General features: G+C 26.6%; 36 protein-coding genes (1 of these 36 running past the window's edge). 23 read left to right on the forward strand and 13 right to left on the reverse strand.

Going from position 1 to position 41578, the window contains the following annotated elements; genetic code table 11:
- The 3 genes from rho to CQA44_RS04935 form a co-directional block, all read right to left on the reverse strand.
- A protein-coding gene (rho, locus tag CQA44_RS04925; protein ID WP_115546178.1) for a transcription termination factor Rho crosses the window boundary here: on the reverse strand, positions 1-732 show its 5' portion. 576 nt of this gene lie to the left of the window's left edge; 732 of the gene's 1308 nt are visible here — the first part of the coding sequence; the start codon lies at positions 730-732; its stop codon lies beyond the left edge, outside the window.
- Between the two features lie 100 nt (positions 733-832).
- Positions 833-1921: a 1-deoxy-D-xylulose-5-phosphate reductoisomerase gene (dxr, locus tag CQA44_RS04930; protein WP_115546179.1), complete on the reverse strand. Its 1089-nt coding sequence runs from the start codon at positions 1919-1921 to the stop codon at positions 833-835.
- Positions 1918-2703 carry a phosphatidate cytidylyltransferase gene (locus CQA44_RS04935; protein WP_115546180.1) on the reverse strand — a complete coding sequence of 262 codons (786 nt, stop codon included), beginning with the start codon at positions 2701-2703 and terminating at the stop codon, positions 1918-1920. Before CQA44_RS04935 ends, dxr begins: the two co-directional genes overlap by 4 nt.
- A gap of 139 nt (positions 2704-2842) precedes the next feature.
- Between CQA44_RS04935 and mnmG the strand changes: the two genes are divergently transcribed.
- The 19 genes from mnmG to CQA44_RS05030 all read left to right on the forward strand — a co-directional run bounded on the left by mnmG (position 2843) and on the right by CQA44_RS05030 (position 25907).
- Positions 2843-4702, forward strand: coding sequence for a tRNA uridine-5-carboxymethylaminomethyl(34) synthesis enzyme MnmG (mnmG, locus tag CQA44_RS04940; protein WP_115546181.1), 1860 nt, complete (start codon positions 2843-2845; stop codon positions 4700-4702).
- Positions 4692-5342 carry an amino acid ABC transporter permease gene (locus tag CQA44_RS04945; RefSeq protein WP_115546182.1) on the forward strand — a complete coding sequence of 217 codons (651 nt, stop codon included), beginning with the start codon at positions 4692-4694 and terminating at the stop codon, positions 5340-5342. The genes mnmG and CQA44_RS04945 overlap by 11 nt, the downstream gene beginning before the upstream one ends.
- On the forward strand, positions 5335-6000 hold the full coding sequence (locus CQA44_RS04950) for an amino acid ABC transporter permease (RefSeq protein WP_115546183.1): 666 nt from the start codon (positions 5335-5337) through the stop codon (positions 5998-6000). The genes CQA44_RS04945 and CQA44_RS04950 overlap by 8 nt, the downstream gene beginning before the upstream one ends.
- Positions 6001-6011: 11 nt before the next feature.
- The gene (locus CQA44_RS04955; RefSeq protein WP_115546184.1) at positions 6012-6743 is read left to right on the forward strand and encodes an amino acid ABC transporter ATP-binding protein; all 732 of its coding nucleotides are present in this window, start codon (positions 6012-6014) and stop codon (positions 6741-6743) included.
- Between the two features lie 27 nt (positions 6744-6770).
- A complete protein-coding gene (locus CQA44_RS04960) occupies positions 6771-8972 on the forward strand; it encodes a GDP-mannose 4,6-dehydratase (protein WP_115546185.1) in 2202 nt (733 codons plus the stop codon).
- Positions 8969-10345: a glycosyltransferase family 4 protein gene (locus CQA44_RS04965; RefSeq protein ID WP_115546186.1), complete on the forward strand. Its 1377-nt coding sequence runs from the start codon at positions 8969-8971 to the stop codon at positions 10343-10345. The genes CQA44_RS04960 and CQA44_RS04965 overlap by 4 nt, the downstream gene beginning before the upstream one ends.
- A complete protein-coding gene (locus CQA44_RS04970; protein ID WP_181881787.1) occupies positions 10342-11523 on the forward strand; it encodes a glycosyltransferase family 9 protein in 1182 nt (393 codons plus the stop codon). Before CQA44_RS04965 ends, CQA44_RS04970 begins: the two co-directional genes overlap by 4 nt.
- A 315-nt stretch (positions 11524-11838) precedes the next feature.
- Positions 11839-12915: a DegT/DnrJ/EryC1/StrS aminotransferase family protein gene (locus CQA44_RS04975; RefSeq protein WP_220272142.1), complete on the forward strand. Its 1077-nt coding sequence runs from the start codon at positions 11839-11841 to the stop codon at positions 12913-12915.
- A 120-nt stretch (positions 12916-13035) separates the two neighbouring features.
- The gene (locus CQA44_RS04980; protein WP_115546189.1) at positions 13036-14001 is read left to right on the forward strand and encodes a glycosyltransferase; all 966 of its coding nucleotides are present in this window, start codon (positions 13036-13038) and stop codon (positions 13999-14001) included.
- A gap of 123 nt (positions 14002-14124) precedes the next feature.
- Positions 14125-15024, forward strand: coding sequence for a glycosyltransferase family 2 protein (locus tag CQA44_RS04985; protein ID WP_115546190.1), 900 nt, complete (start codon positions 14125-14127; stop codon positions 15022-15024).
- A gap of 20 nt (positions 15025-15044) precedes the next feature.
- Positions 15045-15485 carry a hypothetical protein gene (locus tag CQA44_RS04990; protein WP_115546191.1) on the forward strand — a complete coding sequence of 147 codons (441 nt, stop codon included), beginning with the start codon at positions 15045-15047 and terminating at the stop codon, positions 15483-15485.
- Positions 15469-15963, forward strand: coding sequence for a class I SAM-dependent methyltransferase (locus CQA44_RS04995; protein WP_258864905.1), 495 nt, complete (start codon positions 15469-15471; stop codon positions 15961-15963). Before CQA44_RS04990 ends, CQA44_RS04995 begins: the two co-directional genes overlap by 17 nt.
- A gap of 147 nt (positions 15964-16110) precedes the next feature.
- The gene (locus tag CQA44_RS05000; protein WP_115546192.1) at positions 16111-16599 is read left to right on the forward strand and encodes a hypothetical protein; all 489 of its coding nucleotides are present in this window, start codon (positions 16111-16113) and stop codon (positions 16597-16599) included.
- A gap of 2 nt (positions 16600-16601) precedes the next feature.
- Positions 16602-17681 carry a glycosyltransferase family 4 protein gene (locus CQA44_RS05005; protein ID WP_115546193.1) on the forward strand — a complete coding sequence of 360 codons (1080 nt, stop codon included), beginning with the start codon at positions 16602-16604 and terminating at the stop codon, positions 17679-17681.
- A 1-nt stretch (position 17682) separates the two neighbouring features.
- On the forward strand, positions 17683-18885 hold the full coding sequence (locus CQA44_RS05010; RefSeq protein ID WP_115546194.1) for a glycosyltransferase family 2 protein: 1203 nt from the start codon (positions 17683-17685) through the stop codon (positions 18883-18885).
- A complete protein-coding gene (locus CQA44_RS05015; RefSeq protein WP_181881788.1) occupies positions 18825-20105 on the forward strand; it encodes a glycosyltransferase family 4 protein in 1281 nt (426 codons plus the stop codon). Before CQA44_RS05010 ends, CQA44_RS05015 begins: the two co-directional genes overlap by 61 nt.
- A 109-nt stretch (positions 20106-20214) precedes the next feature.
- Positions 20215-21723 (forward strand): outer membrane family protein, encoded by a 1509-nt coding sequence (locus CQA44_RS05020; protein WP_115546196.1) that lies wholly within the window; start codon positions 20215-20217, stop codon positions 21721-21723.
- Between the two features lie 120 nt (positions 21724-21843).
- Positions 21844-23733 carry a transketolase gene (tkt, locus tag CQA44_RS05025; protein WP_115546197.1) on the forward strand — a complete coding sequence of 630 codons (1890 nt, stop codon included), beginning with the start codon at positions 21844-21846 and terminating at the stop codon, positions 23731-23733.
- Entirely contained in the window at positions 23730-25907 is a 2178-nt protein-coding gene (locus CQA44_RS05030; RefSeq protein ID WP_115546198.1) for a PD-(D/E)XK nuclease family protein, read from the forward strand. The genes tkt and CQA44_RS05030 overlap by 4 nt, the downstream gene beginning before the upstream one ends.
- A gap of 83 nt (positions 25908-25990) precedes the next feature.
- Here CQA44_RS05030 and CQA44_RS05035 read toward each other — a convergent pair whose 3' ends face one another.
- Together CQA44_RS05035 and CQA44_RS05040 are read right to left on the reverse strand one after the other, a co-directional pair.
- Positions 25991-26734: a carbonic anhydrase gene (locus CQA44_RS05035; protein WP_115546199.1), complete on the reverse strand. Its 744-nt coding sequence runs from the start codon at positions 26732-26734 to the stop codon at positions 25991-25993.
- A gap of 122 nt (positions 26735-26856) precedes the next feature.
- The gene (locus CQA44_RS05040) at positions 26857-28185 is read right to left on the reverse strand and encodes an aminotransferase class V-fold PLP-dependent enzyme (RefSeq protein WP_258864906.1); all 1329 of its coding nucleotides are present in this window, start codon (positions 28183-28185) and stop codon (positions 26857-26859) included.
- A 180-nt stretch (positions 28186-28365) separates the two neighbouring features.
- Between CQA44_RS05040 and CQA44_RS05045 the strand changes: the two genes are divergently transcribed.
- Positions 28366-29994, forward strand: coding sequence for an ATP-binding protein (locus tag CQA44_RS05045; protein ID WP_309544880.1), 1629 nt, complete (start codon positions 28366-28368; stop codon positions 29992-29994).
- Between the two features lie 7 nt (positions 29995-30001).
- Here the strand turns inward: CQA44_RS05045 and CQA44_RS05050 are convergent, their stop codons facing one another.
- From CQA44_RS05050 to hypF, 8 genes are read right to left on the reverse strand one after another with little or no spacing between them, the layout of a single operon-like run.
- Entirely contained in the window at positions 30002-31513 is a 1512-nt protein-coding gene (locus CQA44_RS05050; RefSeq protein ID WP_115546202.1) for a glucosyltransferase domain-containing protein, read from the reverse strand.
- Positions 31514-31516: 3 nt separating this feature from the next.
- Positions 31517-32785 (reverse strand): glucose-6-phosphate isomerase, encoded by a 1269-nt coding sequence (locus tag CQA44_RS05055; RefSeq protein ID WP_115546203.1) that lies wholly within the window; start codon positions 32783-32785, stop codon positions 31517-31519.
- On the reverse strand, positions 32778-33755 hold the full coding sequence (gene gap / locus CQA44_RS05060) for a type I glyceraldehyde-3-phosphate dehydrogenase (RefSeq protein WP_115546204.1): 978 nt from the start codon (positions 33753-33755) through the stop codon (positions 32778-32780). Before gap ends, CQA44_RS05055 begins: the two co-directional genes overlap by 8 nt.
- 59 nt (positions 33756-33814) lie before the next feature.
- On the reverse strand, positions 33815-34849 hold the full coding sequence (locus CQA44_RS05065) for an ATP-binding protein (RefSeq protein ID WP_115546205.1): 1035 nt from the start codon (positions 34847-34849) through the stop codon (positions 33815-33817).
- A 32-nt stretch (positions 34850-34881) separates the two neighbouring features.
- A complete protein-coding gene (locus tag CQA44_RS05070) occupies positions 34882-35700 on the reverse strand; it encodes a glycosyltransferase family 25 protein (RefSeq protein ID WP_115546206.1) in 819 nt (272 codons plus the stop codon).
- A gap of 16 nt (positions 35701-35716) precedes the next feature.
- Entirely contained in the window at positions 35717-35980 is a 264-nt protein-coding gene (locus CQA44_RS05075; protein WP_115546207.1) for a HypC/HybG/HupF family hydrogenase formation chaperone, read from the reverse strand.
- A 2-nt stretch (positions 35981-35982) separates the two neighbouring features.
- The gene (gene hypB / locus CQA44_RS05080; RefSeq protein ID WP_115546208.1) at positions 35983-36636 is read right to left on the reverse strand and encodes a hydrogenase nickel incorporation protein HypB; all 654 of its coding nucleotides are present in this window, start codon (positions 36634-36636) and stop codon (positions 35983-35985) included.
- Positions 36637-36655: 19 nt separating this feature from the next.
- On the reverse strand, positions 36656-38932 hold the full coding sequence (hypF, locus tag CQA44_RS05085) for a carbamoyltransferase HypF (RefSeq protein WP_115546209.1): 2277 nt from the start codon (positions 38930-38932) through the stop codon (positions 36656-36658).
- 138 nt (positions 38933-39070) lie between these two features.
- Between hypF and CQA44_RS05090 the strand changes: the two genes are divergently transcribed.
- From CQA44_RS05090 to CQA44_RS05100, 3 genes are all read left to right on the forward strand, one after another.
- Positions 39071-39316, forward strand: a complete 246-nt coding sequence (locus tag CQA44_RS05090) for an RNA-binding protein (protein WP_220272143.1) — start codon at positions 39071-39073, stop codon at positions 39314-39316.
- Positions 39317-39447: 131 nt separating this feature from the next.
- Positions 39448-39858 carry a PepSY-like domain-containing protein gene (locus CQA44_RS05095; RefSeq protein ID WP_181881789.1) on the forward strand — a complete coding sequence of 137 codons (411 nt, stop codon included), beginning with the start codon at positions 39448-39450 and terminating at the stop codon, positions 39856-39858.
- A 125-nt stretch (positions 39859-39983) separates the two neighbouring features.
- The gene (locus CQA44_RS05100; protein ID WP_115546211.1) at positions 39984-40544 is read left to right on the forward strand and encodes a class I SAM-dependent methyltransferase; all 561 of its coding nucleotides are present in this window, start codon (positions 39984-39986) and stop codon (positions 40542-40544) included.
- The last annotated feature ends 1034 nt before the right edge of the window (positions 40545-41578 follow it).

The raw sequence follows: 41578 nt of genomic DNA on the forward strand, positions 1-41578 counted from the left end.
GCTATAAACTTGACCTTTTACGCTTCTTTGCATATCTGTAACCTCTTCTGGACGCTCATCTACTAATAACACCATAAGCTCTACTTCTGGGTGGTTTGTTGATACACCGTGGGCTAACTCTTTCATTAATTCTGTCTTACCTGTTCTTGGAGGAGCTACTATTAATGCTCTTTGCCCTTTTCCAATTGGTGAGAATAAATCTAAAATTCTGCCTGTAACTTTTGATTTATCATATTCTAATTTTAATTGTTCTGTTGGAAAAAGTGGAGTTAAATTATCAAATAATGGGCGATTTTTAGCCTCATCAAGTGAGAGATGATTAATTGCTTCAATTTTAAGCAAAGCATAATATCTCTCTTGTTCTCTTGGAGGGCGGACTTGTCCTGTAACTAAGTCGCCATTTCTCAATGCAAACTTACGAATCTGTGTCAATGAAACATAAGCATCATTTTGTGAATCTGAAAAATTTTCATCAACACCCCTTAAAAAGCCATAATTTTCATTTGTTATATCTAAGATACCAGAAAAAAGAATATATCCTGCTTGATTGACTTGTGTTTTTAATATCTCAAACATTAAGTCTTGTCTTCTATATTCTTGTGGATTTTCAATTCCTAGTTTATTTGCTATCTCTATTAATTTAGATAATGTAAGTGTTTTTAACTCCTCAATTTTATAAACATCTGCTGGAATATGACTTTTTTTAGTGCTACTTTCTTTATCTTTAGCCATTGTTATCCTTAAAATTATAATTTGATTACTTCAGAAATATTAATGAAGCTTGTAAATGAAGAAATTTAGCAATTGTATTAACTAATTTGTTAAATGTCAATTAAGAGCTATAAAAATTCTTTATTTCTCTATCAAACTCTAATATATCATTAATATTTTTAATTTTTTCAATATCGCTACTAAACTTATCAAATGCCCTAAAAATACCTTTAGCAATTTCACCAAAATTAATATGATTATTCAAAAATCTTGAAACTAGAATCTCATTTGCAGAATTTAAAATTATTCCTAATTTTGGAGATTTTAGTAAATCATTTTTTAGATCCCAAAGTGGATATCTAATGGAGCAAATTCTTTCTAATTTAAAAATGTATTTAGTAATATCTAATCCTTCTATGCTTGGAGTTAATTGTGCCTTTTTACCAAGCATGGCATAAGAAATTGGCAGTTTCATATCAGAGTTAGAAAAATTAGCAAAAACATTATTATCTTTTGTTTGTATCAATGCATGGATTATTGAATTTCTTTCAATCATTGCATCAATATTATTTGTATTAAACAAATATTTAGCCTCTAAAACCTCAAAAAGCTTGTTTACCATAGTAGCACTATCAATAGTAATTTTTTTACCCATTGACCAATTTGGATGTTGAAGGGCTTCAAGCGGAGTTTTAGATTCTATTATTTCTAGAGGTGTATCTCTAAATGCTCCTCCGCTTGCAGTAATTATTAGTTCTTTAATATTTGTCCTATTTTTTAGCAACTCTTTTAATGCAAAATGCTCACTATCAACAGGAATAATATCTTTGCAATCCATTAAAAAACCCGCAACAACTAAACTTTCTTTATTGGCAAGAGCAAGAAGCTTGCCTAATTTTTTAGCCTCTAGGCTAGGTATAACTCCACTAAACCCAACTAGGGCATTTAAGACAAGTTTTGTATTTGCAATATTTAATGCTTCTATAATTCCACTTTCACCAAAAAATAATTTTTGATTTTGTAATTTTATGACTTTATTTTTATCATTTTCGTTTTTAATAACAATTATTTTTGGATTTACTAGGGCTATTTGTCTATTTAATAACTCTATATTCTCACCAGCACAAAGAAGCTCAATTTCAATATTATTTTTTAATGCTATATCAATTGCTTGTGTACCTATACTTCCTGTTGAGCCAAGTAATATCATTTAAACCATTCAAGTAAAAATATCATAATAACACTTCCAAATAATAAGCCATCTACTCTATCTAAAATGCCTCCGTGACCTGGCAAAATATTACCACTATCTTTAACATTTATAGTTCTTTTTAATAAACTCTCATATAAATCACCAAAAATAGATATTAAAGCTACAAAAAAAGTAATAAAAAATGCACTAATAAAATCTTTTTGTCCAATACCAATCATAGTTCCAATTAAAGTTGAAACTACAAGACCTATTAAAGCCCCCTCTAATGTCTTTTTAGGTGATACTGGAGATAGAGGTGATTTACCAAAGGCTCTACCCCCAAAATAAGCCCCAATATCTGCTAATGCAACACTTAAAATAAGCCATATTATTGCCATTACACCAAAATTTTTATAAATACTAAAAAAGCATAAAAATGGAATAGTAGGATATAAAATAACTAAATAATCTTTATTTTTTATATTTTGATGATATGCGTTATATGAGGCCATAACTACTAAAACTACTATTGAAATATAGATTGGATTTGTATGAAAATATGCAATAATCCAAATAATACAAGAGCTAATATATAAATAAGTTTTTTCTTCTATATTATATAACTTTAATGCCTCGTAAAATGCAATTATATAGAAGATTCCAACTACTAGCCATAATAAAAATTTGATGTTTAATGCAATAACTAATGCAATAATTGTTACTAGAATAACACCTGTATAATACCTAGATAAGCTATAATCACCAATTGATGTAAGTTTATTTTTAAAAAAGTTATACATTACAATATTCTCCAAAAACTTTAAGTTTTAATAAGCAAAAAGTTATAAAATTTCAATTTCGAAAATTTAGCAAAAATATCTTATAAAATAAATAGTATTTAATTTATCATTAATTTAGTATTTTTAAGAAAGGTTATATTTGAATTTTGATGTAATAGTAGTTGGCGGAGGACACGCAGGCATAGAAGCAAGTTTTGCCTGCGCTAAAATGGGCTTAAAAGTGCATCTTATAACCCTATTAATAGAAAATATTGGACTTGCTAGCTGCAATCCAGCAATAGGAGGACTTGCAAAAGGGCATTTAGTAAAAGAAATTGATGCACTTGGTGGGATAATGGGTATTATTGCTGATAATACTGGAATTCAATATAGAATTTTAAATGCTTCTAAAGGTCCTGCTGTGCAAGGAACAAGGGCTCAAATTGATATGGATGAATATAGAATTTATGCTAGAAATTTATTGCTAAATACACCAAATTTAACTATTTCCCAAGAAATGGCAAATGAACTTTTAATAGAAAAAAATTATGTAGTTGGAATAAAAACAAATATTAATAAAATTTATAAAGCAAAAAAAATTATCATTACAACAGGGACATTTTTAGATGGTATAGTGCATATTGGTGAGTTTATTTCTAGTAATGGAAGGGTTGGTGAAAGTAGCTCAATAAAATTAGCAAAAAATCTTCGTTCATTTAATTTTGAAGTAGGCAGATTAAAAACAGGAACTTGTCCTAGAATTGATGCAAAAAGCATAGATTTTAGAGAGCTTGAAAAGCATAATGGAGATAAGATTCCACCAAAATTTAGCTTTAGAACGCAAAACTTTAATCCTACACAATATCCTTGCTATATAACATATACAAATGAAAATACTCATAAAATTATTAGAGATAATTTCAATAGAGCTCCATTATTTAGCGGACAAATCAAAGGCGTAGGTCCAAGATACTGCCCAAGCATTGAAGATAAAATAAATCGCTTCTCTCAAAAAGAAAGGCATCAATTATTTTTAGAGCCGCAAACTAAATTTTGCAATGAATATTATGTAAATGGACTCTCAACCTCTCTTCCTTTTGATATACAAGAAAAAATGATACACACAATAGAAGGCTTAGAAAAAGCACATATTACTCGTTATGGCTATGCTATTGAATATGATTATATTATGCCAACAGAACTAAAACATACATTAGAAACTAAGAAAATTAAGAATTTATATTTTGCAGGACAAATAAATGGAACAACAGGCTATGAAGAAGCCGCTGCACAGGGTATTATTGCAGGTATAAATGCAGCACTTAGCATAAAAGGACAAGATGAATTTATATTAAAAAGAAATGAAGCTTATATTGGTGTAATGATTGATGACTTAGTTACTAAAGGCACAAATGAGCCATATCGTGTTTTTACTTCGAGGGCAGAATATAGATTGCTTTTAAGAGAAGATAACGCAATTTTTAGATTAAGCCATTATGGAAAAAAGTTTGGCTTATTAGATGATATTAGTGCAATTATACAAGATGAAAAAGATATCAAAGAAGGATTAAAATTTTTAGAAAACACCTCCTACACCCCTACAAAAGAGTTTTTAGAGTTTCTCTTAAGCATTGATGAAGAAAGAATTAATGATGTCTCAAAAGCAATACAAATAGTAGGCAGAAGAACTTTTAATAAAGATAAATTAAAAAAACTAGATTCTATGTTTGAGAGTTTTTCAGATATAGCCCTAGAGCAGATTCTAGTAGAATCTAAATATTATTTTTATATAAAAAAACAAAATGAAGAAATAAATAATTTAGATTCTACACTAAGCATTAAAATTCCAAAAGATTTTATCTTTGATAATATACCGGGGCTTAGTTTAGAAGTAATTGAAAAACTAAATAAATTCCAACCAAAAAATCTAAAAGATGCCCTAAGTATAAGCGGAATAACCCCTGCAAGCATTGATGTATTACATTTATATATACACTTAAGAAATAAAAATGGACTTTAAATTTATACTAAATAACATAAATGTATATGTTGATGCAGCATTTTTGACAATAAAAATTTCATTTTTTGGTATATTATTTTCTATAATCATTGGCTTGATATTATCATTAATTCTATACTATAAGATACCAATTTTAAAAAATATATCAAAAATTTATATAGAAATCTCAAGAAACACTCCTCTTTTAATTCAATTATATTTTTTATATTATGGTCTTCCATCAATGTTTAATTTTAAATTTAGTGCAGAAAATAGTGCAATTATCGCTCTTAGTTTTCTAGGAGCTAGCTATATGTGTGAAAGTTTTAGAGGAGCGATTAATCAAATAGATAAAATCCAAATAGAATCTGCTCTAAGTTTAGGCTTAAAACAATTTCAAATAATTAGATATATAATATTACCTCTTGGTTTTAGCTACTCTATACCATCACTTAGTGCAAATATTATCTTTTTAATCAAAGAAACTAGTGTAGTAACTGCCATTGCATTAGCTGATTTAATGTTTGCTACAAATAATATAATTGCAAATTATTACAAAACTAATGAAGCTTTATTTTTATTAGTAAGTGCATATCTAATCATTCTATTACCACTTTCACTAACATTTTCTTACTTAGAAAAAAGGTTTAGATATGTTTGAGTTATTAAATGAAGGAAATAATTTAGAGAGAATCTTATTTGGACTCCTTTTAACTACAAAAATTGCTTTTATATCAATTATTTTCTCATTTATATTTGGAATTATATTTGGAATTATAATGACTTCTAAGAATAAATTTATAAATTTATTTTTTAGATTCTACTTAGAATCTATTCGCATAGTGCCTATTTTAGTTTGGTTATTCTTAATTTTCTATGGGTTACCTAAAATAAGTCCTTTTCATTTTAGTTCTAGTGTGAGTGCTATTATTATTTTTGTGCTATGGGGAAGTATTGAAATGGGAGATTTAGTTAGAGGAAGCATAATATCACTTCCAAAACATCAAATAGAATCTGCTCTAAGTTTAGGAATGGAGCAAAAAACAATCAATCGCTACATAATAATGCCTCAAATTATAGCTAGAATTTTGCCCTCAAGCATTAATTTAGCAAGTAGGATTATAAAAACTACTTCGCTTTTACCATTAATTGGAGTGGTTGAAATGCTAAAGGTAGGACAGCAAATCATAGAAGCCTCTATTTTAAAAGTCCCTGATGCTTCATTTTACATTTATGGAACAATATTTATATTGTATTTTGCTATATGCTACCCTCTCTCAATCTTAAGCTCATATTTAGAAAATAAATTTAAATTTTAAGGGTATAGTTAATGAAGCTATTAGAAATAAAAAATCTTAAAAAAACTTTCAATAATCATATTGTGCTAAATGATATAAACTTTAGTGTTAATAAAGGCGAAGTAATAGTTATTTTAGGTGCTAGTGGTTGCGGTAAAAGCACACTTCTTAGATGTATAAATGGGTTAGAAAATACAAATGGTGGAGAAATAATCTTTAAGGATAAAATAATAAATACACCAAAAACTAATCTAGTAGAAATTCGCCAAAAAATAGGAATGGTATTTCAAAGCTATGAGCTTTTTCCACATATGAGTGTAATTGAAAATATTATTTTAGCACCAATGAAGGTTGAAAAAAGAGCTAAAGATGAAGTATTAGATGAAGCTTATAGGCTTTTAAAAAGATTTAATTTATTAAATAAAAAAGATTCTATGCCAAGAGAGCTTTCTGGGGGACAAAAGCAAAGAGTAGCAATTATTCGTGCATTATGCAATAATCCAGAGATTTTACTTTTTGATGAGGTTACAGCTTCACTTGACCCTGAAATGGCTTATGAGGTATCTAGTGTAATTTTAGAGCTTGCCAAAGATGGAATGACTATGATAATAGTAACACATGAAATGAAGTTTGCACAAAAAATTGCAAGCAAAATTATATTCCTAGATAATGGAAGTATAGTAGAAACTTCTACTCCAAGCGATTTTTTTAGTAACCCAAAAAATGATAGGGCAAAGAAATTTTTAAGTATATTTTCTATTTAGCTATAATAAAAATTTTGAGGTGAGTTTTTGGATAAAGATTACAAAATAGAGGTTTTATATTCTAATGATATATTTTCTACTCAATTTGTAGGTGGAATCTCAAGATATATATATGAGCTATACAAAAGAAATACTAATGCAAAAATTCCACTAATTTATTCAGAAAACCTTTATTTGAATAAATTTAAAAAGAAACTTTATTTTAAGGGAAAAACTAGACTAATCCTGCTATTAAATAATGCCTTAGAAAAGCTATATCTAAAAAAACCATTATTAATTTATCACCTAAGCTATTATAAAAATGTTTCCAAACCTAAGAATGCATCTATAATGGTAGTTACTGTTCATGATATGATACATGAAATTTATGCTGATAGCTATTTTAAAAATGACAAAATAACAACAAAATTAAAATTGTTAAATTGTAAAGAAGCTGATGGAATAATTACAGTATCAAATCAAACTAAAAAAGACTTAATAAAAATATTTAATATAAAAGAAAATAAAATAAAAGTAATATATCTAGGACATAGCTTACAAAAATATGAGGCAAAATTACCATTTGAAAAAGGCTATATATTATTTGTTGGCTCTCGTGGTGGGTATAAAAACTTTAGAAATTTTGTGAAAGCTATAAGTATTTTAAAAACAAGAATTAATGTAATTTGTGTTGGCAATGATTTTAATGATGATGAAATTTCATTACTAAATTCTCTTAAATTAAAAGATAGGTTTAAAACCTACTATGCAAAAGATAATGAATTATATAGTTTATATAATAATGCTAAATGTTTTGTATTTCCCTCATTTTATGAGGGATTTGGCATTCCAATATTAGAAGCATTTTTTTCATCTTGTGTATGTGTTTTAAGTAATATTGAGGTTTTTAGAGAAATCGCTAGTGATGCAGCACTTTATTTTGACCCAAACTTACCACAGGATATAGCTTATAGCATTAATAAGATTTTAAAAGAAGATACAATATCAAAAAATCTCATAAAAAAAGCAAACAAAAGGCTAGAATATTTTAGCTGGGAAAATACATATAAACAAACTATGGAGTTTTACAAATACTTACTAGATAAAAAGGAGAATATATTGAAAAAAGCCTTAATAATAGGAGCAAATGGACAATATGGCTATTTTTTAATGAAACTTTTAGCTTCAAAAGGTTACGAAGTTCATATTATGGTGCGACATCAGCCTATATACGAGGAATTTAACTTTATACATTATGATGATTTATACTTTAGTGACAAACAAAACAAAATCATTTATCATTATGGAGATATTACAGATAGTAGCTCTATTCTTGATGTTTTATCAAAAGCAAAACCATATGAAATATATAATCTCTTTGGAATATCTAATGTAAAAATATCTTTCTCTCTGCCACAAAATACTGCAGATTCTATTGCACTTGGGACTATTAGAATTTTAGAGTCAATAAAAAGTATGAATTTAAAATGTAAATTTTATAATGCTTGTAGCTCTGAAATATACGGAGACACCTCTGGTGTGCTTAATGAAGATAGTGCGTTTAATCCAAAATCACCTTATGCAATAGCAAAACTATATGCCTTTTATATGGTAAGACATTATAGAGAAGCCTATAATATCTTTGCAGTAAGTGGTATATTATTTAATCACGAATCACATCTTAGAAAAGAATCTTTTGTAAGTAAAAAGATAATCAAAGCAGCAGTGTTAATATCACATAACAAGCAAGATATATTATATCTTGGTAATTTAGATTCTACAAGAGATTTTGGATATGCAAAAGATTATGTAGAATGTATGTATTTAATGATGCAACACAACAGCCCAAAAGACTATTGCATTTCCACAGGAAAACAACATAGTATTAGAGAGTTTTGCGAGATAGCATTTAGCAAAGTTGGCATTAATCTTATTTGGCGTGGAAGTGGAATAAATGAAGTAGGAATAAATAAAAATACAAATAAAACTATAATAAAAATTAATCCAAATTATTTCTGTCCCTTAGACATATTAAACTCTAAAGGAGACTCCTCAAAAGCACAAAATGACTTAGGTTGGAATCCAAACAATACAGATTTTAATAAGCTAATAGAAATTATGCTTGAAAATGAATTAAAAACATACAATAAGCTTAATAATGCTTATAGGGGGGGGGTAGAAAGTAAAAAACTATCTAATTACAAACTATCTAATTACAATCCCACACTCTCACAAAGATTTGCTGCGTGAGGGTAGTTCATATAACTACCTCTGATAGTGGTGGGGCAGGAAGAGCTTGTGTAAGACTACATAAAGCATTATTGCAATTTGGCATAGATTCTATAATCTTAACTAATAATAAAACAATAGATATTCCAAGCATTATAAGAGTAGCTAAAACTAAACCTCAAAAATTACTAGAAAAGCTTCGCCCTGCTCTATCACAACTACCATTAATAATATATAAAAGAAAACATAAAGAAATCTTTTCTCCAAATATAGCAATATTTAACCCTAAAAATAAAGCATTACTTAAAATGCTAGATGAACTAAAGCCAGATATAATACATTTACATTGGATAGAAAGCGGATTTTTAAATATAAAAGATTTACTATATTTTAATGCTCCTATTATTTGGAGTATGCACGATTCTAATCCATATACAGGAGGTTGTCATTATGTAGCACCCTCTTGCACAAAAGCTAATATAGAATGTAAAAAATGCCCTTTATTAAACTCAAATTATAATTATGATTTAAGCTATTTGACTTTTAAAAGAAAGCAAAAAACTTACACTAAACTAAAAAATTTAACAATAATTGGGCTTTCTTCTTGGATTACAGATTGTGCAAAAAAATCAGCACTTCTAAAAGATAAACAAATAATAAACCTTCCAAACCCAATAGATACAGAGGTTTATAAGCCTATATCAAAGGAAACTGCAAAAGATTTACTAGGGATAAATAAAGATACAAAAATTATTGCATTTGGTGCAATATCTGCGACAAGCATAAAAAGAAAGGGATATAGAGAACTAAGAGAGGCTTTAAGCTTATTAAAAAATAAATCTAATATAAAGCTTGTAGTCTTTGGCTCAAGCAATAAAGAAGATATTGAAAGAATTAAGACAATTTATATGGGACATTTATATGATGATATATCACTTAGAATAATATATAGTCTATCTGATGTATTTGTAGCCCCAAGCCTAGCTGAAAACTTAAGCAATGCCATTATGGAATCTCTTGCTTGTGGAACACCCGTCATAGCATTTGATATAGGCGGAAATAAAGATATGATAAAACATCTCTATAATGGTTATCTTGCAAAGCCTTATGATATAAATGACTTAGCAAGAGGTATTGAATGGATACTAGAATCTAATAATTATAAAAATATATCAAATAATGCAATAAAAAGTGTAAAAGAAAAATTTGATTCTAAATTAATTACAAATAAATACATAGAAGTTTATAATACTCTGCTAAATAGGGGGGGGGTAGAAAGTAATTTAATAATTACTTTTTATTTCAACAAAAACTCCTTTACTCAAAACTCCTACTATAAAAACATTTTTAACAAAACATTAAATAAACCTAAATTTTTAAGGCAAGTAGCGTGAAAACATTTAAGATTGCCTTTAAAATCTACATTTATAAAATCCTAAACACTTTATCATATAAAAAGCCAAATATAAAACCAAAGTCAATAATCATATTACGCACTGATGCAATAGGAGATTATTTATTATTTTGTAATTTTCTGAAAGTTATAAGAGGGCATTTTAAAGACTATAATATAACTCTTGTAGGAAATAATGCTTATAAAGATTTATGCTTAAGTCTATCTTCTAAATGGGTAGATTCTATTATATGGATAAATCGCAATCATTTTTTAAAAAAGTCTTTATATACTATATCTTTATTGAGAAAACTAAAATTATATAAATATGATATTTTAATTAATCCTATCTATTCAAGGGATTTAATAAATATATTAATTGCAAAAAGCATTTATGCAAATGAAAAGTTTGCACCTAGTGGAGATTATATTAATATTGATAAAAACATAAAAATAAAAAGCGATAGAATTTATACAAAATTATTTCCTAGTAAAAATGAAGTGATATTTGAATTTTATAGAAATGCTGAATTTTTCTCAAAAATGCTAAATAAAAATATAAATATTAAAGCAAGGCTTGACACAGAGCCTTTTAAAACAAAACCATCTATTAAAAATTATTGTATTTTATTTATTGGAGCTAATGCTTTATATCGAAAATGGGGTATTAATAACTTTGCTAAAATTGGTATTTATCTAATACAAAAATATAATCAAAATATTTTAATTTGTGGAGGAATTGAGGATAAAGATAATGCAAAGATACTTCAAAATTTAATAACAAATAAAATTTTAGATTCTAAAAAAGTTTTAAATATGGTTGGCAAAACTACTCTAATAGAATTAGCAACACTAATATTACACACAAATCTTACTATATCAAATGAAACAAGTTGTGCTCATTTTAGTGCATTACTAGATACTAATGTTATTGTTATAAGCAATGGAAATCATCTAGGTAGATTTACACCATATCCCTACGAGTTAAGCAATAAATACAAAGTTATATTTCACCCATTTATAGAAGCAAATATAAAAAAATATAAAGAATTAAGCAATAAATTTAAATACAAAAGCAATCTAAATATTAATGAAATTACAACTTCAAAAGTAATAGAAAAGATAGATGAAATTTTTATACAAGATATAAACTTAAATAATAAATATCTAAAAAAATGAAAATATAATTAATATATACTCTTTAAAAAATATAGACTTGGAAAGTAAAGTAGCAAGAAATAAAGAGATAATATAATAAGGTATAGAGATAACAACAAATAATGCTTATAGAGGATTTAAATTAAAATTATTCCTAATGTTAAATAAAATTATTCTGCAACAGAAAAGCAATATAAAAATTATTCATAATAAAGCTTTACGAAAAATAATTGGCTTTAAAAATATACTTAGAATCTATTATTCAAAATTATATAAAAGAGATTTTAAGTAATTACTTGTGATAATATCAAGCTTAAATAAATTTTAAGGTGAATGATGCAAATAAATATTACTAAACCCTATTTACCAGATAAAAATAAATATTACAAATATATAGATAGAATATGGCAAAACAATCATTTAACCAACTTTGGTCCTATGAGTTTAGAGCTAGAAAATAGACTTTGCGAATATTTAGATGTGCCACATATACTATTAGTTAGCAATGGAACTCTAGCTTTACAAATAGCATACAAGATTCTTAGGCTAGATATAGGGGATACTATCATAAGCACACCATTTTCATTCGTGGCTACTAGCAATACAATTATTTGGGAGAATCTAAAAGTTAGATTTTGTGATATTTCTAAGGATAGCTTTTGTATTGATACAAATAAGCTAAAAAATTTACTAAACACTAAAGATAAAACAACTAAAGCCATTTTGCCTGTGCATGTATTTGGAAATGCCTGTGATGTAGAAGAGCTAGATAAAATAGCTAAAGAAAATAGCCTATATTTAATCTATGATGCAGCTCATGCTTTTGGTGTAAAATATAAAGATAAAAGTATTTTTAAGTATGGGGATATTGCCACAATAAGCTTTCATTCTACAAAGATTTTTCATACAATAGAAGGTGGAGCTATAATATTTAGAGATAAAAACCTTTTTGATGAAGCAAGGTCGATGATAAACTTTGGGCTTAAAAATAATATGCCAGAAATTTTAGGGATAAATACTAAAAATAGTGAGTTCCACGCAGCAATGGGACTATGTATCCTAGATGATATAAATTTAATACTAGAAGATAGAAATAGAATTTGGGAATACTATTATAAAAACTTAAAAGACTATTTTGAATTTCAAAAGTTAAATTCAAGCAACAATTATCATTATTTTCCAATTCTTTTTAAAAATGAGCAATTTCTAATTACAAAGTTAAGAATCCTAAATGAAAATAATATATTTCCAAGAAGGTATTTTTACCCTAGCCTAGATACATTAAGATATAATACAAGTGAAATTTGTCCTATTAGCAGAGATATTGCAAGTAGAGTTTTATGTTTGCCTTTATATGTGGGGCTTAGTCAAAAAGAGCAAGATAAAATTATAAAAATTTTAATTAAAGGATAATTTATGTTTTGTAAGACACAAAAAGAGATTATGCGAAAATGGGATAAAAATAAAAACCAATATGTAGTATTATTTTATATAATATACAATAGTTATAAATCAATTTTATAGAATCGCTTAATGCAGACTTTAGATATTAATAATTTAGCCCCTGTTTTGATAACAGTTTATGATAGATTAGACTGCTTACAAAATGCAATAAATTCACTAAAACAAAATGAATTAGCAAAATATACATATTTATATATAGTATCAGATTATGCTTATGATAGCTCTCATATAAAAACAATAGAAAGTATTAGAGAGTATATAAAATCAATATGTGGATTTAAAAAAATAGAAGGAATATTTTGGGATACAAATAAAGGTAGTTTTGATTCTATAAATGATGCAATACGATATGTGTTTAGCAAGTATGAAAAGATTATTGTATTTGAAGATGATATTTTAGTATCAAATCGTTTTTTAGAGTATATGAATAAAGCATTAGAGTTTTATAAACAAGACAAGAGGATATTTTCTATTGCTTCACATACACATTATAAAAATATTATATATAATGGTTATCCTTATGAAATGTACACTGCAAGGATGTATTCACCGTGGGGAACTGGAATGTGGAGAGATAGATTTTATAGTATTGATTTTAATCTACAAGGGGTTGATGAGTTTTTAAATAATAAAAAAGAAATTGCTAAATTTAATGCTATCTCAAATCATATGCTCCCAATACTAAGAGATATGCTTGATAAAGGAAAAAAATATGGAGATGTAATTATTTGTTATAACATGTTTAAGACAAATAGATTAACTCTCTATCCAATTAAGCCGCTTTCTGTTAATAGAGGGCATGATGGCAGAGGGGAGCATTGTGCAATGGATAATATATGGCAAAATCAAGCATTACAAAATGATTTTTGTCCAAAAATGGTAGAGAATATAGAATTAGATTCAAAAATTTCTAAAAATCTTTATAGAGCATTTTATTCCTATAAAAGGGATATAATAATTCCATTATTAAAAAAATTAGGAATTTATAAAATTACTAGATACTTATATAAAATAATTTTTAAGAATAAAAATTAACTTTTAGGTTTTTTAGAACGAAGTTTTCTATTACCACATATTTTAAAACCTCTATTTATATATTTAATAAAAATGATAAAGATTATAAGATAGAATCCAAAATTATTTTATTAAAGAGACATTATGCAAAGTAAAATATCAATAATAACTGTTGTTTATAATGACATTATTCACATTAAACAAACAATGGATTCTATTACTAAACAATCTTATCCTTATATCGAATATATACTTATTGATGGAGCAAGCAATGATGGCACAAAAGAGATAATAGAATCTTATATTAAAAATATATCAAATATATTAAAAGAAGAATGTATAGAGCAATCAAACGCCAAAGCTAAATTAGAATCTAGATTCTATCTTGAGGCTATAAAAAAAGATAATCAAAATTTTAGCTTTAAATTCTTAAGTCAAAAAGATAGCGGAATCTATGATGCAATGAATAAGGGAATAGACCTTGCCACAGGAGAATGGTGTAATTTTATGAATTGTGGAGATAACTTTTATAATGAATTTGTAATTGAAAATCTCTTTAGAGCATATAAAAATCTAAAAGAGGGGGGGGCAATTAGCATTATTTATGGTGATGCAAAAATATTTTTTGATGATGATAATTATAAAATTCTTCACTCAAAAACTACAAAACATAAATATCGCCACCACTTTATCCACCAAGCCGCATTTATTAAAACTAATTTAATGAAAAGTTATAAATATGATACAAGCTTTAAAATAGCAGGTGATACAGATTTTTTTACTAGAGCGTATAATAATGGAGTTATTTTTAAGCATTTTAAAGAAATTATTGTGAGCTTTAATGTAGAGGGAATCTCATCAAATCTATCTTTTAGAATGTTTAAAGAAGACTGCATAATTGGCTTTAAATATAATAGATTTTTTCCAATACTACATATTTCAAAGTATATTTTTTGGATAATTCCTAGAGTATGTATTAGAAATATTATTCCAAAAAAGTTTAGGAATAAAGCTAGAGTAGTTTTTGGCAAAAAGAATAATTAATATTATACTAAGGAGAGAAGATGAATATTACTATATTTAAAAAACAATTACGAAAAATTTATCGTAAAATTCAAGCTATTTTTGGGCAAGTAGATTTTGTTCCTAGTGGGCATTTTTACTCACCTATTGCAAATGATTTTGAGATTGATGAAGGTATAAAGAATCTTAACTATAATCCAGATAGCCTCAAAGGCATTAATCTAAATTTAAAAGAGCAACTTAAGCTTTTAGATATATTTGCATCATTTTATAAAGATATGCCTTTTTATGAAGACAAAAAACCTCACTTGCGTTACTATTTTAGCAACCCTGCTTATTGTCATAGTGATGGAATTTGTCTATATTCAATGATACGTTACACTAATCCTAAACATATTATAGAAATAGGTAGTGGTTTTAGCTCGGCTTTGATGTATGATGTAAAAGATCTATTTTTAGATTCTAATGGGGGGGGGGGATAGAACTAAATCTCTCATAATAACTCATATTGAACCCTATCCTACCCTTCTTAAATCCCTTCTAAAGCCTTCAGACCTCCCTTCATTAAATCTTTTTCCAAAACGTTTGCAAGAAGTAGATATAAGCTTATTTGATAATTTAGAATCTAATGATATTTTATTTGTAGATTCTACTCATATTAGTAAAATTAACTCTGATGTTAATAAAATCTTTTTTGAGATTCTCCCTCGTTTAAAAAGTGGGGTTTATGTGCATTTTCATGATATTTTTTATCCTTTTACCTATCCTAAAGAATGGCTTAGAGATAAAAATTCTTGGAATGAAACTTACTTATTACGTGCATTTTTAACCTTTAACAATCATTTTGAAATTGTATTTTTTAATACTGCTCTTTATCATCTCTATCCACAAGAATTTATCAAAGCTCTACCTTTAAGTCAAAAAAATACAGGTGGAAGCATTTGGCTTAGACGCAAATAGATTCTTAATATTTTAAAGATTTATCTTTAATCTCTAAAATATTCATAAGTATGTCCTTATTTAAGGCTACCTTTGGCTTTCTTGCTTCTTTTAAGCTTAGTGTGCTAAAATTACATTTATTTAAGCAATAAGATAAGGCGCAAAGCAATGTATGAAAAAAATCTTTATACTGCTAATAATTCTTCTATAATAGCACTATATGGAGATACCATTTTTAAGCTTGATAAAAGTAATAGCAAAATTCCAAGCTATCATTCTAATCCAAAATATCGTATGCCCTTTTGTCATCAAAGTGTTTTTGTAAAAACATCAATGCTTAAACAATACAAATTTGATACTAATTTTAAAATCTGTGCAGACAATGATTTTTTCACTAAAATCTACAACAAAGGTGGGCGATTTTGGAATAGTGGCATTATCATTAGTATCTATGATGCAAATGGAATCTCCTCAATTCCAAGCATTAGATTTTGTTATGAAGAGATAAAAATCATTTCTAAATACAATAAATTCTATATTATTATATTTTGTTTTAAATATCTATCTATGCTTTTAAAATACGCTATAAAACGGCTATTACCTAAAAAATTAGCAATGATTATTTCACGCTCTTATAATGCTAAAAAAGAATATTAATAATGAAGCAAGATTCTAAAAAAATTTTAGTAATGTCTTTGGGAAGAGGTGGGGGCTGTGCTCAATATTTATTTTCTATTTTAAAGCATTTCACACTCCCCTATATGCTATATCAAACAAAATATGCTATTGAAGATTTAAAAGAATATGCAGTTAAAATCCCAACTTATCACAAAAACAAGATTAGCTTCTTATTTAATTCTATTTTTTTACTACCTTTTATTCTTTTTAGATTCTATAAACAAGCTAAATCTTATGATGTGCTATTCCTACCTTATTTTCACTTTTGGAATCTAGCTTTTATATTTATCTTCAAGTGGCAAAAAAAACCAATTATCCTAATTGAACACGATGGCATAATCCATAGTGGAGATGAGCTTTTATTTCAACAATATTTAATCAATGCTTGCATTAAAAACGCAAATACAATTATTTTTCTAACCCATTATGTAAAAAATCGCATTAATCCTAAACTTTTAAAAAATAAAAAAGTATTTATCATTCCTCATGGAATCTTTGCTTTTAAAGGATTGCAAAGACTTCCTAAAACTTATAATAAAAAGCCAAATCTCTTATTTTTTGGAAGGGTAAATAGATACAAAGGTATTGAAATATTGCTTCAAGCCCTAGAAAAAATCTCACTACATTCCTATAATAAGCTAATAATTGCTGGAAAAAGTAGCTATAAATATGATTTATCACCCTATTCTAAAGCCTTTTTACAAAAACTTGAAATTATTGATACCTTTCTTACACAAAATCAAATTGCCTCTATATTTAATCAATCACATATTTTGATTATGCCATATATTGAGGCATCTCAAAGTGGTGTTGCTAGTATTGCTATTGCCAATGCTATACCTTGTATTTGCACTGATGTAGGAGGGCTAAAAGAACAATTCATCTTTGAAGCTGCTTATAGAAATGGTGGGGGGGTAATGAAAAATTATCAAAAAACCCTTGTGCAATTATTTGCAAACCTAACCCACAATCTTTATGTAATGCCATTAGTAAGCTCATTAATGATTCTTCGTTATATGAGAATATTACTTACAACCTCACCTTGCGTGCAAAAGAGCTAGAATGGCAGCATATTGCAAGTCGCATAGAGGAGATTCTAATTCAAAATTAATTCCTAAACTCACCTTTTTTAAAAACTCTTTATATAATCCCATATTTACAAACACTGCAAATAAAAACCCTTTCTTTTCTATCATCATTCCTACCTATAATGTAGAAAAATACATTGCTAGAGCCATAGAATCTTGCATTAATCAAAGTTTTAAAAATATTGAAATTTTAATTATTGATGATTGTGGAAGTGATAATTCTATAAATATTGCTAGAGATTATGTAAAAAAAGATTTAAGGATAAGAATAATTCATAATAAAAAGAATTTAGGGACATTTCAAACAAGATTAGAGGGGATTAAAAAGATTAAAGGAGAGTATGTTTTATTCTTAGATGCTGATGATTATTTAGATTTTAAAGCTTGTGAGAGGATTTATGAGGCACTTCAAAAAAGCATTATAAGTTCTAAAATGCCTAAGCAAAATTTAAATTCTTCACAAAACCTAAAATCTTATAATAAAAAGAGTAAATCTTATAATAATGAGTTTATAGAAAATCTACCTGATATTGTATTTTTTGGTATGCGATTTGACCCTAGCACTTGGAAACACCTCTCTCCACCTATCATCACAAAGCCTCTTTTTAAAGAAGAAATTTTATATGAAGTTTTTGTAAAGCACAAAACACCCCCGTGGCATATATGTGGGAAAGCTTATAAAACTTCATTAATCAAGCAAACCAATAGTTTAATTCTAACACATAGAACTATGCTTCATCTAACAATGGCAGAAGATGCACTAAAGAGCTTTTATCTCTGTGCCTTATCTAAAAAAAGCATAGGCATAAAAGATAAATTATATGTGTATTGCTCCTCTCAAAGCTCTATAACAAGAAAAATAGATATTTCCACGCGTGATAAAAAAGTGCTAGATTTACAAAAGGTAATTGATGAGCTAGATTATCTTAAAAATATAAAAGAGATTGCTACACATAAGCATTTTAATATCGCACAAACAAATACAATAAAGATTCTAAAAAGTGCAAAAGCCCTAGAATACCGCTATGATGAGCCACTAGCTATTGGGGGGGGGGATAAGTGGATTTTAAGCCCTTATCTAAAAGCCTGCCTAAGAAGCCTAGGCTTTCATCGCAAGTGGCAAAGCTATGCAAGAATCCTACTTTATCTCATAAGCTTGGGGAAAATCAAGCTCTAAAAATCTTACATATTGCAAGTGATAGTCTCAAAGGAGGTGCAGAGAGTGTTTTTCGTGATACAATTAAGCTAACTTCTAAATATGATAGATTTATAATTTATAGTGCAAGTTGTGATAAAGAGATAAAACACTCCAAACATCACATTTTGCTAGATGATTATCAAAACTACAATAAAATAATAGGAGTTATCAAATATATTTTTAATTTTAAAAATTATTTTTTATTAAAAAATGCCCTTTATACCTTAAAACCAGATGTAATTCATACACAAAACTACCTCTCACGTCTAAGTCCAAGCATCCTTTTTGCTCTAAAAAATTATAAAAAGAAAAATCCAAAAGTAAAGCTAATCTACACGCAACACGGCTTTGGCTCTTGTGCTAATCTATGCTTTTATAATTATAATAAAAATCAAATTTGTGAAAAATGTAAAAATGCTAATAAATACAAAATTGCATTTTTTAACTGCGATAGAAGGGGGAGGATTTATTCTATCATCAAAGCCCTTAGAGTGCCTTTTTATCAAGGGATATTTTTAAAAGAGCAAGATTTGTTTGATAAAATTGTATTTGTAAGTAATTTTCAAATGCAAAAACATATTGAAGAACATTATGATAAAAATAAGCTAGTAATGATCAGAAATCCTATAAATTTAGAATTCTACAATGAAAATGTGAAGTTAGAAGATAAACTAGATTTAATAGTCTTTTTTGGCAGAATATCAAAAGAAAAGAATATTCCTCTATTACTGCATAGTTTTAGGGAATTAACACAAAAGGATAATTTTAGAAATTATAAATTACTTATTATTGGTGATGGAGATGATAAGCCTAGATGTCTTAGTCTTGCAAAAGAATTACTTAATAAAGAACAATATCAATTTATCAATCATCTCAATATAGCCGAATTAAAAGATATTTTGCGTAAGGCAAAGCTTAGTGTCCTGCCTTCCTTTCTTTATGAAACCTTTGGACTAGTGATTGTAGAATCTATACTTTCTGGTTGCATTCCTGTAGTAAGCAATATTGGAGCACTAAAAGAAACACAAATTAACTTTGGTGGATTTAGCTTCAACCTTAAAAAAGGCGATTTAACACAAGTTTTAAGTAAAATATTAAACAATTATGATAAAAATTTTTATGATTTTTTAAAGATTAGAAAAAAAGTTAATATTAACCCCGAAATATATGTTAATAATTTGTTTAAAATTTATGTGTAAATTTTACAAAAAAGTATAAATTTAATATGAATTTGTAAAAATTTAATTAAACTTAACTTTTAATAATACAAAATAAGCTTTTCAATAAAATACAAAATAAGGAAAAATTATGGATAAGTTTAATGAAAAAAGTATAAAAAAATTGATTGTGCCGCTAATAATATTAGCAGGTTTTTCTAATCTATTTGCAGATGATGATAAATTCTTTGGATATAGCGGAAGTGTAGGGACTTTTAATAAAATTGGTATAAATAATCAAAAAGTTAATGCACAAGAGGGAATCTACCCAACAGAAAGCTTTTCTACTATTTTTGGAAAACTAGATACAACTTATAATTTTAAGTCGTTTTTTCAATCAGACTATATTAATAAGCTGGAAGTAGGGCTTGGTATAGCAGCTGGCTCACTTACTTGGGACTCTACAAAAAATGATGGTTTAACTTTTGGTGGTGGAACTCCAAATGCTTTTGGCAGTGGAAGTGGTTTAAATAATAACTATGTTGGTGGTTGGAATGGATATTTTACTAATTTAGATAAGTTTGGTTATCGACCAAAAAATAATAGAAATTATATTATTCAAAATGCCTATCTAAATTTAGAGAGCAAATATTTCAATCTAAAAGGGGGTAGATATGAGTCTGATAATGACTACCACTCTGGCTATACACAAGGCTTTCAAGCAGATATTCATTTTAATTATGGAGATTTAGCACAAAATAAAGATAATGAAATAAAACTTTGGTGGTTTAGCACCTATGGTAGAGCCTTTGCATATTCTCAATGGTTCTTAGACTTTTATGCGGTAAAAAGCTCACAAAAAAATAATGGTGATTTAGTAAACTTAGGAATCCATTCTGGTGGTGTTGATATAATTTATGGTGGAATTGATAAAGTAGGCGATTATAAAGATGGCTATAATCTTTTAGTTCGCCCATTTGTATATTTTTATCCCGGATTATATACTGCACCCGGGGCAAAACTAGTATATGAAAAATACTTTGGTAATGGATATGGGCTAAAAACAACAATACAAGGATATGCCCTTAGAATAATTAGGAATAGTGCAATTACTGCAAATAACCCTAATGCTACTGATGCTCCTCAAAGATACGATCAAGATGTAGATAAGTTAAGTGGAAATTTAAATGTTATAGTTCAAGGCTTTATTTATGATTACAATGTTAGACTTGGCTATTATCAAAATTTTGGCTCTGCAAACTCTCATTTTGGAACTTATGGAAATCCTCTTGGGCTTGATTTTTGGACTACAAGCGTATATGACATAGGTGCTAATATAAGTGATATAATAAGTAGAAATGCAAAAAGTGTATATCTTTCTGGTGGTGGAAGCCATACTTTAGAATATGGAAAATTTGCTTGGGAAGTCTTAGGAAGAATCACTAAAAGTCCTAGAAGTGATGAAGAAAGTGTTGCATTATATTTAAGTCATACTTTTAACAATAATATTGCTATTGGATTAAAACTAGAATGGCTAAGAGATACAACAAAAGCAGGTTTCAATCCCGGTGCTAGTGCCCCAGCAACTACAAGCCCTCTTAGTAAAACAAGAACAGATGATAGAAGCCACGCATTTATAACCCTAGATTATAATTTCTAAATATCTTACCCCTCATTATATAATAATGAGGGGTATTCCTCTTTTTTAGGCTAATAAGCCTTAAGTAATGATAATATAAACTTATGATAAAATCCCATATTATTTTTTAAAGGGTTATAAATGGAATTAGAAACACAGATGTCAAATACCTTAAGATTCCTCTCTATTGATATGATTGAAAAAGCAAATAGCGGACACCCTGGTGTTGCTATGGGCTTATCTGACATAATAACTATATTTTCAAAACATCTAATACATAATCCAAAAGAGCCAAAATGGATTAATAGAGATAGGGTAGTTTTTAGTGGTGGACACGGAAGTGCATTAATTTATAGCTTTTTGCATTTATGTGGATATGATATAAGTTTGGAAGATTTAAAGAACTTTAGAAAACTAGATTCTAAAACACCCGGACACCCTGAATATGGGCTTACAAGTGGTATAGAAATAACTACAGGACCTCTAGGGCAAGGTGTTGCAAATGCAGTTGGCTTTGCTATGGCTGCTAAATATGCTGCAAATTTACTATCAAATGAGATTATCAATCACAAAGTTTATTGTTTCTGTGGTGATGGTGATTTACAAGAAGGAATTAGTTATGAGGCTTGTTCACTTGCTGGGGTGCATAAATTAGATAATCTAATTTTAATATATGATAGTAATAATATCACTATTGAAGGAGATACTAGCATAGCCTTTAATGAAAATATAAAAATGAGATTTCAAGCACAAGGATTTGATGTATTAGAAATTAATGGACATAACTTTAAAGAAATAGATTATGCATTCAATACCGCTAAGACTTCTACAAAGCCTTTTTTAATAATTGCAAAAACTAAAATAGCAAAAGGTGCACTAGAGCTTGAAGGTAGCCATAAATCACACGGAGCGCCATTAGGAAGTGATATTATTAAAAGAGCAAAAGAAAGATGTAATTTTAGTAATGGATGTTTTACAATACCATCTAGCGTAAAAATAGCCTTTGAAAGTAGTATAGAAGTGGGTGATATGCACTATAAAATATGGCAAGATAAATTAAATAAATCTAGTAAAAAAGAGCTTTTAAATGAACTATTAAATCCAAACTTTGATAATATTACTTACCCAATATTTCAAAAAGACATAGCAACTCGCTCTTCAAATGGAGAAATACTAAATGCAATTAGCAAAAATTTAAAGGGCTTTATTGGAGGAAGTGCTGATTTAGCACCATCAAATAATACTTTATTAAAAGATTCTGCTGACTTTCCAAATGGGGCAAACTTACATTTTGGCATAAGAGAACACGCAATGGGGGCTATTATAAATGCCTTTAGTGTATATGGAATATTTATTCCATATTGTGCTACTTTTTTCGTATTTAGTGATTATATGAGTCCTGCTGTTAGAATTGCAAGTATTAGCAAACTAAGAGTATTTTACATTTGGACTCACGATAGCATAGGTGTTGGTGAAGATGGAGCAACGCATCAGCCAATAGAACAATTAAGCCATTTTAGAGCTATGCCAAATCTGCTTGTATTCCGCCCTGCTGATGCTAATGAAAATATAGAGTGTTGGAAAATAGCACTAAAGCAAAACTATCCATCTGCATTTGTGCTAAGTCGTCAAACTCTTCCTTTATTAAAAAGCAATGATTGTTCTAAAGGTGCGTATATAATAAAAGATCCTAGCAAAATTAATATTATTTTAGTTGCTAGTGGTAGTGAAGTGCATTTAGCCTTAGAAGTTGCAGAAATGTTAGAAAGTCAAAATATAGGAATTAGAGTTATTAGCACTCCTTGTTTTGACTTATTACTAAAACAAAATAAAAGTTTTATAGAAAGCTTGTTTATCCCAAATATCAAGGTTGTAGCCATAGAAGCTGCAAGAAGCTTAGAGTGGGAAAAATTTGCAGATATAGTTATTTCAATGAATAGTTTTGGTGCATCTGGTAAAGGTGAAGAGGTATTTAATAAATTTGGATTTAATAAAGATGATATTATAAAAAAGATTAAAGAAAATATATGAATTTATTTGTATTTTCATCAAATAGAGCTTTAGCTGAATTATACAACAATAATAATTTTGAATTTTTACCTGAGGCAAAGAGTATTAAAGAGTTTTTTGATGATATTATAATTATTCCAAATAAAACTAAGATTCCAAAATACCTAAGGTCTATACTACTATGGAATGCTACTTATAATATAGAAATAGAAAATCTTGGTTTTGATAGAGCATTTTTAAGATTTTTAGAGAATTCTACATTCTTATTAAACTTTTTTGATGAATTAGAATCTAGTATGGTTAATATAGATGATATTGATATTAGTGATACTTATGGCGATTATAGCGACCATTTAAGGATACTAAATAAAATATACAAAGTTTATTTAAAAAAAATAGAAGAGTTAAACTTATATGATATAGGCTATAAATTTAATATAAATGAAAAATATCTAAAATATTATAAAAATATTTTCATTAATATTGATGGAGTTCTATCTAGCAAAGATTTTCACATACTAAAAGAAGCTTCAAAATATACAAATATAAACATTAGCTTTTCTTATAGCAAATATAATGCTTTTATGTTTGATAGGATACTACCAAATAAATTAGAAGAAAACACAAAATACACTTTAAATATAAATAAATTTGAGATTTTAGATAGCAAAAAACTAACTCACACAAACCCTAAGATTAATGTCTATGGCTTTGAAATGAGGATAAATCAAGCCCTCTTAGTAATAGCAAAGATAAATGAGTGGCTTAAAAATGGATATGAGAGTATTGCTGTTATTGTGCCTGATGAGGAATTTAGCAAATATCTACAAATATTTGATATTAAAAGAAATCTAAATTATGCTATGGGAATTAAAAACATTGCCTTAATTAAAAAGATTAAGAAAATAAGAGAAGTAATAAATATTAAGGAATCTAAAATATTAACAAATACACAACACAGCAATATAGAATCTAATTCTATAATCCTAGATGCTACAAAATCAAAACTAAGAAATGTGCTTTCCTTGATAAACTTGGATAATGAATTAGAACTTTTAGCAATAGAAGGTATATTTGAAAATTTATCTTATGATGATATATTTGAATTTTTACTCTCAAATATAGATAATATTGATGATAACAATGGTGGCAAAGTAAAAGTAATAGGGGTATTAGAAAGTAGGGGTGTGAGTTTTGAGAGAGTGATTATTGTAGATTTTAATGAAGACTTAATTCCAAAATTAAATAATAATGATATGTTTTTAAATACAAATATTAGAAAACATACTAAAATACCTACCTTAAAAGATAAAGAGAACTTACAGAGGCATTACTACTACACCCTAATACAAAATGCAAAAAATGTAGAAATTGCTTTTTGTAAAAATAAACTTCCAAGTAGTTTGCTAAATGAATTGAAGTTTGAAAGTAAAGATGGTGATGCTATTTGGAGATTTTTCCCAAAAGAGATTAATAAAACCTATAAGGAAGAAATATTTATAGCTAAAAATACGAGATTTAACCTCTCTGCATCTTCATTAAAAATATTTATGGAATGTAAATTAAAGTTTTATTTTAAATATATTTGCAATATTAATAATAATGAAGAAAAAGAAGAAAATGATAGCTCAATACTTCATAATATATTTAAAAATCTAGGAGAAAATTTTGATGTATCAAAACTACCTAATTTAATAAAAGAATTCACCAAAAAATATAAAACTAGCAAAAGACTTGATATAGAGATTATTAAAAATAATCTACAAGAATTTATAAAAGAACAAACACAGGCAATAAAAAATGGCACAAAAATAATTGCTCAAGAAGTAAAAAAAGAGTTTAGTATGGGTAATTTTAACTTTTTGTGCTATATTGATAGGATTGATAAAATAAATGATCAAATATACATCATAGATTATAAATTAAAAAAAGATTTTAATATTAAAAATGAAACTTATCTGCAATTATTAATCTATAAAAAAGCCTTGCAAAATGAATATGATAATATAACTTGTTTGTATTATGATTTATATAAAAACAAAAAATATATTATGGATTCTAATGATGAACTAGAGTGCGAGAAAGCTTTACAAGAAAGCCTTAATGAACTAAATGGTGAAATAGAATTTAATAAATGCGAAGATAAAAATATATGTAAATATTGTGATTATAAATATATTTGTAATAGATATTAATATTGTAGATACTATTTCAAAAAAACCCATTTGTTAAAAAGTCTAAGGTAGGGTTCTATATCTTATAAGATATAGAATTAATTTTATTCTGTTACCTTTATAATTCTATCATTTAGAGGTTTAACATCTCTTGCATTAGAATGTAGTATATTTTTAAAACTATCGATTTGTTTTTTAGAGATTTCAACTTGATTTTTCATTACAATCCACTCAACATCTTCAGAACAAGGTGGTGTTGTTAAGCTTCCTATAAATTCATAATAACCTCTATCTTTAGGCAATAAATCATCTATAATAAATCCTTCAAATTTACTTGTTTTATTAATAGACTTTGGTGTATCTTTAATAATTTTGGCTAATGCTTTATTATCTTTACCCTCTTTAAAAAGCACACTAACCACTAATAATTTTCCATCTTTATTTTTATGGACAAGATGAGCTTCAAGCGGATAAATAATGCCATCAATTTGGTTTTCAGAATGTGTATGAAAGTGGAATTGATTGAGCTCATAGGGAACATCATTAAATGTAATAATATTTCCTGAATTAGTATTAATCTGAATAGAATGTCCATTATTAACAATATCTTTAGTAGTATTGCTATAACTAAACTTTACATTATTTTTTGTTTTTAAAGCATTAGCAGTAATAATATTGATAGGTGTTTGTTTATTTCCATTTTTGCATAATTCAAAACTACTATCCAAATCTCCCCAATTTTTAGGACCATTTTTATCACCATACCCCCAATGTGCATGAACATCAGCATATAAAGTGGCACTAAACAAAGCAAAAATAGCAAAAGCTATGAATTTATTTTTTAGCATTAATTTCTCCTAATTTGTAATTTGTTTCAATAAAAAGTTTATTGCAAAAGTATTAAAATTTTTATTATAAAATATAAAGAGATACTTAATAAACTTAACTAATATGAGAAAAATAATTTAAACTATCTTAATCTTTTTATTATCTTTTTAATTGAGCTAATAAAGTATTCTATATCATTAAAATTATGACTATAATGTAAGCTAACCCTAAGCCACGCTGGTTTTAGTGATACTAAGTTAATATCTTTTATTTCATCTTTATTTAATAAATAATGCCCATAAGGTCCTGCACAGCTACATCCTGCCCTAGTCTCAATACCATAATAATAAGATAATTCATAAGCTAAGTCATAAGGAGAAATAGAATCTACATTAAAACTAATAATAGGTAAATAGGAGGCATCACAATCTATTCCATATATTTCTATTCCTTCAATTTCTCTTAATTCTTCAAGCATAATCTCATATAACACCCTCTCTCGTCTTTGTATAAAGTCTAATCCAACCTCATTTCTATACTGATATGCTAATACAGCTTTAAATAGCTCTAAAATAGGGGGTGTTCCAGAATCCTCTCTTTGTTCTATATCATCAATATAATAATGATAGTTTGCAGAGGCATATTTTACACTTCCTCCACCGCTAAATGTAGGAGGAAGCGAAGTGTCAAAAGAATTTCTTTTAATACATAGAATTCCACAACTACCAATACCTCCTAAAAGCTTATGTGGAGATAAAAAAGCATTATCAAATAAATCACAAGAAACATTATTATGTGCAGAAATTGCTGCTAAATCAAAAGCTATATCTATATTTTTTGTTCTAAGTTTGCTTGAGATTTGCTTAAATGGTGCTATAACTCCGCTAACATTTGAAGCGATATTAATAGATGCAAAAGAAATAGAATTAGAATCTAAAATTTCTTGCATAGAATCTAGAGATATTATTCCATTATTATTTAATGGTATTTTTAAACATTCACAAAAACCCTCTCTTAAGCTAATCTCATTTGAATGATGTTCATAAGGTCCAATTAAAATTTTTGGCTTCTCTAGTTTAATTTTTAAGGCTTTTAATTTATCATTTAGCATATTCTTTAATAAAGGGGAGATATAAATACCTTTTATTTCCTGATATTTTTTCATAGCCCCACTTGCACCATACCCACTAGGAATTATAAAAAAATCCTCACTTAATCCTAGTAATTCTTTTAACTTTACTTTAGCTTCTAAATATAACTCTGAAATAAATTTAGCATTCCTTGAGCTATTAGAATGAGTATTAGCATATCTTCCTAAAATATTCTCCATTCTCCTAAGTATGCTCTTAGATTCTAAGCCACTTGCAGTCCAATCAAAATATAATGTATCTTTTTGTAAAATAATATCATCTCTAACAAAGGCTAATAAGTCGCTATCATCAAGCAATGGTCTAAAAAAATTATTATTCACAAAAACCTCTAAGAAAATTGAATATTTTTAAGTTTTATAAAGATAATATTTTAACAAAATAATTCATAAGGACAAGGTTTGAAATACTATATCAACTTTATAAAATCAAAAAATCTATCCAAGAATCAGTTATTCTTAAGTCTTAATTGCTCTCTCCAAGAAGGTAAAATTCTACAATATATGTCACAATGTTTGCTTGAAAATCAAAATAATTTCTTAGTTTCAAACATCATAGAAAATGTTTTTAATAAAAAGTCTCTAGAAGCTACAAACTACATATATCACATAAAATCTCTACTAAATTTAGAATACCTATATCTAACAAATGATATTAATAATAGTGAGATTATGCTCTTAGAGTTATTAAATAGCTATGTTAGTTTAACTCCAAGTTTTTTAAAAATCCTAGAAAATGGTAAAAGTGACTTTAACTTGCCAACTATCACACCCTATAATGATGACTTAGATTATCTAAAAGATGAATTTTTAAAAATTAATCTTTTAAAAAAACTTGCATTTTTAAGAAGAACAGAAAAAGATAATTCTAAAATATATACTAATATACAAAATAATCTAGATTCAATTTCTAGCTGCATTACAAAGAGGCTTGAAATAACTGACAAAAAACTAAATATCATATCTTTCCTAAAACCATATTCATTAAAAGTAGAAGAAAAAATAGTATTTTTTGCACTATTAAAAGAAGAATACTACGCAGAAAATGAAAGAATGCGTGAAATTAACGCACTAATTGAGCTAATAAGCAATGATGAATATTCAAAAATAAGCAATAAATATATTTTTGATGAAAAAAGCACATTAATACAAAATGGACTTATTGATTATGATGAAGATATTTTAAGCCCATTTGGTGGAACAATAAGCAAAAGTTTTTATATCCCTGCACAAATATTGCAAAAAATAATTCACCCAAAGATTCAAAGAAAATCACAAAAATTACTAATAAATTCTGTAATTAAAAATCAAGATATTTTTGAAATAGTCAATAAAAAAGTATCTATTAAAGATATTGTTCTCCCAGATAAGACAAAAGAGACTTTAGAATTATTAATTAAACAGCTAGATTTAAAGGTTATAAATATGCTAAAACAATGGGGGATAAAAGATAATAAAAGGGGTATTGATGCTAAGATTATATTTTATGGAGCCCCTGGAACGGGTAAAACTATAACTGCATACGCATTAGGAAATGCTCTAAAAAAACCTATTCTTAGTCTTGATTGCTCAAAAATATTATCAATGTATGTTGGAGAAAGTGAAAAAAATGTTAGAAAAATCTTTGATACATATAAAAATATAACTAAAGATTTAAAAAAAGATGCAATTTTACTGCTAGATGAAGCAGACCAATTCTTAAGCCAAAGAAGCACACTGGGTAATAGTGTAGATAAAATGTATAATCAAATGCAAAATATATTTTTAGAACAAATTGAAAAATTTGATGGAATCTTAATTGCCACTACAAATTTGCTTGATAATATAGATTCTGCTTTTTCAAGACGATTTAATTATAAAATTGAAATTGCAAAACCAAATTTTGAACAAAGAATTAAAATTTGGAAATATCTCCTGCCAAAGCACGCAATATATCAAAAAAATTTTAATATAGAAAAATTAGCTACTTTTGAACTTACAGGGGGACAAATAAAAATTATTATAAAAAATACTGCATACAAAGTAGCTACGAAAAATAATCCAATATTTAGTAATGATGATTTTATAATCGAAATTAAAAAAGAGTTAGATTCTAGTTTTGATAATACAAAATCAATGGGGTTTCTAAAGTAATTTAAACTTAATTAAATACTCTATTAAAACTATTACTTATCTCTTTTAGCTCTACAATATAACAAGAACCTAGCTTTTTAATGCTATGATAACTGTTATTTATTAATACTTTAGCATTCCTAATTTGCTTTTGGCTAAAATTTTTTCTCCAATTTAGACAATATTTATCATAAACCTTATATGGCATTTTAAGATGAAGTAATGGAGCATAGCTCCAATCCCAACTTGTTTTAATCATAATCTTTGGAATTAATCTATCTGCAATTTCTCCATAGGTATTTATAAATTTTATTGTAGGATAAGCCATTCCAATAGAACCTTCTAATATAACAATCATATCTTTATTGTTAATATTTATTAAATCTCTTAATAGCAATTCACTCCTAAAGTGCAAATATTGGCTTTGCTTTTGCATTGCATTACCATATGCGTTTGCAAATACTATTAAATTAAATACTATCAAAATTACAAGGAGTGAATGATAGAATCTAGGTTTTATTGTTATTGTTATACATAATAATGCTATAAATAAACCTATACCAATAAATGCTCTAGGTTCAAAAAGAGGCTTTTGTAATACTGCATATACGCCATAAGAAAATAAGATTCCAAATATTATAAATTTAGTAGATAACAATAATGATATTAATTTGTGCTGATTGCTTAATGATGCAAAGCTAAAAATAAAACAAATCATAAGCACAATGCAGAGGATAAAATATTGAGTATTAAATAAATCTAGCAATAAATATTTTAAATACAAAATTAAATTATTTATACTACCTAACAATAAGTTAGCCACAATCTTATCACTAACATAACTATCAAATGGTATCATAATAAAGAATTTAAAAACTAAACTTGCTGCAATAAAGCTAAAACAAAATATAAGAAAAAACAAAACCCCATTTTCTCTAACTAAACAAAAATAAATACTAAAATAAATTCCAAGCACAATATAAATACTATTGCTAGCTTGATAAGTAATATACATAAGAATTAAGCAAATAATACTAGATATAGCAAATAAGATTCTTTTATATACAAACAAAAATGGGAAAATTGCAATAAATATCGAAAATGCCATAAAAAAACTATCAAATTTATATGACATATTTTCTAAAAAATAAGGACTAAGCCCTAGAGGAATTGTTGATATTATGCCAATTATTGAAAACTTATTATGAATAATATAAAGCAATATCATTCCACTTAAAACCAATAGAATAATTGCAAGAAATTGACTAAAAGGAGAAATATCTACAAAATCTTGAAATAAAAATAAAGCCTTATATAAAAATGTAGCAAAAAATCTACTAAAATGATCCCAAGATGAAAAACTAATTATAGATACATAATAATCATCAATATAATAAATATCTGCCCTAATTAGTGCATATAAACCAATATAATAAATCAAAAAGCCAATTATAAATACTTTTAAAAAATCCTTTTTTGTAAAAAAGCCTAATACTATGTTTTTATAATCATCAAAAATAATTATAAAATTACTTTTCAAAAATCACCTTTTAAATTTTGTAATTAAAATCTTCTTACCAAATTCAACCCCGGGTTGATTATAGGCATTAATATCTAATACTTTACCAGCACAAGATGTTAATAATTCATAATACATTATCAAACTACCAACACTCTCTTCATTTAACTCTTTAATTTCTATATGGTCTGTTGGCACACCCTCTTTTTGTATAGCCTCCATTGTAGAGAGTTGTTGTTTTTGAAGAAGTGAAGCAAAACTAACACCATTAACAAAATCACAAGAATCTAAAAATTTCATATTTATCTTTGGTATTTTTGGATTTTCATAGCTCTTTTGATGTAAGCTTAAGAATGTAACAGTCTTATCCATAACACCCTGCACAATTAGCTGTAAAAACGAATGTTGATCAATACTTCCAATTAAAGCTATTGGGGTTAGAGCTGTTTTTCTTCCAAAGCTATTTAACTTACCTAAACTCTCACCCCAAAGCTGAACATACCAAGCATTAAAATCCTTAAAAACACTAGAATATGAAAATAAAATATTTATATGAAATTTATCTCTATTATTTCCAAAAAATATTGCCTTTTTTAAAATATGATCTTCTTTGCGATTAAAAAAACTATTTGATAATTTCTTAGCACCACTTAAAATATTCTCAACCCTATATCCAAGAATACTAAGAGGTAAGATTCCAATAGTGCTAAGAACTGAAAATCTACCTCCTATGTTTGGATTAATACAAAATGTTGTAATATTATTTAAATTACCAAAAGATTCTAAGGGAGAATCTTTATCTGTAATAAAAATTAGATGTTTTTTATTATTATGATTTTTTAGCAACTCATAATGTTTTAAAACATATTTCATAAGTGAGAGCGTTTCAATAGTCTTACCTGATTTAGAAATAACAATAAAAAGAGAATTTTTTAATTTTATTTTTTTTAGGGATTTTTCTATTTTGATAGGATCTGTATGTTCTAAAAATTTTAGATTTAAATCCCTACGATATTGTAAATGTGATAACATAGAATCTATTGCTTTTAGACCAAGAGAACTACCACCTATACCAATTATTATAAGATTTGAAATACTACTTAAAAAAGCATTGTTTGTTTTAATATACTTCCTAGAATCTAATATTGCCTCTTTATCATAAGGAAGGTTGTAATATCCACTAATATTTTTATTTCTTTCCTCACAAATTGCTTTAAATAAAGCGTTAATAGCCTCTTTTGAAACATTATATTTATTTGATGATTTTGCAAAATAATCTTTAAATTTAATCATTGCTTACATATACACTCAAATCTATCAATCTAGAGCTATAACCTAACTCATTATCATACCAAGCAAGAATCTTTGCATTATAATCATCTATAACTATTGTTTTATCAGGAATAAAAATAGAGCTAATTTTACAACCTATAAAGTCACTTGAAACAAGTTTATTTAAGTCATTTTTAATCAAATTAGGATTAGCTTTTTCTGCATTTAAAAAGGCATTATTTATAGATTCTACACTCACTTTTTTCTTAAGCCTAACTGATAAATCAACTAGACTAACATTTGGTGTTGGGACTCTAATAGCCAATCCATTTAATTTACCATCTAATTCTGGAAAAATTTTACCTATTGCCTTTGCTGCTCCTGTGCTAGTTGGTATCATATTTAAGGCAGCTGCTCTTGCACGACGCAAATCTTTATGTTTAACATCAAGGACATTTTGGTCATTTGTATAACTATGAATTGTAGTCATAAGTCCAGATTCTACGCCAAAATTATTATGTAAAACTTGAATTAATGGTGCAAGACAATTTGTAGTGCAAGAAGCATTTGACACTATTGCTTCACCTCTGTAAGATTTATGATTTATACCATAAATATACATAGGCACATTATCTGCAGGAGCAGAAATAACTACCTTTTTAATATTGCCTTTTAAGTGGGCTTTTGATTTATCAAATGAGTTAAATTTTCCTGTACACTCAATAACACATTTTGCATTTCCAAAATCAAGATTATCTATATTTCTATCACTTAACACCCTAACATTTTTACTACTTCCAATAGAAATTGTATTATCATTTACTTTTTTTATAGAAACACTAGGTCTATGAATTGAATCATAAGATAAAAGATGAATTAAAGTATCAACATCTGCTGTGCTATTAATAGCTACAAGTTCAATATCATTTCTCTCTCCAATAAGTCTAGCAGTGCAAAGCCCAATTCTTCCTGTCCCATTTATTGCAAACATACAAACACCTCTTTTATTATTTTAAAGTTAGACATTGTATAAAAAAATAACTTAAGACTTTATTCTCTAAGGGCTAGGTTTATAAAGCTTTTTATTATAATAACCTTACCATTAATTACAACCTCATCATTTAATTCTAAAGTTACTACAATAATTTCTAAACCAAAAAAATCAATATTATTTAGCATATATTTTATCATTTCTTTTGATTTAAAAGGAGCAATTATATAGCCTATGTTATTACAAATTAAATTAATTTTTTTATCATAAAAAATTGGCTTATTTAAGCTTAAAAGCTCAATAAATAACATATTTTCAAAAGTAGCTAAAAAATTTTTCTCATAGCTAATAATATTTCTAATGCTAAAATCAAAGCAAAATAATTTTTTTGGTGAATTCTGTATATTAAAACTTGGAACTAAATATAAGATTCTACGATTTTGTAAATCTTTAATTAAACTATAAATAGAATCTTTTGAAATTTTAATGTATTTTTTTTTAAAAGATTGATAGATTTGATTTATACTAACACATTGACCTTGAAATAAAAATAAAGAGAATATTATATTTTGATTTTCTTTAAAACTTAAATTTAATAAATCAATCTTTGCTTGTTCTATTCTATGCTCTTTTAGATTAATCAAACTTGGCATACCACCATATTTAAGAAAATTATTAAACAAATGGTTGATACTTTGATTGCTTTTATCAAAACCTATGAATTCCTCAAAATTTAGCATAAGAATCTCTTTGGTATTAAAATTTGAATTACTATATTCATTGATAGTTATTATATTTTCAATATTTGGGAAAATATTGAAATTATGTGGAATGTTATCAAGCACTAAACAATCTACTTTTTTTTCCATAGAAATTTTAAGCAAAGCTTGTTTTATTAAATCTAGTGAATTTCTAAAGTCGTTAAAATCAATATAAAACGGATTTTTAAAATTATTAGCATAATGCAGTGCTATTGATGTTTTACCACATTTTGGAGCCCCAAATATATGAGTTCTTAAAGAAGAGATGCCAAATCTTCTTGGATAAAAACTACTAGCAGCCTTAAGCCTAATATTTGAGGAATCTTCAAGCATACAAATCCACAAGATTGAAATTATAAAACAATTTAAGCATTTCTTAAACGAGCTATTCTTAAAAAATTAAATAATAAAAAAAGATATTTTCTAAAAACAAAAAGATATATCCTAGAAATTTCTCTCCCTATTTTATTTACCTTTTCTTTATTGCGGTCTTTTATAGTGCTATTTTCTGCTCCAGTATCGCTTATTAAAAATGGCTTATAGATTATATTTAGCACATTATGTAAAAAAAACATATCCATATAGTCATCAACGCAGTGAAAAAAATATTTTGCATTTTTAATTAGCTTTTTTGCCGCAATTGGTGTAATATAATACCCCTGTGCTCCAGAAACTTTCTCAAAACTAATAAAAAAATTATCTCTTAATTTAATAGTTTTTTTATCAAATAAATACATCAATCTTACATATTCAAAATTAGAATTATAAATATTAATTATTTCTTTAAAATTATAGGAAAATTCTATATCATCTTCTAATACAATGATTGGAGAATCTAATTCTAAAGCCTTATGCCATAAACTATAATGTGAGTGAAAACAAGCAATTTCACCAAAACTTAAATCTTTACCCTTTATTATTCTAGCCCTAAAACTATCATAATTTAAAATTTCAATTTCTTTATTTCTTATTTTATATGCTGAGGTTGCAGGGAAAAAATAAAAATACAAATTATTCGATTCTACAGAATTGAATTTATCGTAACCTGTCTTAGATTCTACAAATTTTACTCTATCTTCATTAATATAAATATTAAAATCATCTATTTCTTTAATCTTTTTAGTCATAGATTCTTTTCTATCAGTGGAATCTAACAAATTTATTATAAATATTTTAATATCCACAAAATATCTCTAAATTTTATAAATTTGCCTCTCTTAATTCTCTCTCCTCTTCTTCCATTTCTTTTATAATTTCATCATATATTTTTAGAGATTCTATTGCACTTTCCTCATCAATCTTATTTATTACATAACCAATATGAAGCAATACAAACTCCCCAATATTTACCTCTTCATTCATTAAATCTAAGCTTGCCTCTCTTCTAACACCCATAGTATCTAAAGTAGCCATATTTGTTTGTTTATTAATTGATATTACTTTAGAAGGTATTGCTAAACACATTTTTACTCCTTTGAAGTTTTACATTCTTTAATATACTCTATAAAGCTTTTTATTGCAACCTTATCTTTATTATTTAATATAAATAACTTTGCTTTTGGATTAATTTTGGATAAATCATTTTTGACATTTTCTATATTAAAGTTAAAAAATGAAGCAATATCACTTTTAGTAATAACTATAATATCTGCACACAAAAACATACTAGGGTATTTTAAAACTTTATCATCACCCTCTGGAGTAGATAAAAGAACCACTTTTAGGTTTGCTCCCAAATCATAGCTTGCAGGACAAACTAGATTACCAACATTTTCAATTATTAAATAATCTCTTAATTCATTTTTATCTTTTAACTCTAAATATGCTTTTTCAATCATACTAGCTTCTAAATGGCAGGCATCTCCTGTGGTAATTTGATATGCAGGAATTCTTCTTTTTGACAACCTCTGGGCATCTCTATTAGTTTCTAAATCACCCTCAATCACACAAAATTTAAATTCTCTAAATTCTGCCATAGATTCTAAAAGTGTAGTTTTACCACTACCTGGAGAACTCATAAAATTTAAAACAAATACATTATCTTTTTTGTAAATCTTTCTTAATTCATTTGCTTTAATATCATTTTTACTTAAAATTTTTTGTGAAATATCTAATATCAAATTGTTACTCCAAAAATATTTATTCTATTTCTAACACATCATTGTTTATAAATGCACCAATTTGTCCAATTGAAATTCCACTATCATTTGGAGGAATATTGTTGTGCATAAAATATTTAATTTTATGTTTTTTATGTTTTTTAAACTCATAAATAATTCTATCACAAAGAACCTTATTTGCAAAAACACCACCACTAAAAATAACATTAATTTTATACTTTAATGCTATATTAAGAATTAAATCCGTCAATGTATTTATGAATTTTGAGGCAATTAAAGTTTTATAGTTACTTTCTTTTAAATCACAAATCATAGATTTAATCATTAAAGAAAAAGAGATTTCATCATTATTTATTTCATACTTATAGAATTGTTTTATTTTTTTATCATATAAGGATTCTATATATCCTCCACTCTCTCCATCAAAATTTTGATACTCAAGACCGCAAAAAAATGCTATGCAGTCAAAGATTCTACCAATAGAACTTGTTTGTGGAGAATTTATACCCTGTTTATACATTTGATAAAAAATATCTATATTTTCAAATTTATGTTTTAAAATAGAAGGTATATCATTATCATATACGCTAAATAAAACTCCTAATGCTACTTTTTTAATATCTTTTATAGCATTATCACCACCAAGAAGTGGGAAATAACTAAAATGCAAGATTCTTTTTAAAGTATTATTTTGCTTAATAAAAAACTCTCCTCCCCAAATTCTTTGTATGTCTTTATCTTCACCAAGACCTGTTCCATCAAAAATAACACCTAAGATATTATCACTATTTAATAAATTATTATCTACTAAATTACTATAAAAATGGGCTCTATGATGATAAATCTTATAAATCTTTGCATTATATTTTTTAGCCAAATTACTAGCTATCTTAGAGCTCTCATATAAGTTATGACAATCCCTTAAAATTATATTTGGAGTTAAATTATATGTTTTTAACAAAAATTCTATATTTTGCTGCATTCTAAAAATTACATCTATGCTATTTAAATCCCCAATATATGGCGAAATAATGATATTTTTTTTATAAAAAATACTAATTTGACTCTTTTGATGTGCCCCAAGTGCCAAAATAACATCATTGCTATAAAAATTAGTTTTTAAAAATAATGGATAAAGTCCACGACCTGAGCGAAGTAAAAGTGCCTTATTATCACCTAAAATCACTTGCAAACTATCATCAATAACATTAAGAATTTCTCTATCATAATCAAGCAAATAATCAAAAATATGTCCTATTTTTTCAAATGCTTCATCTTTATCTTTAATCAATACTCCATTACTAATATTTGCAGAAGTAAAAATAAGAGGTGTTTTGCGATACTTAAAAATTAATTTATGAAGCGGACTATAAGCAATAATTACACCAAAAGTATTTAGATTAAAAGATAAATTATATGGAAACTTTATTTTTGGATTCTTAAGTAGAACAATAGGAGAGTGAGAGGATAAAAGTAAATTTTCTTCAAATATGCTAATATCAAAATATCTCTTAACTTGAGTAATATCTCTAAACATAATAGCAAAAGGTTTTCTCTCCCTCTTTTTTCTCTCTCTTAAAATACTAATTGTCTCAAAATTAACACTACAAAGTAAATTAAAACCACCTATACCTTTAATTGCTAGAATCTTATTTTGAGATAATAATAAAGATAACATTTTAAAAATATCACTACTAAATTCATTATTAAATTTATCATATATTTTAAGATTTATACCGCATTTATTACAGCTATTTGGTTGTGCGTGAAATCGCCTATCTAAAATATCATCATATTCATTTTTACAAGATTCACACATTATAAATTTATTCATCGATGTTCTTTCCCTATCATAAGGAAGAGAATCTATTATGCTATATCTGGGACCACAATTTATGCAGTTAATAAATGCGTAATTAAATCTTTTATTATTTTTATCATTTAGCTCTTTTAAACATTCTTTGCATATTGATAAATCAAGAGGAATAGCAGAATCTAAAAAACATTCATTTGTATTATCACTTTTTTTAATAATAAAATTGTAGAAAGTGTTTTTGAGTGCTATTTTAGATATTTTAATATCGCTTATCTTTGCATTTTTTGGAGGTGAATCTTTAATATCACTAATAAAATAACTAATCTTTTTAGAATCTTTATGTTGGGCTAGTATTAAAAGATTAGAATCTACATTTTTTACATATCCTTTAATATTATATTTTCTAGCCAAATTATATATAAATGGACGAAATCCAACTCCTTGAACAATACCAAAAATAGTAATTTCTATACTAATCATAAAATTAACCTATATAAAAATATAATTATAAACTCCTTTTAAGCTTATTTTGCTTAGGATATATAGCCATTTATTTTGAAACTTTGAAATGGTATGATTTTGGATTATATCCTATTAAAATTTATTTTGGAGAATATGGTGAAAAGTGTTTATGTAGGGAATATGTCTTATAGTGCCACTAAAGAACAAATTAGTGAACTATTTAGCAAGTTTGGAGAAGTGCATTCAGTAAAAATTATTTTAGATAAAGAAAGTAGAAAACCAAAGGGATTTTGTTTTGTTGAAATGGATGATAATAATGCGCTTAATGCTATTGAGGGATTAAATAATGCAGAGTTTTTAGGAAGGAACTTAAAAGTAAATGAAGCTAAAAACAAAAATTAATACCACCTCTTTAGATACTTCTTTAAAAAGAAGTATCTACCAAACTATATTTACTACTTAAATAAAATTCATCTCTAATATCTTTAATTATATTTATAATGCCATATAACAAAAAAGGAATATTTAAGATAATGAAATCTTTTACTTTAATATTTGCAGTATTTATAGGATATTTACTTGCAGATATATCAGTTCCAATAAGCAATCTACCACAAAATGCACAAAATTTTATAAAAAACAATTTTGATGCAAATATCATTCACATAAAACAAAGTGATGATAATTTTGAGATTCTATTATCAGATGGACATCAAATAGAGCTATCATTAAGTGGTGAATGGGAAGAAATAAGAAGATATATTGGAATAGAAACAAAAGCACTTCCTGAAAACATCACACTAATAATAAAAAATAATTTCCCAAATATGAAAATTTTAAAAATTAAGAAAGAATGGGAGATATATAATCTACAATTAGAAAATAAAATAAAAATTTATATAGATGAAAATGGTAAGATTATAGGGCAAACAACAGACTACTAATCATATAAATACATAAAAATTTCTTATTATAGATGATTATTTTTTGGGTGCAATTTTAAAAATATTAAGAATGCTTCTATTAATATTTTATTATAATTAAAGTTTAATAATGAAAAAGGGAAATTATGTTTATTTACCATTATATTAAAAACCCTCGACAAATGGGTGCTATATGTCAAAGTAGCAAAAGACTTAGCAATGCAATAACAAGTAATATCAATATAGAAAAAGCAAAAAATATTATCGAAATCGGTGCTGGAACAGGGGTATTTACACAAACAATTCTAAGTAAAAAAAATCCAAATGCAAATTTTTTTGCAATAGAAATTAATCCTAAAATGGCAGCAAAATTATCTAACAAAGTAGAAAAACTAGACATAGAAGTAGGTTCAGCAAGTAATCTAACATATATGATGAATAAAAGAGGAATGAAAGGTGCAGATGCAATAATATCTGGAATACCTTGGGCAATGCTTAAAAAAATGGAGCAAAAAGAATTGCTTGAAGAAATATATAATGCGTTAAACAATGGTGGATATTTCACTACCTTTGCTTACATACTACCAACTATCATGGCAACAAACTTTAAAAACCAATTAATTAATATGTTTGGTGCTAATATAAGAACCTCTAAAATAGTATGGCAAAATATCCCCCCCGCATTTGTATATTATTGCAGAAAATAAAAAATAATAAAATAAAAATCATTAAATCTTGTTTTTAAAAAATCCAAAAGAGATATTTGAACTTTAATAGAGTATTTTTCTTAAATTATAGATTTAATAGCTTAATTTAAGGGTTAATAAAATTTTAGATTCTAACATTAATTTAGATTATAGATAAGAAGTTAATTTATAATTCAAACCTGTGCTTTAGTTTTAATACCTTAAATTCCAAAAGGCTTGTATAAGACTCCTTCTTTTGTCATTAAAGGGCAAAGCCCGAAGTATCTCTATTATTATAAAGTGATATTTTATCATTGCAGTATCTCTTATAGAATCTTTAAGATTCTATACTTAGCCTCATTTGTTGGTATCTATTTAATCTATCTAACATCTTTACTTTTGGTATCTATACTTTTAGTATCTATCAAGCTACCTATCCCTTGTATCTATCCATTAGTATCATCAAACATCTATTCCTTGTTATCCATTGGTATCTATTATCGTTATCTATCCAAATAATACCCTAAAATCCTATAAGTTTAGGAGCTTTGTTACTGCTTTATTATCCTATAAACTTCTCATCTCTAAATCCAATTTATGTTATTACTTGTGTAGAGCATACTTTATTGCCATTGCATTTCTCATCTCTAAATCTCTAAGATTATCTATTATCTATCCAAACTAAGCCATTAAGCTACATAATAGGCTTAATTTTTACTTAATTTAACTCTAAATTAATAACACTTTATCTAAAATCCACACCTTACAATCTCTTTCACTCAATTCTAGTAGAGACAAAGAAATACTAGAGAGTTTTAAATCCTGTTATTAGTTTGACTGCTAGAGCTGTAGAGATAAAGAAAGGCTAGAGAGTTTTAAATTTCACGCCTTACAATCCCCTTTCACTCAATCACCCCTTTTTTCATTGACTAATCTTATTGATTAATCTTATTGATTAATCTTATTGATTAATCTTATTGATTAATCTTGGCAAATATGATATTTTTCATAAATCACCCCTTGACAGATACTAAGTATCAGGTCTTATAATTCTC

The sequence above is a fragment of the Helicobacter sp. MIT 14-3879 genome (assembly GCF_003364125.1).

Bases quoted from the DNA above. Each gene is read 5' to 3' on its own strand.
- dxr (WP_115546179.1), bottom strand. From the start codon at position 1,921: ATGATATTACTTGGCTCAACAGGAAGTATAGGTACACAAGCAATTGAT.
- CQA44_RS04935 (WP_115546180.1), bottom strand. From the start codon at position 2,703: ATGTATAACTTTTTTAAAAATAAACTTACATCAATTGGTGATTATAGC.
- CQA44_RS04945 (WP_115546182.1), top strand. From the start codon at position 4,692: ATGGACTTTAAATTTATACTAAATAACATAAATGTATATGTTGATGCA.
- CQA44_RS04950 (WP_115546183.1), top strand. From the start codon at position 5,335: ATGTTTGAGTTATTAAATGAAGGAAATAATTTAGAGAGAATCTTATTT.
- CQA44_RS04955 (WP_115546184.1), top strand. From the start codon at position 6,012: ATGAAGCTATTAGAAATAAAAAATCTTAAAAAAACTTTCAATAATCAT.
- CQA44_RS04975 (WP_220272142.1), top strand. From the start codon at position 11,839: ATGCAAATAAATATTACTAAACCCTATTTACCAGATAAAAATAAATAT.
- CQA44_RS04980 (WP_115546189.1), top strand. From the start codon at position 13,036: ATGCAGACTTTAGATATTAATAATTTAGCCCCTGTTTTGATAACAGTT.
- CQA44_RS04985 (WP_115546190.1), top strand. From the start codon at position 14,125: ATGCAAAGTAAAATATCAATAATAACTGTTGTTTATAATGACATTATT.
- CQA44_RS04990 (WP_115546191.1), top strand. From the start codon at position 15,045: ATGAATATTACTATATTTAAAAAACAATTACGAAAAATTTATCGTAAA.
- CQA44_RS04995 (WP_258864905.1), top strand. From the start codon at position 15,469: ATGGGGGGGGGGGATAGAACTAAATCTCTCATAATAACTCATATTGAA.
- CQA44_RS05000 (WP_115546192.1), top strand. From the start codon at position 16,111: ATGTATGAAAAAAATCTTTATACTGCTAATAATTCTTCTATAATAGCA.
- CQA44_RS05005 (WP_115546193.1), top strand. From the start codon at position 16,602: ATGAAGCAAGATTCTAAAAAAATTTTAGTAATGTCTTTGGGAAGAGGT.
- CQA44_RS05010 (WP_115546194.1), top strand. From the start codon at position 17,683: ATGGCAGCATATTGCAAGTCGCATAGAGGAGATTCTAATTCAAAATTA.
- CQA44_RS05020 (WP_115546196.1), top strand. From the start codon at position 20,215: ATGGATAAGTTTAATGAAAAAAGTATAAAAAAATTGATTGTGCCGCTA.
- tkt (WP_115546197.1), top strand. From the start codon at position 21,844: ATGGAATTAGAAACACAGATGTCAAATACCTTAAGATTCCTCTCTATT.
- CQA44_RS05030 (WP_115546198.1), top strand. From the start codon at position 23,730: ATGAATTTATTTGTATTTTCATCAAATAGAGCTTTAGCTGAATTATAC.
- CQA44_RS05035 (WP_115546199.1), bottom strand. From the start codon at position 26,734: ATGCTAAAAAATAAATTCATAGCTTTTGCTATTTTTGCTTTGTTTAGT.
- CQA44_RS05045 (WP_309544880.1), top strand. From the start codon at position 28,366: ATGTCACAATGTTTGCTTGAAAATCAAAATAATTTCTTAGTTTCAAAC.
- CQA44_RS05055 (WP_115546203.1), bottom strand. From the start codon at position 32,785: ATGATTAAATTTAAAGATTATTTTGCAAAATCATCAAATAAATATAAT.
- gap (WP_115546204.1), bottom strand. From the start codon at position 33,755: ATGTTTGCAATAAATGGGACAGGAAGAATTGGGCTTTGCACTGCTAGA.
- CQA44_RS05065 (WP_115546205.1), bottom strand. From the start codon at position 34,849: ATGCTTGAAGATTCCTCAAATATTAGGCTTAAGGCTGCTAGTAGTTTT.
- CQA44_RS05075 (WP_115546207.1), bottom strand. From the start codon at position 35,980: ATGTGTTTAGCAATACCTTCTAAAGTAATATCAATTAATAAACAAACA.
- hypF (WP_115546209.1), bottom strand. From the start codon at position 38,932: ATGATTAGTATAGAAATTACTATTTTTGGTATTGTTCAAGGAGTTGGA.
- CQA44_RS05095 (WP_181881789.1), top strand. From the start codon at position 39,448: ATGAAATCTTTTACTTTAATATTTGCAGTATTTATAGGATATTTACTT.
- CQA44_RS05100 (WP_115546211.1), top strand. From the start codon at position 39,984: ATGTTTATTTACCATTATATTAAAAACCCTCGACAAATGGGTGCTATA.